General features: G+C 73.3%; 56 protein-coding genes, 1 tRNA gene, 1 pseudogene and 1 riboswitch (2 of these 59 only partly in view). Of the genes and pseudogenes, 28 read left to right on the top strand and 30 right to left on the bottom strand.

The features are described 5' to 3' along the window. A protein-coding gene (locus NLX85_RS21780) for a ribonuclease (protein ID WP_254337973.1) crosses the window boundary here: on the bottom strand, positions 1 to 65 show its beginning. 124 nt of this gene lie to the left of the window's left edge; the window shows 65 of its 189 coding nt (coding positions 1-65); its start codon is at positions 63 to 65; the stop codon falls past the left edge of the window. A gap of 163 nt (positions 66 to 228) precedes the next feature. Here NLX85_RS21780 and msrB point away from each other — a divergent pair, with 163 nt between their 5' ends. The 3 genes from msrB to NLX85_RS21765 are packed head-to-tail and all read left to right on the top strand — an operon-like array spanning position 229 to position 2,481. After that, positions 229 to 696, top strand: coding sequence for a peptide-methionine (R)-S-oxide reductase MsrB (gene msrB / locus NLX85_RS21775; RefSeq protein WP_091319750.1), 468 nt, complete (start codon positions 229 to 231; stop codon positions 694 to 696). Then, positions 693 to 1,208: a peptide-methionine (S)-S-oxide reductase MsrA gene (gene msrA / locus NLX85_RS21770; protein ID WP_254337971.1), complete on the top strand. Its 516-nt coding sequence runs from the start codon at positions 693 to 695 to the stop codon at positions 1,206 to 1,208. The genes msrB and msrA overlap by 4 nt, the downstream gene beginning before the upstream one ends. A gap of 46 nt (positions 1,209 to 1,254) precedes the next feature. Beyond that, positions 1,255 to 2,481 (top strand): epoxide hydrolase family protein, encoded by a 1,227-nt coding sequence (locus NLX85_RS21765; RefSeq protein WP_254337969.1) that lies wholly within the window; start codon positions 1,255 to 1,257, stop codon positions 2,479 to 2,481. Positions 2,482 to 2,623: 142 nt separating this feature from the next. Here NLX85_RS21765 and NLX85_RS21760 read toward each other — a convergent pair whose 3' ends face one another. Continuing rightward, positions 2,624 to 3,562 (bottom strand): LysR family transcriptional regulator, encoded by a 939-nt coding sequence (locus tag NLX85_RS21760; protein WP_254337967.1) that lies wholly within the window; start codon positions 3,560 to 3,562, stop codon positions 2,624 to 2,626. A 72-nt stretch (positions 3,563 to 3,634) separates the two neighbouring features. Here NLX85_RS21760 and NLX85_RS21755 point away from each other — a divergent pair, with 72 nt between their 5' ends. Beyond that, positions 3,635 to 4,585 carry a DMT family transporter gene (locus NLX85_RS21755; protein ID WP_254337965.1) on the top strand — a complete coding sequence of 317 codons (951 nt, stop codon included), beginning with the start codon at positions 3,635 to 3,637 and terminating at the stop codon, positions 4,583 to 4,585. Positions 4,586 to 4,745: 160 nt separating this feature from the next. On the opposite strand, the gene NLX85_RS21750 is transcribed toward NLX85_RS21755, so the two are convergent. From NLX85_RS21750 to NLX85_RS21740, 3 genes are all read right to left on the bottom strand, one after another. After that, positions 4,746 to 5,516 (bottom strand): hypothetical protein, encoded by a 771-nt coding sequence (locus NLX85_RS21750; RefSeq protein WP_254337963.1) that lies wholly within the window; start codon positions 5,514 to 5,516, stop codon positions 4,746 to 4,748. Positions 5,517 to 5,550: 34 nt separating this feature from the next. Then, the gene (locus tag NLX85_RS21745) at positions 5,551 to 6,036 is read right to left on the bottom strand and encodes a hypothetical protein (protein WP_254337961.1); all 486 of its coding nucleotides are present in this window, start codon (positions 6,034 to 6,036) and stop codon (positions 5,551 to 5,553) included. Positions 6,037 to 6,150: 114 nt separating this feature from the next. Then, on the bottom strand, positions 6,151 to 6,681 hold the full coding sequence (locus NLX85_RS21740; RefSeq protein ID WP_254337959.1) for a hypothetical protein: 531 nt from the start codon (positions 6,679 to 6,681) through the stop codon (positions 6,151 to 6,153). A gap of 102 nt (positions 6,682 to 6,783) precedes the next feature. Here NLX85_RS21740 and NLX85_RS21735 point away from each other — a divergent pair, with 102 nt between their 5' ends. Beyond that, complete coding sequence (locus NLX85_RS21735) at positions 6,784 to 7,299, top strand: hypothetical protein (protein ID WP_254337957.1); 516 nt, start codon at positions 6,784 to 6,786, stop codon at positions 7,297 to 7,299. A gap of 68 nt (positions 7,300 to 7,367) precedes the next feature. Here NLX85_RS21735 and NLX85_RS21730 read toward each other — a convergent pair whose 3' ends face one another. From NLX85_RS21730 to NLX85_RS21705, 6 genes are all read right to left on the bottom strand, one after another. Next, the gene (locus tag NLX85_RS21730) at positions 7,368 to 7,808 is read right to left on the bottom strand and encodes a DUF6228 family protein (protein ID WP_254337955.1); all 441 of its coding nucleotides are present in this window, start codon (positions 7,806 to 7,808) and stop codon (positions 7,368 to 7,370) included. A gap of 9 nt (positions 7,809 to 7,817) precedes the next feature. After that, on the bottom strand, positions 7,818 to 8,630 hold the full coding sequence (locus NLX85_RS33130; protein WP_254337953.1) for a HEAT repeat domain-containing protein: 813 nt from the start codon (positions 8,628 to 8,630) through the stop codon (positions 7,818 to 7,820). Between the two features lie 696 nt (positions 8,631 to 9,326). Further along, positions 9,327 to 9,671 (bottom strand): hypothetical protein, encoded by a 345-nt coding sequence (locus NLX85_RS21720; RefSeq protein WP_254337951.1) that lies wholly within the window; start codon positions 9,669 to 9,671, stop codon positions 9,327 to 9,329. 192 nt (positions 9,672 to 9,863) lie between these two features. After that, positions 9,864 to 10,787, bottom strand: a complete 924-nt coding sequence (locus tag NLX85_RS21715) for a phosphotransferase (protein ID WP_254337949.1) — start codon at positions 10,785 to 10,787, stop codon at positions 9,864 to 9,866. A gap of 195 nt (positions 10,788 to 10,982) precedes the next feature. Further along, complete coding sequence (locus tag NLX85_RS21710; protein WP_254337947.1) at positions 10,983 to 11,594, bottom strand: alpha/beta hydrolase; 612 nt, start codon at positions 11,592 to 11,594, stop codon at positions 10,983 to 10,985. A gap of 259 nt (positions 11,595 to 11,853) precedes the next feature. After that, entirely contained in the window at positions 11,854 to 12,507 is a 654-nt protein-coding gene (locus NLX85_RS21705; RefSeq protein WP_254337945.1) for a Type 1 glutamine amidotransferase-like domain-containing protein, read from the bottom strand. Positions 12,508 to 12,685: 178 nt separating this feature from the next. Between NLX85_RS21705 and NLX85_RS21700 the strand changes: the two genes are divergently transcribed. Then, complete coding sequence (locus NLX85_RS21700) at positions 12,686 to 13,042, top strand: hypothetical protein (protein ID WP_254337943.1); 357 nt, start codon at positions 12,686 to 12,688, stop codon at positions 13,040 to 13,042. A gap of 245 nt (positions 13,043 to 13,287) precedes the next feature. Beyond that, the gene (locus NLX85_RS21695) at positions 13,288 to 13,638 is read left to right on the top strand and encodes a DUF6331 family protein (protein WP_254337941.1); all 351 of its coding nucleotides are present in this window, start codon (positions 13,288 to 13,290) and stop codon (positions 13,636 to 13,638) included. Between the two features lie 398 nt (positions 13,639 to 14,036). Here the strand turns inward: NLX85_RS21695 and NLX85_RS21690 are convergent. From NLX85_RS21690 to NLX85_RS21665, 6 genes are all read right to left on the bottom strand, one after another. Next, a tRNA-Val gene (locus NLX85_RS21690) sits at positions 14,037 to 14,108 on the bottom strand. Between the two features lie 78 nt (positions 14,109 to 14,186). Further along, positions 14,187 to 14,654 carry a peroxiredoxin gene (locus NLX85_RS21685; protein WP_091269137.1) on the bottom strand — a complete coding sequence of 156 codons (468 nt, stop codon included), beginning with the start codon at positions 14,652 to 14,654 and terminating at the stop codon, positions 14,187 to 14,189. A 79-nt stretch (positions 14,655 to 14,733) separates the two neighbouring features. Beyond that, positions 14,734 to 15,171: a DUF3052 domain-containing protein gene (locus NLX85_RS21680; RefSeq protein ID WP_091319704.1), complete on the bottom strand. Its 438-nt coding sequence runs from the start codon at positions 15,169 to 15,171 to the stop codon at positions 14,734 to 14,736. Between the two features lie 111 nt (positions 15,172 to 15,282). Next, positions 15,283 to 18,090, bottom strand: coding sequence for a thiamine pyrophosphate-dependent enzyme (locus NLX85_RS21675; protein WP_374628185.1), 2,808 nt, complete (start codon positions 18,088 to 18,090; stop codon positions 15,283 to 15,285). A gap of 63 nt (positions 18,091 to 18,153) precedes the next feature. After that, positions 18,154 to 18,636, bottom strand: coding sequence for a MarR family winged helix-turn-helix transcriptional regulator (locus NLX85_RS21670; RefSeq protein ID WP_254337937.1), 483 nt, complete (start codon positions 18,634 to 18,636; stop codon positions 18,154 to 18,156). Positions 18,637 to 18,662: 26 nt separating this feature from the next. Next, positions 18,663 to 20,105, bottom strand: a complete 1,443-nt coding sequence (locus tag NLX85_RS21665) for an MFS transporter (RefSeq protein WP_254337935.1) — start codon at positions 20,103 to 20,105, stop codon at positions 18,663 to 18,665. 87 nt (positions 20,106 to 20,192) lie between these two features. Between NLX85_RS21665 and NLX85_RS21660 the strand changes: the two genes are divergently transcribed. Further along, entirely contained in the window at positions 20,193 to 20,963 is a 771-nt protein-coding gene (locus tag NLX85_RS21660) for an AraC family transcriptional regulator (RefSeq protein WP_254337933.1), read from the top strand. 135 nt (positions 20,964 to 21,098) lie between these two features. After that, positions 21,099 to 22,751, top strand: coding sequence for an alkaline phosphatase (locus tag NLX85_RS21655; protein ID WP_254337931.1), 1,653 nt, complete (start codon positions 21,099 to 21,101; stop codon positions 22,749 to 22,751). A 50-nt stretch (positions 22,752 to 22,801) separates the two neighbouring features. On the opposite strand, the gene NLX85_RS21650 is transcribed toward NLX85_RS21655, so the two are convergent. Then, positions 22,802 to 23,206: a secondary thiamine-phosphate synthase enzyme YjbQ gene (locus NLX85_RS21650; protein WP_254337929.1), complete on the bottom strand. Its 405-nt coding sequence runs from the start codon at positions 23,204 to 23,206 to the stop codon at positions 22,802 to 22,804. Positions 23,207 to 23,405: 199 nt separating this feature from the next. Between NLX85_RS21650 and aceE the strand changes: the two genes are divergently transcribed. Then, a complete protein-coding gene (gene aceE, locus NLX85_RS21645) occupies positions 23,406 to 26,150 on the top strand; it encodes a pyruvate dehydrogenase (acetyl-transferring), homodimeric type (RefSeq protein WP_308210787.1) in 2,745 nt (914 codons plus the stop codon). A 66-nt stretch (positions 26,151 to 26,216) separates the two neighbouring features. Here the strand turns inward: aceE and NLX85_RS21640 are convergent, their stop codons facing one another. Continuing rightward, a complete protein-coding gene (locus NLX85_RS21640; protein WP_254337927.1) occupies positions 26,217 to 27,026 on the bottom strand; it encodes an alpha/beta fold hydrolase in 810 nt (269 codons plus the stop codon). A 74-nt stretch (positions 27,027 to 27,100) separates the two neighbouring features. On the opposite strand from NLX85_RS21640, the gene NLX85_RS21635 reads away from it, so the two are divergent. Next, positions 27,101 to 27,628, top strand: a complete 528-nt coding sequence (locus NLX85_RS21635; protein ID WP_254337925.1) for a PadR family transcriptional regulator — start codon at positions 27,101 to 27,103, stop codon at positions 27,626 to 27,628. A gap of 84 nt (positions 27,629 to 27,712) precedes the next feature. On the opposite strand, the gene NLX85_RS21630 is transcribed toward NLX85_RS21635, so the two are convergent. Beyond that, on the bottom strand, positions 27,713 to 28,159 hold the full coding sequence (locus NLX85_RS21630; protein WP_091319671.1) for an SRPBCC family protein: 447 nt from the start codon (positions 28,157 to 28,159) through the stop codon (positions 27,713 to 27,715). Positions 28,160 to 28,345: 186 nt separating this feature from the next. Here NLX85_RS21630 and NLX85_RS21625 point away from each other — a divergent pair, with 186 nt between their 5' ends. The 3 genes from NLX85_RS21625 to gltX are packed head-to-tail and all read left to right on the top strand — an operon-like array spanning position 28,346 to position 32,410. After that, on the top strand, positions 28,346 to 29,677 hold the full coding sequence (locus tag NLX85_RS21625; RefSeq protein WP_254337923.1) for a GH1 family beta-glucosidase: 1,332 nt from the start codon (positions 28,346 to 28,348) through the stop codon (positions 29,675 to 29,677). Further along, complete coding sequence (locus NLX85_RS21620; RefSeq protein WP_254337921.1) at positions 29,674 to 30,951, top strand: MFS transporter; 1,278 nt, start codon at positions 29,674 to 29,676, stop codon at positions 30,949 to 30,951. Before NLX85_RS21625 ends, NLX85_RS21620 begins: the two co-directional genes overlap by 4 nt. 49 nt (positions 30,952 to 31,000) lie before the next feature. Next, positions 31,001 to 32,410, top strand: a complete 1,410-nt coding sequence (gene gltX, locus NLX85_RS21615; RefSeq protein ID WP_308210785.1) for a glutamate--tRNA ligase — start codon at positions 31,001 to 31,003, stop codon at positions 32,408 to 32,410. A 57-nt stretch (positions 32,411 to 32,467) separates the two neighbouring features. Here the strand turns inward: gltX and NLX85_RS21610 are convergent, their stop codons facing one another. Next, positions 32,468 to 33,049, bottom strand: a complete 582-nt coding sequence (locus NLX85_RS21610) for a copper resistance protein CopC (RefSeq protein WP_254338780.1) — start codon at positions 33,047 to 33,049, stop codon at positions 32,468 to 32,470. Positions 33,050 to 33,292: 243 nt separating this feature from the next. Between NLX85_RS21610 and NLX85_RS21605 the strand changes: the two genes are divergently transcribed. Then, positions 33,293 to 33,955 (top strand): hypothetical protein, encoded by a 663-nt coding sequence (locus NLX85_RS21605; RefSeq protein WP_254338778.1) that lies wholly within the window; start codon positions 33,293 to 33,295, stop codon positions 33,953 to 33,955. A gap of 10 nt (positions 33,956 to 33,965) precedes the next feature. Here the strand turns inward: NLX85_RS21605 and NLX85_RS21600 are convergent, their stop codons facing one another. Next, the gene (locus tag NLX85_RS21600) at positions 33,966 to 34,892 is read right to left on the bottom strand and encodes an NADP-dependent oxidoreductase (protein ID WP_308210784.1); all 927 of its coding nucleotides are present in this window, start codon (positions 34,890 to 34,892) and stop codon (positions 33,966 to 33,968) included. 36 nt (positions 34,893 to 34,928) lie between these two features. Beyond that, positions 34,929 to 35,264 carry a hypothetical protein gene (locus NLX85_RS21595; RefSeq protein ID WP_254337919.1) on the bottom strand — a complete coding sequence of 112 codons (336 nt, stop codon included), beginning with the start codon at positions 35,262 to 35,264 and terminating at the stop codon, positions 34,929 to 34,931. A 183-nt stretch (positions 35,265 to 35,447) separates the two neighbouring features. Here NLX85_RS21595 and NLX85_RS21590 point away from each other — a divergent pair, with 183 nt between their 5' ends. Further along, complete coding sequence (locus NLX85_RS21590; RefSeq protein WP_254337917.1) at positions 35,448 to 36,308, top strand: septum formation family protein; 861 nt, start codon at positions 35,448 to 35,450, stop codon at positions 36,306 to 36,308. Between the two features lie 2 nt (positions 36,309 to 36,310). Here the strand turns inward: NLX85_RS21590 and NLX85_RS21585 are convergent, their stop codons facing one another. Beyond that, a complete protein-coding gene (locus NLX85_RS21585; RefSeq protein ID WP_254337915.1) occupies positions 36,311 to 36,856 on the bottom strand; it encodes an orotate phosphoribosyltransferase in 546 nt (181 codons plus the stop codon). Positions 36,857 to 36,947: 91 nt separating this feature from the next. Between NLX85_RS21585 and NLX85_RS21580 the strand changes: the two genes are divergently transcribed. The 5 genes and pseudogenes from NLX85_RS21580 to fabF all read left to right on the top strand — a co-directional run bounded on the left by NLX85_RS21580 (position 36,948) and on the right by fabF (position 41,777). Then, entirely contained in the window at positions 36,948 to 38,213 is a 1,266-nt protein-coding gene (locus tag NLX85_RS21580) for a CdaR family transcriptional regulator (protein ID WP_091319649.1), read from the top strand. A gap of 78 nt (positions 38,214 to 38,291) precedes the next feature. Beyond that, positions 38,292 to 39,215: pseudogene (locus NLX85_RS21575) on the top strand (ACP S-malonyltransferase); the annotation flags it as partial. Positions 39,216 to 39,276: 61 nt separating this feature from the next. After that, positions 39,277 to 40,221: a beta-ketoacyl-ACP synthase III gene (locus tag NLX85_RS21570; RefSeq protein WP_212833493.1), complete on the top strand. Its 945-nt coding sequence runs from the start codon at positions 39,277 to 39,279 to the stop codon at positions 40,219 to 40,221. A gap of 87 nt (positions 40,222 to 40,308) precedes the next feature. Further along, a complete protein-coding gene (locus NLX85_RS21565) occupies positions 40,309 to 40,548 on the top strand; it encodes an acyl carrier protein (RefSeq protein WP_007072348.1) in 240 nt (79 codons plus the stop codon). Between the two features lie 2 nt (positions 40,549 to 40,550). Next, positions 40,551 to 41,777, top strand: coding sequence for a beta-ketoacyl-ACP synthase II (gene fabF / locus NLX85_RS21560; protein ID WP_254337911.1), 1,227 nt, complete (start codon positions 40,551 to 40,553; stop codon positions 41,775 to 41,777). A gap of 58 nt (positions 41,778 to 41,835) precedes the next feature. On the opposite strand, the gene NLX85_RS21555 is transcribed toward fabF, so the two are convergent. After that, positions 41,836 to 42,057: a hypothetical protein gene (locus NLX85_RS21555; RefSeq protein WP_254337909.1), complete on the bottom strand. Its 222-nt coding sequence runs from the start codon at positions 42,055 to 42,057 to the stop codon at positions 41,836 to 41,838. A gap of 135 nt (positions 42,058 to 42,192) precedes the next feature. On the opposite strand from NLX85_RS21555, the gene NLX85_RS21550 reads away from it, so the two are divergent. After that, a complete protein-coding gene (locus tag NLX85_RS21550) occupies positions 42,193 to 42,903 on the top strand; it encodes a bifunctional 2-polyprenyl-6-hydroxyphenol methylase/3-demethylubiquinol 3-O-methyltransferase UbiG (protein ID WP_254337907.1) in 711 nt (236 codons plus the stop codon). Between the two features lie 40 nt (positions 42,904 to 42,943). Here the strand turns inward: NLX85_RS21550 and NLX85_RS21545 are convergent, their stop codons facing one another. From NLX85_RS21545 to NLX85_RS21530, 4 genes are all read right to left on the bottom strand, one after another. Continuing rightward, entirely contained in the window at positions 42,944 to 45,220 is a 2,277-nt protein-coding gene (locus NLX85_RS21545) for a DUF2298 domain-containing protein (protein WP_254337905.1), read from the bottom strand. Further along, the gene (locus NLX85_RS21540; RefSeq protein ID WP_308210783.1) at positions 45,217 to 46,203 is read right to left on the bottom strand and encodes a glycosyltransferase family 2 protein; all 987 of its coding nucleotides are present in this window, start codon (positions 46,201 to 46,203) and stop codon (positions 45,217 to 45,219) included. The genes NLX85_RS21545 and NLX85_RS21540 overlap by 4 nt, the downstream gene beginning before the upstream one ends. Positions 46,204 to 46,298: 95 nt before the next feature. Beyond that, positions 46,299 to 48,029, bottom strand: coding sequence for a glycoside hydrolase family 3 protein (locus NLX85_RS21535; protein WP_254337903.1), 1,731 nt, complete (start codon positions 48,027 to 48,029; stop codon positions 46,299 to 46,301). 25 nt (positions 48,030 to 48,054) lie between these two features. Then, a complete protein-coding gene (locus NLX85_RS21530; RefSeq protein ID WP_091319620.1) occupies positions 48,055 to 48,546 on the bottom strand; it encodes a DUF3145 domain-containing protein in 492 nt (163 codons plus the stop codon). A 330-nt stretch (positions 48,547 to 48,876) separates the two neighbouring features. On the opposite strand from NLX85_RS21530, the gene NLX85_RS21525 reads away from it, so the two are divergent. Further along, on the top strand, positions 48,877 to 49,206 hold the full coding sequence (locus NLX85_RS21525; protein WP_254337901.1) for a hypothetical protein: 330 nt from the start codon (positions 48,877 to 48,879) through the stop codon (positions 49,204 to 49,206). Between the two features lie 65 nt (positions 49,207 to 49,271). Here NLX85_RS21525 and NLX85_RS21520 read toward each other — a convergent pair whose 3' ends face one another. Further along, positions 49,272 to 49,883, bottom strand: a complete 612-nt coding sequence (locus tag NLX85_RS21520; RefSeq protein WP_254337899.1) for a carbonic anhydrase — start codon at positions 49,881 to 49,883, stop codon at positions 49,272 to 49,274. Between the two features lie 153 nt (positions 49,884 to 50,036). Here NLX85_RS21520 and NLX85_RS21515 point away from each other — a divergent pair, with 153 nt between their 5' ends. The 5 genes from NLX85_RS21515 to NLX85_RS21495 all read left to right on the top strand — a co-directional run. Continuing rightward, a complete protein-coding gene (locus NLX85_RS21515; protein WP_254337897.1) occupies positions 50,037 to 50,978 on the top strand; it encodes an alpha/beta fold hydrolase in 942 nt (313 codons plus the stop codon). Positions 50,979 to 51,087: 109 nt separating this feature from the next. Continuing rightward, positions 51,088 to 53,202: an AAA family ATPase gene (locus NLX85_RS21510; protein ID WP_254337895.1), complete on the top strand. Its 2,115-nt coding sequence runs from the start codon at positions 51,088 to 51,090 to the stop codon at positions 53,200 to 53,202. Between the two features lie 91 nt (positions 53,203 to 53,293). Continuing rightward, the gene (locus NLX85_RS21505; protein ID WP_254337893.1) at positions 53,294 to 54,208 is read left to right on the top strand and encodes a cation diffusion facilitator family transporter; all 915 of its coding nucleotides are present in this window, start codon (positions 53,294 to 53,296) and stop codon (positions 54,206 to 54,208) included. A gap of 143 nt (positions 54,209 to 54,351) precedes the next feature. Continuing rightward, positions 54,352 to 54,483, top strand: a riboswitch (cyclic di-AMP (ydaO/yuaA leader). A 4-nt stretch (positions 54,484 to 54,487) separates the two neighbouring features. Beyond that, positions 54,488 to 55,555: a hypothetical protein gene (locus NLX85_RS21500; protein ID WP_254337892.1), complete on the top strand. Its 1,068-nt coding sequence runs from the start codon at positions 54,488 to 54,490 to the stop codon at positions 55,553 to 55,555. Between the two features lie 97 nt (positions 55,556 to 55,652). Further along, positions 55,653 to 55,939, top strand: partial view of a hypothetical protein gene (locus NLX85_RS21495; protein ID WP_254337890.1) — the 5' portion only. It continues 223 nt past the right edge of the window; only the first 287 of its 510 coding nucleotides appear in the window; its start codon is at positions 55,653 to 55,655; its stop codon lies beyond the right edge, outside the window.

Here is a 55,939-nt window from a genome sequence, read left to right as displayed (position 1 = left end):
TGGTACACCTCGCCGCGCTCGAGCGCTTGCTCCTGCTGCCGCCGACTCTGCTCCGGATCCGTCATGAACAGCCGTTTACCCCGGCCCCTCACACCCGCAAACCGGTCCCGGCGCCGACGGCCGGGCCGGAGCACGGTTAGCCATCGGCGGGCCGGGTAGGCATCCGCGCCGCGTGCAGACCCGATTGGACCCGGCAGGTCTGCCGGGACCCGTCCGAGAGGAACAACGGTGTCACCCGAGTATCGGAAGAACCCGGAGGCCGTGTCCCGGTTGTCGCCCGAGCAGTACCGGGTCACCCAGGAAGGCGGCACGGAGCCGGCCTTCGACAACCCGTACTGGGACAACAAGGAGCCGGGGATCTACGTCGACGTCGTGTCCGGCGAGCCCCTCTTCGCCTCCGTCAACAAATTCGACAGCGGCACCGGCTGGCCGTCCTTCACCAAGCCGATCGAGCCGAGGAACGTGGTCGAGGTGCGGGATTCCACCCTCGGCATGGTGCGAACGGAGGTCCGGTCGGCGCACGGGGACAGCCATCTGGGCCACGTGTTCGACGACGGCCCCGTGGAGGCCGGCGGTTTGCGCTACTGCATGAACTCCGCCTCCCTCCGGTTCATCCGGCTCGACGACCTCGAACGCGAGGGTTACGGCGAGTACCGCAGGTTGTTCGAACATTCGGACGGGGGGCGACAGCGATGAGCGACACGGAGAAGGCGGTCCTTGCCGGCGGCTGCTTCTGGGGCATGCAGGACCTGATCCGGAAACGTCCGGGCGTCGTGCACACCAGGGTCGGCTACACCGGCGGGGACGTGCCGAACGCGACCTACCGCAACCACGAGGGCCACGCCGAGGCGATCGAGATCGAATTCGATCCCGCCAAGCTCTCCTACCGCGACCTGCTCGAGTTCTTCTTCCAGGTGCACGACCCGACCACGAAGAACCGTCAGGGCGGCGACATCGGCACCAGCTACCGGTCCGCCATCTTCTACGGCGACGACCAGCAGCGAAAGGTCGCCGAGGACACCATCGCCGACGTCGACGCCTCCGGCCTGTGGCCGGGCAAGGTGGTCACCGAGGTCACCCCGGCCGGTCCCTTCTGGGAGGCCGAGCCGGAACACCAGGACTACCTGGAGAAGCATCCCGGCGGCTACACCTGCCACTTCCCCCGGCCCGACTGGAAGCTCCCCCGGCGGGGAGAAAGCCAGAGCTGATCGCACCTCCTGCCCACGACACAGACCCGAGGAGAAGGAGGCCCACGTGGCCGTCAAGACGCAGACCCTGGCCCGCGCCACCGACATCCGGCCGTTCACCGTGGAGATCCCCGAGTCGGAGCTCCAGGCGTTGCGACAGCGCATCGCGGCCACCCGCTGGCCCGAGAAGCAACTCGTCAACGACCAGTCGCAGGGCGTGCCGCTCGAGACGAGCCAGGCGCTCGCCCGCTACTGGGAGAAGGAGTACGACTGGCGCAAGGTCGAGGCGAGACTGAACTCGGTGCCGAACTTCATCACCGAGATCGACGGCCTGGACATCCACTTCCTGCACATCCGGTCCAAACACGAGGACGCGCTGCCGCTCATCGTCACCCACGGCTGGCCCGGCTCGATCATCGAACAGTTGAAGATCATCGGCCCGCTCACCGATCCCACCGCCCACGGCGGGTCCGCGTCGGACGCCTTCCATCTGGTGATCCCGTCGATGCCCGGCTACGGCTTCTCCGGCAAGCCGACCGAACCAGGCTGGGGGCCCGAGCACATCGCGCGCGCCTGGACCGAGCTGATGAAACGCCTCGGCTACGACCGGTTCGTCGCCCAGGGCGGCGACTGGGGCGCACTGATCACCAACCTCATGGGCGTGCAGGCGCCGCCGGAACTGGCCGGCATCCACACCAACATGCCGAGCACCGTCCCGCTCGAGATCGACGCCCTGGTCCAGTCCGACATCACCGGAATCAACAAGGCGCTGTCCAAGCTTCCGGCCAACCTCTCCGACGAGGAGCGGCGGGCCTGCGAGCAGCAGGACTTCTTCTGGAAGCACTCCGCCTACGCGCTGATCATGGCGACACGCCCCGAGACGCTGATCGGTCTCGCCGACTCGCCCATGGCCCTGGCCAGTTTCATGTGCGACCACGACGCGGCCAGCCTCGAGCTGATCTGCCGGGCCTTCGCCGGGCAGCCCGGCGGGCTCACGCGCGACGACATCCTCGACAACATCACGCTCACCTGGTTGACGAACACGGGCGTCTCCGCCGCCCGCCTCTACTGGGAGAACAAGCTCTCCTTCCTCGGCGCCAAGGACGTCTCCGTCCCCGCCGCCGTGAGCGTCTTCCCGGACGAGCTCTACGAGGCGCCCCGGTCCTGGGCCGAGCGGGCCTATCCGAATCTCATCCACTACAACAAGCTCGACCGGGGCGGGCACTTCGCGGCCTGGGAGCAGCCGCAACTGCTGTGCGACGAGATCCGCACCGCGTTCCGGTCGCTCCGCTAGCCGGATCCGTTCGGCCACCAGGTGGTGCCGCTGGGCGCACCTCCGCGTCTGATCCAGGTGTGGAGGTGCGCCCACGCCGGTCGCCGGCAGCGGGCCGGGCTGCGTACACCCGGATGGGGTCGCCGCCGTCCGCGGTGTCGGTCTAGACGGGCGTCGCGGACCCACCCTGGTTGATCCTGTCGGCCTGGTCCGTCACGGCCGCCAGGAAGGCGGTCAGTGCGGGAGCCCGCGGGGCGTCCCGGGTGACGACGACCAGGCGGCGCCGGACGGCGGCTTCGGCGACGTCCCGGACGGCGAGTGCGGGATCGTCGGCCGGCAGGGTCAACGCCGGCAGCAACCCGACGGCCGCCCCGACACGGATCAGTTCGAGTTGCACGTCCGCGTCGCTGGAGCGATGTCGCAGGTCGGGCTCGTATCCGCCGAGGGACCGACACGTCCCGACCACCATGGCGTGATGCCCGGTCCCCTCGGCGGAGGCGGTCCAGACGTCGGATCGCAGCACGGCGATCGGGACGGGCGCTCCCGTCCCGGCGAGCGGATGGGCTGCGGGCAGCACGACCTTCAACGGTTCCTCGTGCAGGAACGCGAAGCGGAGCCCTTCCGGTCGCGGCCGGGGATGGCCGTCGTACTCGTCGCCGATCACCAGGTCCACCGCACCCAGCCGCACGTTGGGCAGGGCCTGTTCGAGTTCGAGTTCGAAGATCTCCGCGCGTACCCGTGGATGGTCGGCCGCCATGCGGGCCACTGCGGGCACCAGCAGGCGGCGGGCCGCCGACTGGAGGCCGCCCGCCCGCACGGTGCCGCGGACGTCGCCGCTCAACGCCGCCAGGTCCGCCTCCGCCGCCTCGGCCGCCGACAGCAGCACCCGCGCATGGCCGGCCAGCAGCCGCCCGGCGTCGGTGAGCCGCACGCCGCGCCCGGCCTTCTCGAACAGCCGGGCGCCGGTCTCCTTCTCCAGGAGGGCCAACTGCTGGGACACCGTCGACGGGCTGTAGCCGAGAGCGGCGGCGACCGCTCCCAGCGTGCCTCGCTCCTCGAACTCCCGGAGGAAGCGGAGGCGGCGAAGATCCAGGGCGACCATGCGGAAATTCTAACGATTCAACTCCACCAATCATCGCTGGACCTGATCGGTCCGGTGGCCGATGCTCGTCGCATGGGTCCGGCGCTGTGTCTCGTGTCCGCGGCGTGCTTCGGCGCGATGGCGATCTTCGGCAAGTTCGCGTACGACGCGGGCGTCTCACCGGCGGCGCTGCTGCTGGTGCGCTTCAGCCTGGCAGCCGCGCTGCTGGGCGTGGTGCTCCTCCTGCGGCCGGGCCTACGACGGGCGGAGCCGGGCGAACACCGGGCCGTACCGACCGGCCGGGTGCTGGCGACCGCCATCGCGCTGGGCGCGGTCGGGTACGCGGCCCAGGCCGGCCTGTTCTTCTCCGCCCTGCAACGGATGGACGCCTCGCTGCTGTCCCTGATCCTCTACACCTACCCGGTCCTGGTCACCGTGGCGGCGGTGCTGCTGGGCCGCGACCGGCTGACGCCGGGGCGAACCGCCGCGCTGCTGGCCGCGTCCGCTGGAACCCTGCTGGTGCTGCTCGGCGCCGGCGGGGTGAGCTTCCACCCGGTCGGGGCGCTGCTGGCCTTCGGTGCGGCGGTCACCTACACCGTCTACATCCTCGTCGCCGACACCGTCGTGCACCGCCTGCCACCCGTGGTCCTGGCCGCGCTGGTGATGACCGGGGCCGCCGGCACCCTCGGGGCGGGCGCCGTGCTCACCGGCGGGGTCGACCTCGACTTCCGCCTGCCCGGATGGTTCTGGCTGGCCTGCATCGCCGTCGTCTCCACCGTCCTGGCGATGCTCACCTTCTTCGCCGGCCTGCGGCGGACCGGCCCGTCGACCGCGGCCATCCTGTCGACCTTCGAACCGGTGGTCACCACCGCACTGGCCGCGCTCGCCCTCGGTGAATCGCTGAGCCCGGTCCAGCTCGCCGGCGGCGTCCTGGTGCTGTCCTCCGTGGCGGTCCTCCAGGTCCGCCCGACCCGCGGGCAGGACAGGGAGGCGCCGGCTGCCGCACGCGACGACGCCGGCGAGCCGACGGCAGTGGCGTCGTAACGGCAGCAGGTCCGCACGGCGGAACGCACTTGTGCGACGGACTGCGGGAACTCCTCCGCCGCCACCAGCGGTCGGGTGGCAGCTGACGGTCATCAGACGGCTTACCGCCACTACCTGGAGGAGCGCTGACCGACGTGGGCGGTTTTCGCTTGTGGCCGCGTCACTTGCGGTAGTAGAAATCAGCGGCCTCGTCAGGGTGCGCCGGCGCGTTGATCTTCGAGGGCTTCCCGTGGTCGCTCATGGTGGTGGTCATCGTCAGTTTCGGGCCCTTGCCGGGCGTCAGCTCCACCCGGATCGAGGTGACCCACCCCCGGTCGTCGGTGGTGATCGTGAAGGGTGACAGGGGTGTGCCGATCGAGACGATGCTCGGCGCGCCCACGGGGAGGAACGGCTTGGCGTCTTCGCCGTCGGGGTCGAAACGGCCCGTGTAGGTGTGCGGGCCGACGTGGTCCACCGAGGTGATCGACGAGATGAACGCCTTCAGACCGGTCGGGTCGGCCCAGTCGAAGCGCAGGAAGGGATCGTCGCGCTTCACCCGCTTCAGATCGACGTGCACCCAGTCCTTCTCGTCGGACGGCCGTACGTAGCTGTCGGTGCCGATCACGATCCGGCTCCCCGCCGACGGGTACTTACCGCCGGTGACCGCGATCGTCGCCTGGAAGCGGCGCTTCTTCGGGTCGAAGGCGCCGGTGCCCTTCACGCTCTGCCCCTCGGGCAGGTTGCCCCGCACCGCGTACCGGTGGGCGACGCCCTGCGACCGCTGCAACGCCGCGACCAGCTCGCCGCGTAAGTCCGGTGTCGGCGACGGCGCCACGGAGGTGGCCTCGACAGGCTTCTCGGCGCGGCCGGGCTGCTCCATCTCGCTGCATCCGGCAGCGAGGAGCAGACCTCCGGTCAGAGCAATCGTGAGCAGGGCGCTGCGCTGGTTCATGATGTGTTCCCCCGTGGACCGGCCCGGTTGCTCGTCAGTTGGCTTGACTGACCCGAACTCCCGACACCAGGTGTGACCTCAACACCGGCGGGATGGCGCCCTGGGTCAGGACCCACTCATCGCCGACCGAGGCGACCACGAAGTCAAGGCGTTCACATCTCATCAGGACACCGCCCACCGACGGCATCGGCGTACGACGCTGGATCAGCGCGGCGTCGAGCAGTCGCTGTCCCGGCAGACTGGCCAGCGCGTCCGGCGCTGTTGCGGGCCCGACCCGCGTCTCCCCCTGATCCTCCATGTCGTACGACTCGTACGGCTCGCTGAAGCTCAAGGACAGGTGCTCACCCACCCCGTGCACCATGAGCGGCGGGTTGCCTTCGAAGTGCAGCCAGAAGTGAAGCAGGCTCTCGGCATCGCCGTCCCTGACGCCCTCGCGCCAGTAGCGGGCCTCGGTAACCGCCTCCAGGTTCCGACCGACAACACGCCGCAGCAGCTCTGCCGTTGCCGCTGGGTCAGCCACGCCCCAGCACACTACTGGCCCCTTCCGCGCGCCACACCGCCGCCCAACCGTCCGTCGATCTCTTGCCGACCAGGTGCGCGCCGGTCACCTCGGAAGGACCGGCGGACCGGTCAGTCAGGGGTGGTCGTCAACAGTCACGACCATGTCCAACCGGTACTGGTCCAGGTCGTGCACGCCCCACCGCTCCCCGCTTCGGATCCGGTGGAACCGGAAGACGCCGTTGGTGTCGTTGGCGCTGATGATGCAGCGGATCGGCGTACCGGGGATGGGAGCGCGAACCAGTCCGCACACAGCGTCGGCGACAGCCAACCCGAGCCGGAGCAGGGTGACCTGATCAGCATGGCTGATCTGGGGCCGACCGTCTTCGAGCAGGGTCACCTCGACTGGCGCGTGGTCCTCCAGATGGAAGCTGTTGACCTGGCATTCGTAGTGGGTCAGGTCCGGCCAGCCCATGCGGGCGATCGCCGCGGTCGGTGAGCCGGATGAGCGGTGTGCGGCGAAGACCAACGCACCCTCGGACTCCACGACGCCTTGTGAGAGCTTGTCGCGCAGCTCGTCGTGCAGCTCCGCGGCGGGTAGGGCGGCAGCCGGGCGCAGCGGTTGGAGCGCTGCCGCCGCGGACTCGTTCATGCTGATCGTCAACACGGGCGGCAGTGTAGGCCGACCCGGCGTCGCCGCTCGGCCAGGCGAGGATCACCAGCAGGAATGCCAGTAGGATCGGCCGTGATGGAGTCGGTGAGTTCAGCGATGGCCGTTCTGCTGCGCGGGATGACCGAGGCGTCATGGGCCGTCGAGCGCACCTTCACCGAGCTCCGCCTGAATCACCACCTTTTCGTGCCGGACGCCGACGGCGGGCGTTGCCGGTTCGAGGGCACGGATGATGAGGTGCTGATCTGGGGTAGTCGGCTGCTGTTCGACCCGTACGACGGGGTGGGCCAGCCGTCGCCCGGCGGACACCTGGAGTTCGACGCCCTGACGATCAGGCTGCCGCACCTCCCGGTGGAGGTCACCGACCACCCGTCCGAGATCCGCCTCTACCTGCGGCTGACGCTACGCGAGGACGGCTTCACGCTGACCGCGGGGATCGACGTCGACCTCCTCCAGCCGGTGTTCAGGTATCCAGCCGGCGAGCACACGGTCATGCGCGTCACCGAGGAACTCACCACCGTGGACGAAACCGTAGCCGCGGCCCGGCGTGCCGTCGACGCCTTCGCCGATCACCACTCGCTCTTCGACGACATCGGCTTCCCCCGCCGGCCTTAGAGCTGGCACGTCCTCACCACCGGCCCCTGCCCGCGGTGACGGAAAGATGAAGCACCCTGCTCTACACGTCACGTCGGCAGGACCCGAAGGTGGGATCGAAGCTCGGCAACGAGGGAGCTCAGCTGTTCTCCTGCCTCCACCGTGATGAAGACTCGGGCGAGCCAGGCGTCGGGCGACAGGGAGTGTCCTCGGAGAGCGCCGCCCAGACTGACATGCCCCTTGCCGTCGTGCCGCGCTGTGATCCGCAGCTTCCCGTCCAGTGATCGCCAACCACGCTCGCCGTCCCAGCCACGCCAGTCATCGGCCAGCCCCTGCAGGAAGGCGACGAGGTCAGGCTCCTCGGCCTGGGTCGGCCTTGACAGCTTGACCTCGCCGCGCGCGCTGAGCCCTTCGTCATGCAGCTCCACCGGCATCACGGCGACGTAGCCGTCACCCCACGGATCCACCGGCGGATGGAGGACCCAGGCGGCCTCGGCGGGTGGACAGCGGACAACCAGCGGGTCGCTCATCATGCCGCATTATGGCTGCCGGATCTCGTCGTCGCTGCTGGTGCGGCGCTCGGCCCGGTGGAGGGTTCTCAACGCGGTCCTGGCTGCGGTCCGCACGTGGGCCCCGGTTCGGGTAACCCCATCGTCTTCGGCAGCAAGGCGGGTCAGGATCGAGTCAGCACGTGGATCACCTGTCGATCCGAGCGCTCGGGCCGCCCAGAAGCGCAACTCTGGATCGTCGTGGCGGGTTGCTCGTACCAGCCGGTCGAAGACGAGTGGGCCGAACTGCGCCAGCGCAGCCGCCACGTAACCCATCCGCGGGTAGCTCTTCGACTCGAACGCGCGCCACAAGGATGCCAGGGCGCGCTGTCCACCGATCTCGGCCAACGCGGCGGCGGCCGCGGCGCGCACGAACTCCGCCGGGTCGTCCAGTCGAGCCGCCAGCGCGACGATCGCGGCCTCCTCACCCAACTGCCCCAGCGCCCGACAGGCGGCTTCACGGGCAAACCCGTCCGGATGGGCCGACAGGTCGATCAGCAGTGGTACGGCAGCGTCGATGCCAAGCCGCCCACACGCCCCGGCTGCCCACGCCTGGCAGCCGTAGTCCGCGTCAGCGAGACAGTCCAGCAACGGGCCGGCCAACGAGGCGTCGCCGAACAGGCCGACCTGATTGAGGGCACGCGTGTAGATCTCAGGGTCGAATCGGCGGTAATCGGCAACGACGGCGCGGAGTACCTGTGCGGCATCGTCGTCGCCGTCCCCCGCAAGCAGCAGCAGCCGGCCAAGCACGGACAGGCGAACTGACCGGTCCGGATCAGCCAGCCCTCGCACATCGTGTGACACCGGCACACGCTACCCGTGCTCGCACCATCGCTCTGGATGCCCGGCTCGTCACGGGCGCCGCAGCCGTGTGAGAAGGGGCGTGGGTAGGGTCCCGGCTGTGGAGGTGGCGGTGCAACTCGTAACGGAGGTGACCTCCGAGATCGTTGCGGCGTTCTGCCGCGTAGAGCCCGAGCTGTCCAGCCGACCCCTACCGGTTGCTCCGGCTGAGCCGGACTGGATGGCGTCCTGCGAGGTGTACCGATTGCTGGTGGGTCGGGTCGACCATCCTCCGTGGGCGTCGCGTCGGCCGCCTGGGTCGCCAGCCCCCCTAGTCACCCACCTGCTCGGCACCTGAATCTTCCCGATCTCCGGCCGGGCCCCCGAGGAGGTGCCGCGCTCCACCGTCTCCGGAGCGCGCTCGTTGTCGCAGTTCCTTCCACCGGCCTTCCTCGTGGAGCAGCCGGTTCAGTCGTCTGCGCGCATGCACATCATGTTGGCCGAGGGTCGCCAGCTCGACACGACGGCCGGCGCGAGCAAGCAGGTCCATGTGCCACAGGTGTGCGTTATGGCGTTCGTGGTCGCTGCTGTAGCACACGGCAACAGCACCGACCGCTGCGATCGCCTGGTCCCAGTCGCCACGTTCCTCGGCGAGCCGCGCAGTCTCAGACCAGTGAGCCATGGACATCATCGTAGGCAGCGTCGACCCTCAGCTCGGATTCATCTTGCGCTGGCTTCATGAGGATCACCAGCTGTGGAGTCACCACCAGCGATGAGGACGGACATGATCGTTCTGACGTTACTCTCCCGCCAGTTGGCTCTGCCTGGCGCGAGACGTGGTCGCTGCCCGCCAGCCGTGATCCGATCACGGTCTCGGAGATGGACCTGCGCTACAAGTACTTCGCGGCGAACGTGGAGATGACCGTCAGCGGCATGCCCTTCATCCGGCCGTCGGGACATCACCCGATCATCGATCTTGGCTTGTCCCTCAAGTGGGTCGAGAAGCGGCTTGCCGTCGGCGACGATGCGGCCTTCGGCTTCACCGAGCACCGCGAGGTGATCCATGTACGCGGAGCTGGGCCAACAGTCGCGATCGAGTCTTCGGAGTTCTCGTACCGCGCCGAGGCCGACAGGGGCACGCTGCTTGCCGAGCTTGCCCGGTTCACGGAGTCGGTCTATCACCGGCTCCTTCAGGAGGTCGCCGGTATCGGGGGCAACCCGGTGGTGCAGAGGCTCCGGCGCGGAAGCGGGCCGCTGTCACCTGAGCAGCGCCTCGAGCTCGGGAAGTCGGCCGAACAGTTGGGGGAGGCCGCGCACTCCGTTGCGCGCGGACTCGTGCGACAGCGCGAGGTCAGGGCCGGTGCTGGCTTCGACACCGGCGAGGCAGCGGAGGATGTTCCACCTCGTGTGCCCCAACCAGCCGCTGATCATGAACACGAACCAGCTTGGACCCGACGGCGGCAGCGCTCCGCCTCCTGCGACGTAGCCGTCGAGGACCGAGCGGAAGATGGCGGGCCTGATGTCGTCGAAGCCAGGTCCCTTCGCGAGGCTCAGCGCGGTCGAGCCGAGCTCACCGGACAAGTCGAGCATCCCCGAGAGCTCCCAGTCGAGCAGCACCGGCCGACCCTCCCGAGCGAGCAGGTTCCACGGTTGGATGTCCCTGTGGGTCAACACGACGGGGCCCGGTCGCTCGCAGGTGTCGACGAAGTGGGCAATCGCGAGGAACGTCTCGACCTGGGAGGTGAGTTCGCCGGCCCACGGCTGTCCGGTCGCCGTGGCCCGCTCGGCGAGCTCGGGCCAGTCCCGTGACGCCGGGTCCTCGGTCGAGACGTGGGGCCACGCGACGTCGAGCGCGTGGATGCGCGCGAGAATCTCACCGATCTCGAACGCGTACGCTGGCGACACGGGCGCTTCGGGCAGCTTCTCGCCCTCGACCCACCGGTGGACGAGCGTGTGGTGGCTGGCCGAGATCGGCTCTGGCATCGGGATTCCGGCGGCGAAGGCCGCCCGCTCGAACCTGAACACGTCCTCGGCGCGGTAGGTCCAGCGGCGATCGAGGAGGTTCAACTCCTTCACCGCGAATGACCCCTGGTCGGTGTCGAGTCGGTACATCCGGTTGGCGAACCCGCCGTGGACCCGGATCATCGGACCGATCGGCGCCCCGAGATGTGAAAGGTCCACCCCACGGAACCTAGGGCTGGCGGTTCGTCGATGCACCCGCTTTACCCGGGATGCGTGCCGACCCGTGCGGCGGACCAACACGCTGCCCGTCCGGCACCCGAAGCCCACCGGCTCCGCAACGCCGGCCGAATGCGGCAGGCGTCCGCCAACTGATCAGCGACTTCCGAGCGCGGATCGGGGCATGAGCGTGCGTGGTCAGCCGGCTGGCGAGCACCATCCATCGGCCATGGCGATGATGCGAGCGGTCACCGTGTCCGGATCCACGAGTTGATGCAGGTGAAGCCCTGGAACATGGCCGAAGTCCCAGCCGCGTTCCCGCGCGTCCTGCGCGGCTTGTTCGTACGGCGGACCGAACAGCAGATACCCACATGCCGCGCTGTCCCAGCCGTCCGGAACGGGAACCTTCTCCTCGTAGTAGCTCAACGGCAGGCGCGGCTGCTCGGCCGAGACAACACGCCGGGTCTGCGGATCCGGAAACATCGGCGCGACATCGGACTCGTCCCACCACGCCGTCCATTGCGGCAGCCTGCCACCGGTCGCTTTGGGCCGCAGAAAATCCAGCAGCTCAGGCGGTGCCACCGCCGTCGGCCCGCTGCGAGCGGGCAACGCCGCGTCGACGAACAAACAGCCCGCCACCGGACGCCGGGCAGCCTCGACGATGACCGGGACAAAGAGACCGGCGTTGCTGTGCGCGACCAGGACGACGGGGATGTCCAGCGGCAACTGGCCGATGGATCTGCCGACGGCCGCTGCGACCGACGGCCAGAACGGCGGTCCTGCATCCGCCACGCCGAGCAGCGAAGGCACCACCGTAACCGCACCCGAGGCCCTCAGCCTCGTCGCCACAGGCGCCCAGGTCAGAGGACCCACCGATGGGCTGTGCACAAGAACAATTGCGGCATCCACCGGTTCACCGTGCCTGACGTCGCCTGCTGGCCGCCACCCCGTCCGTCACGCCAACGGCGAACACGGCACCCGTGGATCCGCACGCTCACGCATCACCGGCCACCGCACGCTCATCGGCATGAGCTGGCGCTTCGCCACGCCGATCACTGTTGGCCCGCGGCTACGCGGGGAACCGCTTCCAGTGCCCCTCGGAGACGACCTCGACGGCGCCGTCGGTCACCTTGATGGCCGTCTCGTCGTCGATTGCGTACGCCGGACCCGCGATCTCGGCCGCCCATTTCTCGGCACCAGCCATGGTGTTGTCCGGCTCGAGACCCAGGTGCGGGAAGATCGAGAAGTCGACGACCCCCAGTGTGCGGTCGTCGGGCGCGGACTGCCACTCGACGAAGTCTGCACCGATCCGGGGGGTCAGCACCATGCTCCCCGCACTCAACCCCACCCAGACGGTGTCCCGCAGTGACGGCAGGAGGTCCGCCAGCCCGGACTGCCGCATCCAGTGGCACAGGTACGTGGCATCGCCGCCGGCCACGAGCATGACGTCAGCCTCCCGGACCCAGGGGACCCACCGCTCCTCGCCGATGCTGGGCAGCGCTGTCAGCTCGAGGACGCCCAGCGACTTCCAGCCCAGGCCGCACATGGGTAGCGGCGTCTGACCGGTGATGAAGCGCCAGGCCGAGGCTGGCCCGCCCATGGGGTGGACCGCCGTAGGGATGCAGAGGGCACTGGATTCGGCGATCGGCTTGCCCAGCAGGTCGACCAGCGCATCGCGGATGCTCGGGTTCTGGACGCCTGCGGACGTGAGAAGAAGCTTCACGCTTGCCTCCTGTACGTAGAGGTGATGAAACGCTCTCCCCGAGAGTCGGGAAAGGGGCGCACGGGAGTACAGACTGGACACCGTAGCGAAACTCATCGCCGCTGCGACCCCTCAAACCCTCGCAGGTGTTGACCATTGGGTCGGGCACGGAACGGGCACGACGGAGGTTCGGGAAAACATGGAGATCACTTCTGGCGGTACCCCCGGGCCGCGTCTTGCCGACCATCTAGCCGTTCTCGGCAACAACGTCCACGGCCGCCTCCCGCAGGCCCCGAGGGCGAAGGTCCTGGCAGAGATGTTCGTGCGTGCAGGCTGGCGCGCCCGCGCAAGCTCGTGGACCGACTATGAGGTCGAGCAAGAGTGGGCGTGCATCGAACTGGTCGAGCGGTCACCCGATGAACGCCTCTTCAGCGGCGTCGTTGATCCGTCCCGCGTAGACGAACTCGGTGCCGTCCTCGCGGGTTTGGGCCTGCGCTACTCGATTGAACTGTGGAGCGACGACGGAACAAGCCTTGTACGCGAACTCGCCGGATGACTCGTTCGGTGTGAAGGAACCACCAGCCGGCAACGAACTGCGCCCAGCAGCAGGGCTGCGCGGTCCGAGCGGTCCACCGACGTCCACGGACGTCCGGCGTTGCCCGCGCCCGTCGTCACTCAGTTGGCCACCCAGCCCGGGTATCAGACGTTGATGGCCGCCAAATTCGTAGGAGTGCGGTTCGGTGACGGCGCTAGCATCGGCCACCCGTCACCGTTGCAGCGGTCTCAGCGGAAGGAGCGGCAATGGCGGACGTGTCGGTCGAAATACCGTCGCCCCTGAGCAAGTGCATCATCTTTTGCGAGGTCGAGTGTGTCCGCGGGTGCTGCGGGATCGACGCCGTCTCCACCGATCCCGCCCTCATTGAGGCGTGGTGCCGTCGGGTGGGGGCGGTCGCGGTGGTCGAGGCTCGGCTTCAACTCGCCGAGCTGATCGAGGTGGTCGAGGACCGCTCACATCGCGTCACGTCGACATTCCTGAACCATCGCACGCACGACGATGCCGGGCGGCGTCAGTTGCTGGACTTCCTGGCCGCGTTCGACGCGGGACTCGCGGCCGGGGACGCGTCTGAGCCCCGCTCGTCAAGCGGGCCTTGACGCACGTACGGACGCTGCCGGAACAGGCGGAGTCGGCCTTCGTGTCACGGGCCGCGCCGCCGGCGGACACCGCCACAGTGGCGCAGTTGACCCAACCTCGCCCGGCACGGACCCGGCCCTCCCGGGCCGGAGCTGACCACCGGCGGACACCCCCGGCTGCACGACCTGCGGCACACGGTCGTGTCACTGCTGATGGAGCTGGGCGTCCCGCCGCACGTCGTCCAGGCCATCGCCCCGGCACGCCGACGTGAAGATCACCCTCAAGCTCTACTCGCACGCCAACCTCGACGTCATGCGGCAGGCGCTCGGCAAGCTCGACGGGCGACTCTCGCAGCCTCGTGGCTGTCACCGCCCCGGGATCTGATCTTCTCGGGGCGGTTTTCGCTGGTAGAGATGGGTGGGCGCGGCAGGTTTCGAACCTGCGACCCCTCGCTTGTAAGGCGAGTGCTCTCCCACTGAGCTACGCGCCCGGAACGCCCGTACGGCGGGCCGGAGCGGCAAGCTTACCTGCCGGCCTCCGACCCGGTCGAACGACGTGCCCGGGGGGATCAGGCGGCGACGGCCTCGGCCAGGGCCTTGCGCCAGCCCTGCTGGTCCCGGGCCTCACCGGGCATGTTCATCTCGGCGAACCGGACGACGCCGGCCTTGTCGATGACGAAGGTGCCCCGGTTGGCGATGCCCGCGACGTCGTTGAAGACGCCGTACGCCTGGGCCACCGCGCCGTGCGGCCAGAAGTCGGCCAGCAGCGGGAACTGGTAGCCCTCCCGGTCGGCCCAGATCTTGTGGGCGTACACCGAGTCGACGCTGACGGTCAGCACCTGGACGTCGTCGTTGACGTACTCGTTCAGGTTGTCCCGCACCTCGCACAGCTCGCCCTGGCAGATGCCGGTGAAGGCGAGCGGGTAGAAGACCAGCAGCACGGTGCGCCGGCCGCGGAAGTCGGCGAGCCGGACCTCCTGGTTGTTCTGGTCCTTGAGCACGAAGTCCGGCGCCTCGGCGCCAACCTCGATGGGCATGCGAGCTCCTTGGATCGGGTCTGGAGATGATCAGCCTGCCACACCCGGCGACGCCGGCCGCCGGGACGCGGGCCGGGCCCTACTTCTTGCCCTTGGACCCGCGGCGGAGCACGAGGCGGGCGCCGCTCCAGTCGCGGCCCGCGTTGATGGTGGAGGTCTGCTGGAGGCCGGCGGTCTGCGCGCTCTCCGCGACCTCGCTCGGCTCGACGTGGCCGTCGCGACCGGCCTTGGGGGTCAGGAGCCAGACCACGCCGTTGTCGGCCAGCGGTCCGAGGGCGTCGACGAGGAGCTCGAAGAGGTCGCCGTCGCCGTCGCGGTACCAGACGAGAACCGAGTCGACCACCTCGTCGGTGTCCTCGTCGACCAGCTCTCCACAGCGGTCGGTCAGGGCGTCCCGGAGATCCTGGTCGACGTCGTCGTCGTAGCCCATCTCCATGACGACCATCCCCGGCTCGATCCCGAACCGGTCCGCCAGGCTGCGTACCCCGTCGGCGGCCTGACCAGCGGTCGCGCTCACTGTCGCGTGCCTCCTCATCTCATCCTTGCTCGTGACGTCGTCCGACGCCGTCGGGCCCAGTCCACACAGTTGTGGCTCGCCGCGCAAGTGGCGCACCGGGTGGAACGGAATTTACCGTGCCAGCAGCGTACGGGCACCCTGGGTGATGGCTTCCTCGGAGACCAGAACCTGACGCGCTGCCGGACCTAATGGTACAAACGAGTCAAGTCCGGCCACTCGGCGCGCCGTGCCCACGTACCCGCCGTCGACCAGCGCGGCGATCACGCCCTCACCCACCCCGCCCGAGCGGCGGGTCTCGTCGACGACAAGCACCCGGCCGGTGGCCGAGGCCTCCCGGATGATGTCCGCCACGGGCAGCGGGGCCAGCCAGCGTAGGTCCACCACCCGGCTGCCGATCCCCTCGTCCGCCAGGGTGGCCGCCGCGCGCAGCGACATCCGGACGCCGTTGCCGAAGGTGATGATGGTGAGGTCCTCGGCCGAGCCGACCCCGTAGACGCGGGCGCGGCCGATCGGCACGTGGCGGCCGGCCCAGGCGCCGGGCTCGGCGTACTCGGCCAGCCACTCGCCGTCGCCGTCGGTGTAGAGGTCGCGGGTGTGGTAGAGCGCGATCGGCTCCAGGAAGACGCTGACCGCGCCGTCCACCGCGGCGGCGGCCAGGCAGGTACGCAGCATCGGCGCGGCGTCGTCCGGGCGGGCCGGCACCGCGATGACCAGCCCCGGCACGTCGCGGAGCACGGCCACCGAGTTGTCGTTGTGGAAGTGGCCGCCGAACCCCTCCTGGTACGCCAGCCCGGCGACCCGGACCACCATGGGGTTGCGGAAGGCTCCCCGGGAGAAGAACCGCATGGTCGCGGCCTCGCCCCGGATCTGGTCCTCGGCGTTGTGCAGGTACGCGAGGTACTGGATCTCCGGCACCGGCAGCATCCCGGCCACGCCCGCGCCCAGCGCGAGCCCGAGGATCGAGGTCTCGTCCAGCAGCGTGTCGAAGACGCGCGCCGCCCCGAACCTGTCCCGCAGGCCCTTGGTCACCCCGTACACCCCGCCCTTGGCGGCCACGTCCTCGCCGAAGACGGCCATCCCGGGGTGGTCGAGCATCCCGTCGGCCAGCGCCGCGTTGATGCTCTGCGCCAGGGTGAGCGAGCCGGCCAGTTCGGGCAGCCTGCCGCCGAACGCCTCCGTCCGGGCGCCGGCGGCCGGGCCCGCCGCCCGCGTCCCCGCGTCGGCGACCGCCCGGGAGATGCGGACCGGTCGGCGCGGGGCCAGTTCGGCCACCACGTCGACCGGGGAGGCCAGCTTCGGCTCGTCCAGCACCTCCTCGGCGAGCCGGCGGATCTGCCAGCCGCGCTCGTCGTACCGGGCCAGCAGTTCCTCGCCGGTGGCGTAACCGGCCTCGACCAGCCGCCGGGCGGTGGCCAGCAGCGGGTCCCGCGCCACGTCCGCGGCGATCTCGGCCGGGCTCCGGTACGCAGTCTCCGCGTCCGCGCCGGCGTGGCCCATCAGCCGCACGGTGCTCAGGTGCAGCACGGCCGGCCGCCGGTGCCGGCGTACCCAGGCCGCCGCCTCCCCCGCCACCCGGTACGCCTCGGCCACGTCCGTGCCGTCGGCGGCGAAGTAGCGGATTCCCGGCCTGGCCCGCAGGGTCGCGGCCACCCAACCCCGCGGTGAGCGCACGCTGATGCCGAGCCCGTTGTCCTCGCAGACGAAGAGGACCGGGATGCGCAGCCCGGTGTGGTCGTACCAGCCGGCGGTGTTGAACGCCGCCGTGGCGCTGGCGTGGTTGACCGAGGCGTCGCCGAACGAGCAGACCACGATGGCGTCCGGCGGCCAGGGCGCGTCCCCGTCGGGCCGCCGGCCGTTACGGCGCAGCCGTTCCAGGGCGAGGCCCATGCCGACCGCCCGGGGCAGGTGCGAGGCGATCGTGGAGGTGGTCGGGACGACCGCGAGGTCGGCCCGGCCGAACACCTTGTGCCGGCCCCCGGCGATCGGCTCCTCCGCGGAGGCCACCATCCCGCGCAGCACGTCGCGCGCCGCGGCCGCGTAGGCGTCGTCGGGGTCCGGCAACGGCAGTTCGGGTACGCCGGCCGTCGCCGACCCGGCGGCGTCCACGGCCACACCGGCGCCGGCCGGCAGGCTCTCCGCCTCGACCTCGACCTCGACCTCGGCACCGGCACCGGCACCGGCCCGAAGGGAGCCGCCCGGCGCCCCGCCGCCGTCGACCAGTGGCGCCTCCGTCGACGTCGACGTCGCCTCGCCGGACCCGATCTCCACGTCCGCATCCGCCCCGGCGCCGGACGGACCCGCCCCGGGGTCGGACGGGCCCTCACCGGGGACGGACGGATCAGCGCCCGTTCCGGACCGGGCAACGCCGGAGTCGGACAAGGCAACGCCGGAGTCGGACGAGGCAACGCCGGAGTCGGACGGATCAGCGTCGGGGTCGGCCGCCCGGGTTGCCGTGACCCCCTCGGGGTCCGGCGTGCCGGCGTCGAGCGCCGCGTCCGCGCCGTCGTCGCCGGGGCTACGCGGGTCGGGGATCAGGGCGGCCGGACCGGCGGCGTCGGGGACCGCCGGGCCGGCCGGGAAGGCGCCCGCCGCCTGGGCGGCGCGCAGGCAGTAGAAGGCCCCGGAGCGGTAGTGCAGCAGGGCGGGATCGGTCGGCCGCAGCGCGGCGGCCACCGCGGCGTTGCCCTCGTGGCCGGCGGAGCCGATCGTGTAGTAGCCCTCGCCGAAGCTGCGCAGCCAGCGCCCGGCGAGGTCGAGCAGCCGGCTGGTCAGCTGGGCGTCGAACAGGGCCAGCGCCTGCGCCCCGGTCAGCGGCGCGCCGCCGGGCAGCGGTTCACCGAGGGCACGCCGCTGGGCGGGGGCGCCGAGCGCGGTGAGGGCCGCCCGGAACCGGTCGTCGAGATCTTGCGGGGTGCTCACGTCGGACAGCATTACCGACCGGAGCCCACCTCGCCCAGTCGGACACGTTCCGCCCGGCCGGGGTCAGGACTCCCCGCACTGCTCCGGGCAACCGCCGTCGGAGACCTTCCAGACCAGCTCACGCAGGGTGGCCAGCTCTCCGGTGGTGAGCCCGCCGAGCAGTCGGGAGTCGGACATCACCAGCCGGACCCGTTCCCGGACCCGCCGGCCCTCCGCCGTCACCACAAGCGTCTTCTGCCGCCGGTCGGCCGGGTCGACCCGCCGCTCCACCAGCCCGGCCTGCTCCAGCTTGTCGACAAGCGCGGTGACGTTGGAGCGGTCGCAGCGCAACTGCTCGGCGAGGTCACGGGCGGGCAGCGGGCGGTCGGGGTCCAGCTCGTGCAGGGCGCGGGCGGCCGCCGGGGTGAGCCCCAGGGCGGCGATCTCCTCGTCCTGGTAGTGCCGCATGGCCGAGGCGATGTGCATGATCCGGCGCACCGCGTCGCCGGCCAGGCCGGAGCGGTCGCCCGCGTCGGAGCCGGCGGTGGGGACGGTGGACTGCGCCATGTCTCCCATGCTACGTGCGGCCCTGGTCACGGCCGCGAGCCGACGACCCCGGTACCGCTCGGGACCGGCCGGGTGTCCGGCGCCGGGCGGGTGGCCCGCCGGGCGGCGACGGCGCCGGCCAGCAGCAGGCCGGCGGTCAGGAGCGCCGGGGGCAGGGTGAGCGCCGGGCCGTGCCGGCCGGCCGCGCCCAGGGTGAGGTGCAGGCCGCCGACCAGGGTCACCCCCAGCACGGCGGCGAGCAGCGTGCCGGTGGAGACGGCCGCGGAGAGCGCCGCGGCGGCACCGGCCGGCACGACGGCGGTGAGGCGGGTGACCAGCGGGCTGAACGCCGCCGCGTGCGCCGCCCCGCCGGCCACCAGCAGCACGCTGCCCGCCGGCCACGGCCAGCCCGCCGTGGCGAGCCCCGCCAGCGCCACCACGACCGCCGCCAGCACCGGAGGGCCGGCGACCGGCAGCACCGCCCGGGCCCGCTCCGGCAGCCGTGCCACCGCCAGGCCGCACAGGGCGAAACCCGAGGCGTACGGGAGGAAGGCCAGTCCCGCCGCCAGCGCGGTGAAGCCCAGCCCGTCCTGGAGCCGCAGGGTGAGCACGAACAGGAAGCCCGCGTAGCAGCCCATCACCACGCAGCAGGCGAGCAGCCCGGCCGGCACTCCGGGGTGGCGCAGCACCGCCACGTCCAGCAGCGGGGCGGCGTCGCGGCGGGCGCGCCCGGCCTCGTACCCGAGGAAGAGCCGCAGTCCGGCGGCGCCGGCGGCGGCCACGGCGGCCCGGACCCACCCCGGCCAGCCGAGGTCCCCGCCGAGGACCAGCGGCAGCACCACGGTGAGCATCGCGGCGGCGAGCAGGAACGCGCCCGGAAGGTCCAGCGGCCCGCGCCGGGGCGGGTCGGCCGGCAGGCCGGCGAGGACCCGGCGCCCGGCGAGCTGGAGCACCACGCCGACCGGCACGTTGACCAGGAAGGCGAGCCGCCAGGTCAGCCCGCCGAGGTCGAGGGTCACCAGCAGCCCGCCGAGGACCTGCCCGGCGGCCACGCCGAGGGCCAGCACCATCGAGTACGCCCCGATCGCCCGCGCGCGGGCCGCGGCCGGGACCGCCGACTGGATCAGCGACAGCACCTGCGGCACCATCAGCGCGCCGGCCGCGCCCTGGGCCACCCGGGCCAGCACCAGCGCGACCGGCCCCGGGGCCAGGCCGCAGGCCAGCGAGGCGAGGGTGAACCCGGCCAGGCCGAGCAGGAAGACGCGCGGACTGCCGTGCCGGGCGCCGAGCCGGGCCCCGACCACCACGAGCACGGCGAAGGTGAGGGTGTAGCCGGCCAGCACGAGCTGCTGCACGGCCGGCGGCCCGGCCAGGTCGGCGCGGATCGCGGGCGCGGCCACGGCCGCGATGGAGGTGTCCATGGAGGCCATCGCCTGCCCGGTGAGCAGGACGGTGAGCAGGGCGGCGGTCCGGCGGTTCGACTCGGTCACGACGGCCACCCTGCCGGCCGGGCGGCCGGCGGTCTTGTCGATCCTTGCGGGACGGTCCTGTCACCCGGTCGGCCTACGCTGACCGGCATGCGTACCGCCGTGCCGGTGCTGGCGCACCCGGACTTCTCGATCACCGTGGTGCGGTGCCGGGACGACCACATCGGGTGGTCCGCGCCCGAGCCGGCCACCGCGTACGGCCTGGTGCTGACCCGTCGCGGCGGCTTCCGCCGGGCCGGGCGCGGCGGGGCCGAGTTCGTCGAGCCGACCCTGGCCTACCTGACCGTGCCCGGTGAGGAGGAGCGCTTCGCCCACCCGGCGGGCGGGGACGACTGCACCTCGGTGCACCTGTCGGAGCGGCTGTGGCGGGAGCTGTTCGCGGACCGGCCGGTGCCGCCCGTGGTGCACGTCGACGCCCGCGTGGACCTGGCCCACCGGCTGCTGCTGCGGGCCACCGCCGACCCCGACCACGCGGCGGCCGAGCGGCTCGTCCGGCTGGTCGGCGGGGCCACCGGACCGGCGGCGGGCGGGGGCGGGCGGGACCGGCGGCTGGTCGAGCGCGCCCGGGCCGCCCTGCACGACGGCGCTCCCGAGGCCGCCGGGCTGCTGCCGCTGGCCCGCGCGCTCGGGGTCTCGCCCTACCGGCTCAGCCGGGAGTTCCAGGCCCGGGTCGGGGTGCCGCTGACCCGCTACCGCAACCGGCTGCGGGTCGGGCGCCTCCTCGACCGGCTCGAGGAGGGCGCCGAGAGCCTGGCCGGCCTGGCCGCCGAGCTGGGCTTCGCCGACCAGGCCCACCTGACCCGCACGGTCCGGGCCCAGCTGGGCCACACCCCGGGCCGGCTGCGCCGGCTGCTGGGCTGAGCCGGCGCGACGTTCCCGCCGCCGGCCGCTGTTCGGCAAGAAGTGCCGTCCCCGGTCGCCTGCCGGCCACCTGGCGGACATCGACGGTCGCGAGGCTGCCCGGAGTCGAGGAACCGGACTCCGGGGAGGAAACCGATGGCACTGTCCCGACGTACCATCCTGCTCAGCGGCGCGGCGCTCGGCGCCGCCGGAGCGGTGACCGGGCTGCCGGCCGTGGCCGGCGCGGCGGCCGCCGGCCCGCTGCGCAGCGACCCGTTCACCCTCGGGGTGGCCTCCGGCGACCCGGACCACGAGGGCTTCGTGCTGTGGACCCGGCTGGCCCCCGAACCGCTCGCCGAGGACGGCCTGGGCGGGATGCCGTCCCGGGTGGTGCCGGTGCACTGGGAACTGGCCGCCGACGAGAACTTCCGGCACGTGGTCCGCCGCGGCGCCGAGCCGGCCCGCCCGGAGTCGGCGCACAGCGTGCACGTCGAGCTGGACGGTCTGCTCCCCGGCCGGGAGTACTTCTACCGGTTCCGGGCCGAGCGGTGGATCTCCCCGGTCGGGCGCACCCGCACGGCGCCGCCGCCGTGGGCCCTGCCGTCGGCGCTGGCCATGGGCTTCGTCTCCTGCTCCCAGTACGAGCACGGCTACTTCACGGCCTACCGGCGGCTGGCCGAGACCGAACCGGAGCTGATCCTGCACCTCGGCGACTACCAGTACGAGTACGCGCCGGACACCTACACGGTGCCGGGCGGCAACCCGCGCGACCACGAGGGACCGGAGACCCGGACGCTTGCCAACTACCGGCAGCGGCACGCCCAGTACAAGACCGACGCCGACCTCCAGGCGGCGCACGCGGTCGCGCCCTGGGTGGTGGTCTTCGACGACCACGAGGTGGAGAACAACTGGGCCGACGAGGTGCCCGAGGCGCCGGACCCGGACTTCCCGGCCCGGCGGGCGGCGGCGTTCCAGGCGTACTACGAGAACATGCCGCTGCGGCGCACCTCGATCCCGCGCGGCATCGACATGCAGCTCTACCGGCGGGTGCGCTGGGGCCGGCTGGCCACCTTCCACATGCTCGACACCCGGCAGTACCGGGACGACCAGGGCTGCGGCGACGGCTACAAGGACTGCGCGGCCGCGTACGACCCGGCCCGGTCCATCACCGGCGCCGAGCAGGAGGCCTGGCTGCTGGACGGGTTCCGCCGTTCCGAGGCCCGCTGGGACATCCTCGGCCAGCAGGTCTTCTTCGCCCAGCGGGACAACAACTCCGGCCCGCTCACGGTGACCAGCATGGACGCCTGGGACGGGTACGTCGCCTCCCGGGACCGGATCACCCGGGGCTGGGTGGCCGCCGGGGTGCGCAACCCCGTGGTGCTCACCGGCGACGTGCACGCGCACTGGGCCAGCGACCTCAAGCTGGACTACGCCGAACCGACCTCCCGCACGGTCGGCAGCGAGCTGGTCTGCTCCTCGATCACCTCCGGCGGCGACGGCGCGGACTCGGCCACCGGTTCGCACCCGTGGCTGAGGTTCAACCCGCACCTGCGCTTCCAGAACAACCTGCGCGGCTACGTCCGCACCACGATCACCCCGGCCCAGCTCGCCGCGAACTTCGACGTGCTGCCGTACGTGAGCCGGCCGGACGCGCCCGCGCACACCCGGGCCACCTTCGTCATCGAGGACCGGGTGCCGGGCCTGAACCTCACGTACGACCGGCCGCCGGCCGCCGCCCGGAGCCTGGCCCCGGAGGCTGCGGCCGACCTGGGCCGGCAGACGGTGGAGTCGGAGACCGTCCGCCCCTGACCCCGGGGCGGTACGCGGTGGCCGTCCGGACCCGGGCGGCCGCCGCCGGCTCAGCCGGGCAGGAAGGAGAAGCGGACCTGCCGGCTCGGGTTGTCGCCGTTGGTGTCGACAAGGCAGATCGACTGCCAGGTGCCGAGCTGGAGCCGCCCGCCGAGCACCGGCAGGGTGGCGTACGGGGGGACGAGGGCCGGCAGCACGTGATCCCGGCCGTGCCCGGGCGAGCCGTGCCGGTGCCGCCAGCGGTCGTCGGCGGGGAGCAGGGCGTCGAGCGCCCGCAGCAGGTCGTCGTCCGAGCCGGAGCCGGTCTCGATGATCGCCAGCCCGGCGGTGGCGTGCGGCACGAAGACGTGCAGCAGGCCGTCCCCCTGCCCGGCGACGAACCCCTCGGCCTCGCTGGTGATGTCCCGGACGGTCGGCCGCGACCCGGTCTGGACGGTGATCACCTCACTACGCATACGGCGCATTCTGCCGCAACCGGGCGACAACCGCCGCCGGGGCCGCCGCCCGGTCCCGCGTACCCCGACGGTCGCGCAAAGTTACTGGCGAGTACCTGTGTTCAGCGTCGCGTCTGGGGGAGGGAGACGTGACGACGAGCGCCACCAGGGGGCAGGATGGCGCTAGAGACCTATCCCACACAGAACCGAGGGAACGCCTGTGGCTACGGAACGCAAGCGCCCGGTGATCACCGCTGGTCTGCCGAGCCAGCTTCCGGACATCGACCCTGACGAAACCAGCGAATGGGTCGAGTCGCTTGACGGTGTCATCGACGAGCGCGGAACCAAGCGCGCCCGCTACGTCATGCTGCGCCTGCTGGAGCGGGCCCGCGAGCGGCAGGTCGGGGTGCCGTCCCTGACCACCACCGACTACATCAACAGCATCCCGCCGGAGCGCGAGCCCTGGTTCCCGGGCGATGAGCACATCGAGCGGCGGATCCGGGCGTACATCCGGTGGAACGCCGCCATGCTGGTGCACCGGGCGCAGCGGCCCGAGATCGGCGTGGGCGGCCACATCTCCACCTTCGCCAGCTCGGCGTCCCTCTACGAGGTGGGCTTCAACCACTTCTTCCGGGGCAAGGACCACCCCGGTGGCGGCGACCACATCTTCTACCAGGGCCACGCCTCCCCCGGCATGTACGCGCGGGCCTTCCTGGAGGGGCGGCTCAGCGCCGACCAGCTCGACGGCTTCCGGCAGGAGCTGTCGCACCCGGGTGGCGCGCTGCCGTCCTACCCGCACCCGCGGCTGATGTCGGACTTCTGGGAGTTCCCCACCGTCTCGATGGGCCTCGGGCCCATGAACGCGATCTACCAGGCACGGTTCAACCGCTACCTGCAGCACCGCGGCATCAAGGACACCTCCCAGCAGCACGTCTGGGCGTTCCTCGGCGACGGCGAGATGGACGAGGTCGAGTCGCTCGGCGCGATCGGCGTGGCCGCCCGCGAGGAGCTGGACAACCTCACCTTCGTGATCAACTGCAACCTGCAGCGGCTGGACGGCCCGGTCCGCGGCAACGGCAAGGTCATGCAGGAGCTGGAGGCGTTCTTCCGGGGCGCCGGCTGGAACGTCATCAAGGTGGTCTGGGGCCGGGAGTGGGACCCGCTGCTCGCGGCGGACACCGACGGCGCCCTGGTCAACCTCATGAACACCACGCCCGACGGTGACTACCAGACCTACAAGGCGGAGTCCGGGGCGTACGTCCGGGAGCACTTCTTCGGCCGCGACCCGCGGACCCGCAAGATGGTCGAGCACCTCAGCGACGACGAGATCTGGAACCTCAAGCGGGGTGGCCACGACTACCGGAAGCTCTACGCGGCCTACAAGGCGGCCATGGAGCACACCGGCCAGCCGACGGTGATCCTGGCCAAGACCATCAAGGGCTGGACGCTGGGCTCGCACTTCGAGGCCCGCAACGCCACCCACCAGATGAAGAAGCTGACGCTGGAGGACCTCAAGCTCTTCCGCGACCGGCTCTACCTCGACATCCCGGACAAGCAGCTGGAGGACAACCCGTACCTCCCGCCGTACTTCCACCCGGGCGAGAAGTCCGACGAGATCGAGTACCTGCACGAGCGGCGCAAGCAGCTCGGCGGCTACCTGCCGACCCGCCGGACCACCGGCAAGACGCTGCAGATCCCGGGCGCCGAGCGCTTCGCCGACGTCAAGCGCGGCTCGGGCAAGCAGAAGGTGGCCACCACCATGGCCTTCGTCCGCCTGCTCAAGGACCTGATGAAGGACAAGGAGTTCGGCAAGCGCTGGGTGCCGATCATCCCGGACGAGGCCCGCACCTTCGGCATGGACTCGCTCTTCCCGACGGCGAAGATCTACTCGCCGCACGGCCAGCGGTACACCTCGGTGGACCGGGAGCTGTTCCTGTCCTACAAGGAGGCCACCACCGGCCAGATCCTGCACGAGGGGATCAACGAGGCCGGCTCGGTCGCCTCGTTCACCGCGGCCGGCACGTCCTACGCCACGCACGACGAGCCGATGATCCCGCTCTACATCTTCTACTCGATGTTCGGGTTCCAGCGGACCGGCGACGGGCTCTGGGCCGCGGCCGACCAGATGGCGCGGGGCTTCCTGCTCGGCGCGACCGCCGGCCGGACCACGCTCAACGGTGAGGGCCTCCAGCACGAGGACGGCCACTCGCTGCTGCTCGCCGCCACCAACCCGGCGGTGGCCGCCTACGACCCGGCGTTCGCCTTCGAGATCTCGCACATCATGGAGAACGGCCTGCACCGGATGTACGGCGAGGCGCAGGAGAACATCTTCTACTACCTCACCGTCTACAACGAGCCGATCTTCCAGCCGGCCGAGCCGGAGGGCGTGGACGTCGAGGGCATCGTCAAGGGCATCTACCGCTACTCGCCGGCCCCGCAGGTCGACGGGGACGCGCCGAAGGCCAACATCCTGGCCTCCGGCACGGGCATGCAGTGGGCGCTCAAGGCGCAGAAGCTCCTCGCCGAGGACTGGGGGGTGGCCGCCGACGTCTGGTCGGTGACGTCCTGGACCGAGCTGCGGCGGGACGCGGTGGAGTGCGAGGAACACAACCTGCTCAACCCGGGCGGCGAGCAGCGGGTGCCGTACATCCAGCGGAAGCTGGCCGACGCCGACGGGCCGAAGGTCGCGGTGAGCGACTGGATGCGCGCGGTGCCGGACCTGATCGCCCGCTGGGTGCCCGGCGACTACACCTCGCTCGGCACCGACGGCTTCGGCATGTCGGACACCCGGCACGCGCTGCGCCGCCACTTCCACGTGGACGCCGAGTCGGTGGCCGTCGCGACGCTGCGCCAGCTCGCCCTGCGCGGCGCCGTGCCGACCCACGTGCCGGCCGAGGCCGCCAAGAAGTACGCCCTGGACGACGTCAACGCCGCTCCGGTCGGGGAGACCGGCGGCGACAGCTGACCCGTACGGCACGACAGGGGCCCGGCGCGCGAAGCGCCGGGCCCCTTCGCCGCCTTCCGCCGGCACTCACGCCGACGCGCCGGCCGGGGTCAGGGCGGCGATGAAGGGCTCGACGGCGGCGCGCCAGCCGGCCGGGTTGTCGTAGTGCAGGACGTGCCCGGCGTCGGGCACCAGCGCGAACCGGCCGTCGGGCAGCAGCGCGGCCATCTCCCGCTGGCGGTCGACCGGCTGGTCGCTCTCCGCCCCGGCCACCACGAGCGCCGGGCAACGGACCGAGCCGAGTTCCGGCCGGTGGTCGCGGTCCGCCCAGTGCGCCAGGGAGGCGAGCAGGTGCGCGGGGCGGGCCAGCGGGCGCCAGCCGTCCGGGCCGCCGGCCATCACCTCCACGAAGGACTCCCCCTCGGTGCGCCGTGCGGCGCCGAAGTAGTCCCGCACGTCGGCGAGGGTGGGGAAGGGCACCGGCCAGTCGGCCAGCCACCGACGCCAGCGGTCGACCAGGTCGGGCGGGGTCACCGGGTTCATGTCGGCGATCACCACGCCGCGGACCAGGTCCGGCCGGGCGCCGGCGAGCTGCCAGGCGGTGAGGCCGCCCATCGAGTGGCCGACCACCAGCGCCGGGCCGAGGTCGAGCGCCTCGATCACCGCCGTCGCGTCGCCGACGTACGCCGCCCGGTCGTACGGGCCGTCGGGCTTGTCGCTGTGGCCGTGCCCGCGGGCGTCGTAGCCCACCACCCGGCCGTGGCGGGTGAGCCAGCGGGCGGTGGCCGTCCAGTTGGCGGCTCGACCGGTGAGCCCGTGCAGCAGCAGGATGCCGGGGCCGTCGCCCCCGAAGTCGACCACGTTGAGCCCGGTCCCGCCGTGTCCCGTGACGCGCATGCGATTCTCCTGTACCTCGAAACGAGGTACACCGTATCGAGGTACTGGGACGGACGGCAAGGCAGAATGCGGGGGTGCTGGAGTTGGCGATCCTGGGGTTCCTCGGCGAGGAACCGCTGCACGGGTACGAGCTGAAGAGCCGCATCACGCGCCTCGCCGGGTACGCCCGGCCGGTGAGCGACGGCAGCCTCTACCCGGCGATCAACCGGTTGGAGCGGGCCGGGCTGGCCAGCCGGCAGCGGGAGCCCGGCGCGGCGGCGGCGCCGCGACACACCCTCTCGCTGACCGCGGCGGGACGGGAGGAGCTGCGGCGGCGGTTGCGGGATCCGGCGGAGCTGGACGTCACCGACCAGAACCGGTTCTTCACCCTGCTCGCCTTCCTGGGCCAGCTCGCCGACCCGGCCGCGCAGGCGGCGGTGCTCGAACGCCGGCTGGCCTTCCTCGACCAGCCGGCGAGCTTCTTCGCCACCGGCGACCGGCCGCAGCGGGCCGCCGAGCAGGCCGATCCCTTCCGGCGCGGGATGCTGGTGATGGCCCGGGACATCAGCCGGGCCGAGCGGTCCTGGCTCCGGGCCACCATCTCCGACCTGCGGGCGGGCTGAGCGCGCCGGAGGCGACGATGGTCCGGCGTCCCTGGCGGGGACGCCGGACCATCGTCGTCGCGGGTGGCGCCGGGACAGGCTCGGTCAGCCGACGGCGGCCAGGTCGGTGAGCCGGGCCAGCGAGTCCTCCAGATCGGCGCCGACCCGGCGCAGGCCGAGCCGGAGCAGAGCGGCCTTGACGGGTCCGGCGGGCCACCGCACGACGATGAGCCGCACGACCGTCCCGCCCTCCTCCTCGTCCGGGGTCAGCTGTACGTAGATCTCGGTGCGCGCCTCGGCCCGGGCCCCGGCGCCCCTGGCCCGTTCGCGCCACCCGATCAGGGTCGGCTCCTGGTAGGCGATGACCTCGGCCTCGTGTGCCGCGCCGCGCCCGGCCTGGACCAGTTGTCGCCGCCCGAAGCCCTCCCCCGACAGGACCTCGGCCGCGCGGACCCCCGCCAGCCAGGCCGGCAACTGCTCGGCCCGCTGAACGACGTCCCAGACCGCTTCCACCGGCGCCACCACGTGCGCACTGCGTTCCACGAGGATCATGTCTATCTTTCCCCCACTTAAAACACATCCGCGATATTCGGCACTCTATGTGTAAATCGGACTTAAGTGGACGCGTTCGGAAAAGACACGCCGAAAACCCTTGCCTACCTGCGGTTTCAGGCCTATGGCGCGACGGCCGCCCGGGCCCTAGAGTCGCGAGCACGCTTCGCGTTTCTGGGAGGGCGAATGACGAGCGCGCCGATGCCCGAGTTCCCCGCCGGCTTCCGGTGGGGGGTGTCCACCTCCGCGTACCAGATCGAGGGGGCGGCCACCGCCGACGGCCGCGGGCCGTCCATCTGGGACACCTTCGCCCACTCCCCGGGCCGGATCGCCGACGGCAGCACCGGCGACGAGGCGTGCGACCACTACCACCGCTACGCCGAGGACGTCGGGCTGCTGGCCGGGCTCGGGGTGTCCGCGTACCGGTTCTCCATCGCCTGGCCCCGCGTGCAGCCCACCGGCGCGGGCCCGGCCAACCCCGCCGGGCTGGACTTCTACGACCGGCTGGTCGACGCCCTGCTCGCCGCCGGCGTGGACCCGGTCGCCACCCTCTTCCACTGGGACCTGCCGCAGGCCCTGGAGGACGCCGGAGGCTGGCTGAACCGGGACACCGCCGACCGCTTCGCCGAGTACGCCGACCTGGTCGCCGCCCGCCTCGGCGACCGGGTGAAGCTCTGGATCACCCTCAACGAGCCGTTCATCCACATGAGCCTCGGGCACGGCATGGGCGTGCACGCCCCCGGCCGGATGCTGCTCTTCGACGCCTTCCCGGTGGCCCACCACCAGCTCCTCGGGCACGGCCTCGCGGTCTCCGCGCTGCGCGCCCGCGGCACCGCGCCGGTGGCCATCGCCAACAACTACTCCCCCGTGCGGCTGGCCGGGGAGACCGACGCCGACCGGGCCGCCGGGGCGGCGTACGACGCGCTGCACAACCGGCTCTTCACCGACCCGCTGCTCGGCCGCGGCTACCCGGACGAGCCGGGCTTCGACCCGGCCGTGGTCCGCGCCGGCGACCTCGACGTGATCGCCGCGCCCATCGACGTGCTCGGGCTGAACTACTACAACCCCACCGGCATCCGGGCGCCCGCCGAGGAGGACTCGCCGCTGCCGTTCGAGATCGTGCCGCTGGACGGCTACCCGCGTACCGCCTTCGACTGGCCGGTGGCCCCGGACGGGCTGCGCGAGCTGCTGCTCCAGCTCCACCAGCGGTACGGCGACGCGCTGCCGCCCATCCAGATCACCGAGAGCGGCTGCGCGTACGACGACGAGCCGGACGCCGACGGCCGGGTGGCCGACCCGGACCGGATCGCGTACCTCGACGGGCACCTGCGGGCGGTGCGCGAGGCGATGGCCGCCGGGGTGCCGGTCACCGGGTACTTCGTCTGGTCGCTGCTGGACAACTGGGAGTGGGCCGAGGGCTTCACGAAGCGGTTCGGCCTCGTGCACGTCGACTACGCCACCCAGCGGCGCACCCCGAAGTCCTCGTACGCCTGGTTCCGGGAGCTGGTCCGGCGATGACCACCGTCAACCCCACGCCGGCCTCGCTGCCGGCGGCGCTCGCCGAGCCGACCGTGCCGGTGCGGCGGAGCTGGATCGCGCTGATCTTCGCGGCCAACCTGGGCGTCTGGATGGCCTTCTTCACCCCGATCCAGGTGCTCCTGCCGCAGCAGGTGGAACGCATCGCGCCGGGCGACAAGGAGGCAATGCTGGCGGTGGTCACCGGCCTCGGCGCGCTCGCCGCGGTGCTGGCCAACCCCCTCGCGGGCGCGCTGTCGGACCGTACCTCGCTGCGGCTGGCCAACCGGCACTTCGGCCGCCGGCACGTCTGGACCGCGTGCGGGGCCGTGGTCGGCGCGTTCGCCCTCGTGGTGCTGGCCCGGCAGGACAGCATCGCCGGGGTGGCGGTCGCCTGGGTCGCCGCCCAGGTCTGCTTCAACGCCATGCTGGCCAGCCTCACCGCGGCCATCCCGGACCGGGTGCCGGTGGCGCAGCGCGGCGGCGTCTCCGGCTGGGTGGGCATCCCGCAGGCGCTCGGCCTGGTGGTCGGCGCGGTGCTGGTCACCGCCGTGGTCACCGGCAACGCCGCCGGGTACGCCGCCATCGCGCTCGCAGTGCTGCTGCTGTCCCTGCCGTTCGCGCTGCTCACCCAGGACGACCCGCTGCCCCGGGAGCACCGGTCGGCGCTGCGGCCGCGCGCGCTGCTCGCCTCGATGTGGATCAGCCCGCGGCGGCACCCCGACTTCGCCTGGGCCTGGTTCACCCGCTTCCTGGTGCAGACCGGCAACGCGCTGGGCACGCTCTACCTGCTCTACTTCCTCACCGACGGGGTGCGGGTGGCCGACCCCGAGGGCGCCCTGCTGGTGCTGATCCTGCTCTACACGGTCGGCATGATGCTCACCGCCGTGGTGGCCGGACGCCTTTCCGACCGCTCGGGCCGGCGCAAGGTCTTCGTGATCGTCTCCGGCCTGATCATGGCGGTGGCGGCCACGCTCCTCGCGATGGCCCCGACCTGGCCGATGGCGATCGTCGCCGCGCTGCTGCTCGGCGCCGGCTACGGGGTCTACCTGGCCGTGGACGCCGCGCTCATCACCCAGGTGCTGCCGGCCGCCACCGACCGGGCCAAGGACCTCGGCGTGATCAACATCGCCAACTCGGCGCCGCAGGTGCTCGGCCCGGCGCTCTCCGCCCCGATCGTGGTCCACCTGGGCGGCTACCCCACCCTCTACGCGGTCACCGCGGCGGTCACCCTGGTCGGCAGCGTCCTCGTCCTGAAGATCAGGACGGTGCCCTGAACCAGCCCCCTGCCGGATTGCGGTGGCGGGCCGCCGTAGGCTGGGGGACGTGACGGTACGTGTACGCTTCGCCCCCTCCCCGACCGGAATGTTCCACGTCGGCGGCGCCCGCTCGGCCCTGCAGAACTGGATCTACGCCAAGCAGCAGGGCGGGGTGTTCGTGCTCCGCATCGAGGACACCGACGCGGCCCGCAACAAGCCCGAGTGGACCGAGGGCATCCTCTCCGCGCTCGACTGGATCGGCATCGCGCGGGGCAGCTACGAGGGCCCGTACTTCCAGTCGTCGTACGCGGGTGAGCACCGGGCCGCCGCCCAGCGGCTCTACGAGGGCGGCCGGGCGTACTACTGCGACTGCACCCGGGAGGACGTGCAGGCGCGCACCGGCTCGCAGTACCAGGGCTACGACGGCTACCACCGCGACAAGGGCCTCGGCCCCGGCGAGGGCCGGGCGCTGCGGTTCCGCACCCCGGACGAGGGCGCGACCGTGGTGGTCGACCTGATCCGCGGCGAGCCGACCTTCGAGAACAAGCTGATCGAGGACTTCGTCATCGCCCGCGGCGACGGCTCGCCCGTCTTCCTGCTGGCCAACGTCGTCGACGACATGACCATGGGGATCACCCACGTGATCCGGGCCGAGGAGCACCTGCCCAACACGCCCAAGCAGCAGCTGCTCTGGGACGCGCTCGGGGTCAAGCCGCCGATCTGGGCGCACGTGCCCGTGGTGGTCAACGAGAAGCGGCAGAAGCTGTCCAAGCGGCGGGACAAGGTCGCCCTGGAGGCTTACCGCGACGAGGGCTACCTCGCCGAGGCGATGCGCAACTACCTCATGCTGCTCGGCTGGGCGCCCTCCGGCGACCGGGAGATCGTGCCCTGGTCGGTCATCGAGGAGGAGTTCCGGTTGGAGGAGGTGAACCCCTCCCCCGCGTTCTTCGACGAGAAGAAGCTGCGCGCGTTCAACGGCGACTACATCCGGGCGCTGCCGGTCGAGGAGTTCATCGCCGCCTGCCAGCCCTGGCTGACCGGCACCGGCACGATCGCCCCGCCACCCTGGCAGCCGGCCGAGTTCGACCCCGCCGCGTTCGCCGCGGTGGCGCCGCTCGCGCAGACGCGGATCGCGGTGCTCAGCGAGATCGTGCCGAACGTCGACTTCCTCTTCCTGGCCGACCCGCTCATCGACGAGGGTGCCTGGGCCAAGGCCATGAAGGAGGGCGCGGCCGACCTGCTGGACGCGGCGATCGCCGCGTTCGAGGCGCTGGAGTCCTGGGACGCCGAGTCGCTGAAGTCCACGCTGGAGGCCGTCGGCGCGGAGCGCGGCCTGAAGCTGGGCAAGGCGCAGGCCCCCGTCCGGGTCGCGGTCACCGGCCGGACCGTCGGGCTGCCACTGTTCGAGTCGCTGGAGGTGCTCGGCCGCGACCGCACCCTGACCCGGCTGCGGGCCGCCCGGGTGCGCCTGTTCTGACCCCGGATCGTGAGGGGCCCGCCGGTCGTCCGGCGGGCCCCTTTCCCGTACGCGGGGTCAGCCGCGGGCGGACCGGCGGCGCAGCAGCAGGCCCGCGCCCAGCGCGACCAGCGCCACGGCGGCGCCGACGGCCCACAGCCACCCCGTACCCTCGTCGTCGTCCGCCTCGTCCGCCGCGGGCGTCGGGCTGGCCGCGGAGGTCGCCGGCGAGGCCGTGGGCGTGCTCGGCGCGGCGCTGGTCGGCGCGGCGGCGGTCGACGGCGGCGCGGCCGCCGTGCCGGTGGTCAGGGTGAAGCGGACCTCCCCGCTGACCGGGTGGCCGTCGGCCGAGCCGATCCGGTACGCCACGATGTAGAGGCCGGCCGCGCCCGGGGTGAACGGCACACTCACCCGGTTGGCGGCGAACGTCGGCGCGCCGCCGGCGGCGGGCACGTTGTCCGGCCCGGTGACTGTGATCTTCGTCGTGGCCGGCGCCGGCGAGGCGAGGAACCGCAGCTCGATCCGCTTCGGCGCGGTGGCCACCCGCGCCCCGTTCCTCGGATCGCTGCCGGTCAGCGAGTTGTGCGCGGCCGCCGGCGCGGCCGGCAGCAGCACCGGCACCCCGGCCGCCAACCCGAGCACCAACAAGCCACGCGCCACGCGGGCGACCCTGCCCCCCATGAACCCCTCCATCCGGGTACGATCCGGCCGCCGATCATCGGCCGCTCTGTTGGTCGGTCGCAGATCGCAAATAGTTCCAAATACTCTCCCAGCAGCTGCAACCCAGCGACATCCTGCGGAGTCTTTGAAGGTGGACGCCGGCCCGCGCCCGGCGGTCACCGTCGGCCGATCCAGCGCGATCTGCAGCGGAAGCCACCCATCGAACGGGGCGAGGAGGCGGCGATGGTCCGTAAGGTGAAGCGGCTGCTGGCCGCCGTGGCCGGGGTGGTGGTGGCGACCGCGTGCTCGCTGGCCCTCGCCGGCACGACCGCGGCGCAGGCGGCGCCCAAGCCCAAACTCGCACCGGCCGGTGTGGACATCACCGGCCACCGGCTCGACCAGCCGTTGCAACTGCGCGCCGACACCCGGCCCGCCGAGGTGAACATGGTCGTCGACCAGGTCAAGTGGCTGGGCGCCAGCGGCCAGCAGCGCGGCCCGGCGGCCAAGGACCTCGGTCCCAAGTACACGGTCGTGGTGCTCTACGCGGGCTCGCCCACGAAGACCTACGACCTCTACCCCCTCGCCAAGGGCGGCCCCCGCGTCTACCGGCCGGCCAAGCAGCCCGACCTGAGCAGGACCCGGGCCGGCTGGTTCTTCGGCCGGCTCAACATGTCCGAGACGCTGCGCAACGTGGGAGTGCCGCTGGAGCGGCAGTTCGACACGATCAGCGGCGGCATCGGCGGCGGCGAGCGGGTCATCCCGGAGGAAGCCCTCGACCCGGTGCAGGACATCGACGAGGCACTCGGCGAACTCCAGCGGCTGCTGCTGCTCAACGTCGGGGTGATGGTCGTCATCACCGCCGGGCTCGCCGGCATCGCGCTGCTGGTGCGCCGCCGCACCCGCTGAGCCCTCCGGCTCAGACCTCCAGCACCACCTTGCCCCGGACGTGTCCCGCCGCCACCAGGCGCTGCGCCTCGGCCGCCTCGGCCAGCGGGAACGTCCGGGCCACGTGCACGGTGAGCCGGCCGGCGTCGACCAGCCCGGCCAGCACGCTCAGGTCGGCCGTGGACGGCTTCACGAAGACGTAGCTGCCGCCGAGCCGGGTGACGTGCTCCGGGTCGGCCGTGGAAACCAGCCGCGCCGGCCGGGCGAGCAGCTCGGCGGACACGTCCAGCGCGTCGCCACCGAACAGGTCCAGCGCCACGTCCACCCCGTCGGGCGCGACGGCGCGGACCCGGTCCAGCAGGCCGTCGCCGTAGCTGACCGGCTCCGCACCCAGCGACCGGACGAAGTCGTGGTTGGCCTCGCTCGCCGTGCCGACCACCCGGCCGGCGCCGAGCGCCCGGGCCAGTTGCACCGCCAGGTGCCCCACCCCGCCCGACGCCCCGTGCACCAGCACCGTGTCGCCCGCGCCGGTGCGGGCCAGCTGCAACGCCTGGTAGGCGGTGAGCCCGGCCAGCGGCAGCCCGCCCGCCTCGGCCCAGGACGCCTGCACCGGCTTGTCCGCCAGGCACCGCTCCGGGGCCGGAACCAGCTCCGCGTACGTGCCGTGCTGCACGTCGTCGCGCCGAACGTAGCCGATCACCTCGTCACCGACGGCGAACCCGGCCACCGCCGGCCCGACCGCCTCGACCACCCCGGCGGCGTCCCAGCCGGGCACCAGCGGGAAGTGGCTCGGCATCAGGGCGGCCAGGTGCCCCTCGCGGATCTTCCCGTCGACCGGGTTCACCCCGGCGGTCCGCACCCGGACCAGGACCGTGTCCGGTCCCACCGGCGGGGTGGGCAACTCGCGCAGGGTGAGCCGGTCGACATCGCCGTACGCGTCGATCGCGATCGCCTTCACCCGGCCCACGCTAGTCGCCGGACGGCGACCGCGGGGTCAGCACCAGCGGCGCGGCGGTCGCTCCCGGCGCACCGCACGGCTGCGCGGACGGACCGGGCCGTGCCGGTGGGCGCCCGCCCAACCCGGCAGGTCGCTGCGGCAGCCCTGCGCCGGCTCCGGCTCGGGCCCGGCCGGGGTCGCCGGCTCGGCGGCCCGCTGGCGGGGCACGGTCGGCTCGTCGTCCGCGCGCTCGGGCGTCCAGCCGGCGGCCGGCTCGGCCGGATGGGTCAGGCCCGTCCGGCGGGGGTGCTTGGCGGACGCCTGCTGGTCGTGGTGGCCCGGCCGGCAGGGCTCGCCCTGGGCGCAGCCGTGCTCGGCCTCCCCGTGCGCCATCCCGGTCTCCTCACGCTCGCCATCGCCCGTCGGGCGGTCGTCACCCCGACGTGCTCTGACACCGTACTGGCCGGGCCCGACGGGCTCGTCAGCGCGTACCCGTGGAGATCGTCCGGGCGGGGCCGCGCACGGGCGAGCGCCTGTCGTACGCTTCCGCCCGGTTCCGGCGCGGAAGGGGTGGGGATGGGTCTCCGGAAGGTCGTCGCGCTGCTCCTGGCGCTCGCCGCGGGTCCGATCGCCGGGTGCGGTCTGCTGACCAGCGAAGCCGCCTCCGGCTTCGTGCCGCAGGCCGGGGTCTGCCATCAGGCTCCGGGCGACAACGCCAGCGGGGAGGCGTACCGGCCGGTCGACTGCTCGGAGCGGCACGAGGCCGAGACGTTCCTGGTGAGCCTCTTCGCCGGGCCCGACGCCGAGTCCGACGACCCGCCCGCGACGGGTTCGGACGCGGCGCTGCGGGCCTACTACTCGTGCGCCACCGCGGCGCGGGAGTTCCTCGGTGACGACTTTCCGGTCGGGCGGCTGGCGCTGCGGCTGGTGCTGCCCACCGCCGAGGGCTGGGCGGCGGCCGAGCGGTGGTACCGCTGCGACCTGGTGGAGATCGTGGCCCTCGACCTCTACGAGCCGTCCCCCCGGGCCAACAGCCTCAAGGACGCGCTGGGCTCGCCGTCCTCCCCTCTCCGGCACGGCTGCTACAACGCCACCCTCGACGAGTACCGCGACCTGAAGTCGCTGCCCCCGGCCTCCTGCACGGGCCCGCACCGGACCGAGTTCGCCGGGATCTGGCGGGCCGACGACGTGCCGTACGGCGAGGAGATCCGGTCCGACGAGATGATGAACGGCTGCTTCGGCGTCATCGCCCGGTACGTCGGCCTCGCCGACGACGGGGAGGTGCGCCGCAGGCTGCTCCCGCTCGCCCTCCCGCCGACCGACGAGGACCTGGCCGCCGGGGAGACGTCGGTGCTGTGCCTGTTGCACACCGACGGCAAGCCGCTGACCCGGTCGCTCGCCGGCGTCGGGGTGCGCGGGCTGCCGCCACGCCGCTGACCCTAGGGCCGGCGGGCGGCGTCCAGGTCGGCGCGGGTGAGCAGGGCGCGCAGCGCGATGCCGTGCCCGGCCAGCGCCTCCGTCCCGCCCTCGCCCCGGTCGATCACGCACAGCGCGTGCTCGACGGTCGCGCCCAGCTCGCGGAGCTGGCCCGTGGAGATCACCACCTGGCCGCCCGAGGTCACCACGTCCTCGACCACCAGGACCCGCCGCCCGGCGACGTCCGCGCCCTCGGCCAGCCGGGCGGTCCCGTACGCCTTGGCGGTCTTGCGGACGAACGCGCAGGGCAGCCCGACGTGCCGGGCCAGCGCGGTGACCACCGGGATGCCGCCCATCTCCAGGCCGGCCAGCACCTCGGTGCCGGGCGGGACCAGTCCGGCCAGGCCGGCGGCGACCCGGTCCAGCAGCACCGGGTCGGCCTCGAACCGGTACTTGTCGAAGTACTCGTCGGCGGTACGGCCGGAGCGGAGCACGAAGTGTCCGGTGAGGCGGCAGGTGGCGTCGATGTCGCGGGCGAGGTCGGCGAGGGCGCGCGGGGTGTCGGTCACGGGAGATCATTGTCGCCGCTGGCCGCCGTCGCTCGTCCGGCGGGCGGGCCTCGAAGTGGAGTCGCTGGTCAGGGCGTGTCAGGCTGGTGCGGTGAGTGAACCGGGCGGGACCGAACTGTCGGCGACGCTGCGCCGTATCGAGCGGGCGGCGGGCGCGCTGTCCACGGCCAGCGTGGCGCGGATGGACGAGACGCTGCCCTGGTTCCGGGAGCTGCCGGCCGACCAGCGCTCCTGGGTCATGGTGGTCGCCCAGGCCGGTGTCCGGTCGCTGGTGCAGTGGCTGCACCAGGGCGGCGGCGCGACCGACAGCACCCAGGAGGTGTCGGACGAGGTGTTCGCCGCCGCGCCGCAGGCCCTCGCGCGTTCGATCACCCTCCAGCAGACCGTGGCGCTGATCAAGGTGACCATCGAGGTGGTCGAGGAGCAGGTGTCGCACCTCGCCGTGAAGGGCGAGGAGCAGTTGCTGCGGGAGGCGGTGCTGCGCTTCTCCCGGGAGATCGCCTTCGCCGCCGCCCGGGTCTACGCCCGCGCCGCCGAGACCCGCGGCTCCTGGGACGCCCGGTTGCAGGCGTTGCTTGTCGACGCGCTGCTGCGTGGCGACTCGCCGGACGTGCTGGCCAGCCGGGCGGCGGCGCTGGGCTGGTCGGACGCGCCGCCGGTGGCGGTGGCGGTGGGCCGCTCCCCCGGCGGCGAGGTGGCGGCCGTGCTGCACACCGTCTACCGGCAGGCCCGCCGGATCGGGGTCGAGGTGATCGGCGGCGTGCACGGCGACCGGCTGGTCATCGTGCTGGGCGGGGCGGCCGACCCGGTGGCGGCCACGGAGAAGCTGCTCACCGCGTTCGGGGAGGGCCCCGTGGTGGTCGGCCCGGCCGTGCCCAGCCTCGACGAGGCGACCGACTCGGCGCGCGCCGCGCTGGCCGGCTTCCGGGCCGCGCCGGCCTGGCCGACCGCGCCCCGCCCGGTCTCCGCTGCCGACCTGCTGCCCGAGCGGGCCCTGGCCGGGGACGCCGAGGCCCGCCGGCGGCTGCGCCACGACGTGTACGCGCCCCTCGCCCGGGCCGGCGGCGAGCTGCTGGAGACACTGGACGCGTTCTTCGCGGCCGGCGGCACGCTGGAGAGCGCCGCCCGGGCGCTCTTCGTGCACCCGAACACGGTGCGTTACCGGCTGAAGCGGGTCGCCGAAGTGGCCGGCTTCTCCCCGCTCACGCCCCGCGACGCGTTCACCCTGCAGGTGGCCCTCACGGTGGGCCGGCTCGACCCGGTGGTCCCGGGTGTCGCACCGGTCCCGAGCCAGACATCCGCCCCAGGTGCCAACAAAACGCCGCAGACAGGTGATGATCGGCGCCGATCTTTGTAGGGATCCTCCAAAGCTTCTAGTGTGGTTTGGTGCCGTGCGTTACAGCGCGACCCGCGAGTATCCGTCAGAGTCGTAGACGTGCTCGCCGTACTCTCACCCGGACAGGGTTCCCAGAAGCCCGGTTTCCTGACCCCCTGGCTCGACCTGCCCGGTGCGGCGGAGCGCCTCCGCGCGTGGTCGGCGCTGGCCGGGGTCGACCTGGTCCACCTCGGCACCGAGGCCGACGCGGACGAGATCAAGGACACCGCCCGCACCCAGCCGCTGCTGGTCGCGGCCGCGCTGCTCGCCGGCGAGCACCTGCCCATGGACGACGTCGCGGTGGTCGCCGGCCACAGCGTCGGCGAGCTGGGCGCCGCGGCCCTGGCCGGGGTGCTGACCGCCGAGGCGGCCGTGACCCTCGCCGGCGTACGCGGCCGGGAGATGGCCGCCGCCTGCGCGCTGGAGCCGACCGGGATGGCCGCCGTGCTGGGCGGCGACCCCGACGAGGTGCTCGCCGCCCTCGACGCGCACGGGCTGCACCCGGCCAACCGCAACGGCGCCGGCCAGATCGTCGCCGCCGGCGCGGTGACCGGCCTGGAGAAGCTGGCCGCCGAGCCGCCGGCCCGGGCCCGGGTGATCATGCTGAAGGTGGCCGGCGCCTTCCACACGCCGTACATGGCGCCGGCCGAGGCCGCGCTGGCCGAGGTGGCCGCCGGCATCACCCCGGCGGACCCGGCCCGGACCCTGCTCTCCAACCTGGACGGCGGCGCGGTCGCCGACGGCCGGGAGCTGGTGCAGCGGCTGGTCCGCCAGGTCACCGCCCCGGTCCGCTGGGACCTGTGCATGCGCACGCTGGCCGACCTCGGCGTCACCGGCGTGATCGAGCTGCCGCCGGCCGGCACCCTGGCCGGCCTTGTCAAGCGCGAACTCAAGGGCGAGGGCGCGCCGGAGATCGTCACCCTGAACACCCCCGACGACCTGCCCGCCGCGCGGGACCTGATCGCCCGCCACGGCGGGCGGGCATGAGCGCGAGGAACGAGCCGATCCTGCGGGTCCCGCAGTCGCGAACGGAAGGTAACCACTGATGCCCGGCAGCCGGATCGTCGCGATGGGGCACTACCAGCCCTCCCGCGTGGTCACCAACGACGACCTCGCCCAGATGGTCGACACCAACGACGAGTGGATCCGGGACCGGGTCGGCATCGTCACCCGGCGGATCGCCGGGGACGAGACGGTCGCCGACATGGCCGCCGCCGCCGCCGGCAAGGCGCTGGCCAACTCGGGCCTCACGGCCGCCGACATCGACCTCGTCGTGGTGGCCACCTGCACCTCGGTGGACCGCAGCCCGAACGTGGCCTGCCGGGTCGCGGCCAAGCTGGGCATCAGCGCGCCCGGCGCGTACGACATCAACACCGCCTGCTCGGGCTTCGCGTACGCCCTCGGCACCGTGGACCACGCCATCCGGGCCGGGGCGGCGCGCAACGCGATCGTCATCGGCGCGGAGAAGCTCTCCGACTTCACCGACTGGACCGACCGCTCGACCTGCATCATCTTCGGCGACGGCGCCGGCGCGGCCGTGGTCACCGCGGCCGCCGAGGGTGAGCCGGCCGGTGTGGGCCCGGTGGTGTGGGGTTCGGTGCCGGAGAAGAGCGACGCGGTCCGGATCGAGGGCTGGCGGCCGTACATCGCGCAGGAGGGGCAGGCGGTCTTCCGCTGGGCCACCACGGCCCTGGCCCCGCTGGCGCTCGAAGCCTGCGAGAAGGCCGGGGTGGACCCGTCGGAGCTGGCCGCGTTCGTGCCGCACCAGGCCAACGCCCGGATCATCGACGGCATCGCCAAGCGGCTCAACATCCCGAACGCGATCATCGCGAAGGACATCGTCGAGTCCGGCAACACCTCGGCGGCGAGCGTGCCGCTGGCCCTGTCGAAGCTGGTCGAGCGGCGCGAGGTGCCCGCGGGCGCCCCGGTGCTGCTGTTCGGCTTCGGCGGCGGCCTGACCTACGCCGGTCAGGTCGTCCGCTGCCCCTGAAGACCCCCTCGGGCGCGAGCGCGCCGAGGTGTGACGGCCGGCGTCGCCGACCGTCGAGTGAACCCCCGATGAGAGGAACCAACCGCAATGACCCGTGACGAGATCACCGCCGGCCTCGCCGAGATCCTCGAAGAGGTTGCCGGGGTGAACCCGGACGACGTGGCCGAGGGGAAGTCCTTCACCGACGACCTCGACGTCGACTCGCTCTCCATGGTGGAGGTCGTGGTGGCCGCCGAGGAGAAGTTCGGCGTCAAGATCCCGGACAACGAGGTGCAGAACCTCAAGACCGTCGGCGACGCCGTCAGCTACATCGAGGCGCAGTCCTGATCATGAGTCGTCCCGACGTCGTCGTCACCGGGCTCGGCGCGACGACCCCGCTCGGCGGGGACGTCGCGTCGACCTGGGACGCCATGCTCGCGGGCCGCTCCGGGGTGAGTGCGCTCACCCAGGAGTGGGCCGCGCAACTGCCCGTCCGGATCGCCGCACAGCTCGCCGTCGACCCGTCGACGGTGCTGGACCGGGTCAAGCTGCGCCGGCTCGACCGGTCCGAGGCGATCGCCCTCGTGGCGGCGCAGCAGGCCTGGGCGGACGCCGGCCTGGCCGACTCCGGGCTCGACCCGGAGCGGCTGGCGGTCAGCGTCGGCTCCGGCATCGGCGGCGCCACCACCCTGCTCGCCCAGGACGACATCCTGGAGGCGTCCGGCCCGCGGCGGGTCTCCCCGCACACCGTGCCGATGCTGATGCCGAACGGCCCGGCCGCCTGGGTCGGGCTGGAACTCGGCGCCAAGGCCGGCGTGCACTCGGTGGCCAGCGCCTGCGCGACCGGCGCGGAGGCGATCGCGCTGGGGCTGGACATCATCCGCTCCGGCCGGGCCGACGTGGTGGTGGCCGGCGGCACCGAGGCGGTCATCCACCCGCTGCCGATCGCCGGCTTCGCCTCGATGCGGGCCATGTCGACCCGCAACGACGAGCCGGAGAAGGCGTCCCGCCCGTGGGACAAGGGCCGCGACGGCTTCGTGCTCGGTGAGGGCGCGGGCGTGGTGGTCCTGGAGCGCGCCGAGCACGCCGCCGCCCGCGGCGCCCGGGTCTACGCGCGCCTCGCCGGCGCCGGGATCACCTCGGACGCGTACGACATCGTCCAGCCGCATGCCGAGGGCGAGGGCGCGATCCGGGCCATCGCCAAGGCGGTCGCCGACGCGGACGTCGCGAAGACGGACATCAGGCACGTCAACGCGCACGCCACCTCCACGCCGGTCGGCGACATGCTGGAGATCGGCGCGCTGCACAAGGCGGTGGGCGATCACCCCCTGCTGACGGCCACCAAGTCGATGACCGGGCACCTGCTCGGCGCGGCCGGCGCGCTGGAGTCGATCGCCACCATCCTGGCCATCCGGGACGGGGTCGTACCCCCGACGATCAACCTGGACGACCCGGACGAGGGCCTCTCCCTGGAGGTGGCCGCGCACAAGGCCCGCCACCTGGAGATCCCCGCGGCGCTGAACAACGCGTTCGGCTTCGGCGGGCACAACGTGGCCCTGGTCTTCACCCGGCCCTGAGCACCGCGTAACCGGTCCGGGCCCGCGTCCGCAGCAGGATGCGGGCCCGGACCGTGTCTCAGCCCCGGTTGCGGGGATGCTGCCGGGCGGTCCGCTCGTTGCCCCGCCGGTAGTTGCCGGTCCACCGGGCCATCACCAGTTGCGGGTCGTCACCCACCTCGGCGAGGAACTGCGCGGCCCGCCCGCCGCGCAGCGTGCCGGCGACCCGGCCGTGGTGCGTGATCACCACGGAGCCGTCGGCCCGTTCGTCGTAGCGGAAGCCCTGCGCGCGCTCTCCCATGAGCGCCCACCCTGCCAGCGCCCGCGCCGGACCGCACCCGGATTTGCCGGCGGGCCCGGATTTGCCGGCGGGCCCGGTCCGGGCCCGCCGGGGCCGTTAGGGTGAGGGCCGCCGAGCCGTCGAGGAGCACCGCGCGTGGAAGCGACCGAGATCCGCAAGCTCGCCGCGCTGGAGGACACCCACTGGTGGTACCGGGAGCGGCGGGTCCTGCTGGGCCGGGCGCTGCGGCGGCTGGCCGCGGGAGGCACCCGCCCGGGCCGGGCGCTGGACATCGGCGCGGCCGGCGGCGGGAACACCCGGGTGCTGCGGGCGCACGGCTGGCGGCCGCTCGCCCTGGAGTACAGCGCGGAGGGCGCCGGGGTGGCCCGGGAGCGGGGCCTGGACGTGATCCGGGCCGACGCCCGGCACCTGCCGGTCCCCTCGGCGGGCCTCGACCTGGTGGTCGCCTTCGACATCCTGGAGCACTTCGACGAGGACCACCTCGCGGCCGCCGAGATCCGGCGGGTGCTGCGCCCCGGCGGGACGGCGCTGATCGCGGTGCCGGCCGACATGCGGCTCTGGTCGGCGCACGACGTGGCGGTCGGGCACGTGCGCCGCTACGACCGCGCCGGGCTGCGGGCCGTGGTGGCGAAGGCCGGGCTGGTGCTCGACGAGCTGTGGAGCTGGAACGTGCTGCTGCGGCCGGTGGCCGCCTGGCGTCGCCGCCGGTCCACCGGCTCGGACCTGGACGAGTTGCACCCCCTGGTGAACCTGGGCCTGCGTACGGTGGTCGCGGCCGAGCGCCACCTGCCCGTACAGGCGCTGCCCGGGGTCTCGCTGATGCTGCGGGCGCACCGTCCGTCCTGATCGCCAGGCAGACCGCGAGGAAACAACCGGGAGTGAGCGGTCAGCGCAGCCGGTAGACGGCCGTCCGGGAGTTCTCGAAGCGCAGGTCGGCCAGCGTCCGCAGGGCCGGCGCCTCGGCGCCGACCTGCCGGTCCACCACCAGCCAGCGCACCCCGTACCGGTCGCGCAGGGCGGCCAGGCCGGCGGCCGTGGGTGCGGTGAAGGCCGTGTCGTTGGCGCGCTGCCGGTCGGCGTCCCAGAACGGCGCGTACGGGCCCTCCGGTCGGCCGACCATCCGGGGCGCGAACGCCCACCCCTCGACCAGCACCGACCGCTCCGCGTAGCCGCTGAGCCAGAACGAGCGGGCGTCGCACCAGCCGTCCACCATCTCCCGGCAGTGCGCGTTGGTGGCGAGCACGTCGTCCGGGCCACTGTGCGCCCGCACCCAGCGGGCCGCCTCGACCCGGGAGGCGGGCATCGCCACCACCGGGTACGCCCCGCCGTTCGGGTAGACGCGGGTGGCCGCGGCGTCCATGACCAGCCCCGGCGCCCCGGCGGCCAGCACGGCGGTGAGCAGCACCAGCCCGCCCCGGCCGGCCAGCCCGGGCCAGCGCCCCACGAGGGCCGGCCAGCACAGGGCCGCCAGCACCACCGGCACGGCCAGCACGGCCGCCCACCGCAGCAGCGGCAGCACCGGGGCGTACGCGGGAACGGCGGGCGTGCTGACCGCGGAGTCGAGCTGCACCGCGGTGAGGAGCACGGCGAGCCCTGCGGTGCCCGCGCCGAGCAGCCACCGGCCCCGGGTGGAGAGGGCGGCGCGGTCGGCCACCTCGGCCCAGCCCCAGGCGGAGAGCAGCACGCCGAAGGCGAACCCGGTCCGGGTGAAGTACTGGTTGCTGCTGCCGGGATGCCCGACGAGCAGGTAGATCGCCGGGCCGGCGAGCGCGCCGCCGAGCAGGAACACCTGCACCGGTTCGAGCCGCCACCGGCGCGGCCGGAGCAGGGCCAGGGCGCCGGCCACCCGGAGCTGGAGGTTGAGCAGGAACGCCACCGCGACCAGCACCCAGCACAGCGCGGTGACCCCGGCCGGGCGGCCGGTCGGGACGTACGGGCGCAGCCCGGAGAACGGGTCCAGGACCACACCGTGGCTCTCGAAGGCGAACAGCACCGCGGTGGCGAAGAACTGCGCGGCCAGCGCCAGCCCGGCGGCGACAAGCACGCCCCGGGGCAGCCGGCGGCGGACCAGCAGGGTGGCCACGGCGGTGAGCCCGAGCGCGGCCAGCACCACCGGCAGGGTGCTGGCCTTCGCGCCGGTCGACGCGGCCAGGAACAGGACCGCCAGCGGCCAGGCGCCGCGGCCCAGCGCGGGCACGGTCACCCCGCGGGCCCGGCCGACGATCTCGCCGAGCACGGCGATCAGCGGCAGCAGCAGCACCCAGCTGTACGTCATCGACGGGCTGCCCCAGACGATGAAGGTGGCCTGGCTGCCGAACAACTGACGCCAGCCGTTCTCGAAGCCGAACTCGCCCACGGTGAACAGCAGCGCGGCGGCCACCACCCCGGCGTACGGCCGGCCGGTGAGCCGCCACCCGACCACGGCGACCAGCACGGCGGCGAGCGCGCAGAGCGCCGGCACGGCGAGCCGGAACAGCACCGTGGGCAGGTCGACGCCGCTGACCAGGCTGGTGGCGGCCAGGTGGGCGAAGCCGAACCAGTGGTAGTGCAGCGGCTCCCCGGCGACCTGCGGCACCTCGGGCGGCACCTGGTGGGTGGCCGCCCCCGCGATGGAGAGCTGGAAGGCCAGGTCGATGTACTGTGCCTGCCCCTCGTCGGTGGGCAGCACCGGGTTGACGGCGAGGAACGAGCCGTACAGGTAGAGGGTGAAGCCGACGACCACCCCCGCCAGCGACCAGGCCCACCCCGCCGGGACGGCGGTGGGGTGGCGGACCCGCCAGTGGCGGCGCAGCCGGGGCACGGCGACGAACGGCGCCACCACGGCCAGCGGCCAGAGCCGCAGCCACCCGGACAGCCCGAGGGCGGTGAACCCGGCCCACGCGACCAGCTCCAGCACCAGGCCGACGGCCGCGCCCATGGCCAGGTCCTCGACCAGGGTGTGCGGCCGTCGGCGCAGCGCGCGGAACACCAGCGTGCCGGGGAGCAGCACGGCCAGCGCCGCGTACGCCGTCCAGCGGGCGATCGCGGCGGCCGGGGTGTCCGCGGCGAGCAGCACGGCGACCACGGCGGCGTAGGCGGCGACGGCCGGCGCCCAGCGCAGGGCGGCGGGACGGCGGCGCGGGTCGACGGCCGCCGGGGCGGCGCCGGCGGCGAGGGCGGTCACCGCAGGCTGTCGGCCAGCTCGGCGGGGTCCGGACGGTCCGGCCCGACGGCGGCGCTGTCGCCGGCCACCAGGTACGCGGGCCGGCCCTGCACGGCGGTGTAGATCCGGGCCACGTACTCGCCGAGCAGGCCGAGGCAGAGCAGCTGCACCGCGCCGAGGAAGAGGATCGCCACGTAGAGCGAGGGCCAGCCGCTGACCGTGGCGCCGGCGAACCAGGCCAGCACGGCCACCACCACGAGCACCCCGCAGACCGCCACCCCGACCAGGCCCAGCCAGGTGGCCACCCGCAGCGGGGCGGCCGAGAAGCTGGTGACGCTCTCGGCGGCCAGCCCGGCCATCCGGGACAGCGGGTACTTCGTCCGGCCGGCGGCACGTTCCTGCCGCTCGTAGGTCACCTCGGCGCTGGGGAAGCCGAGCCAGGGCACCACCAGCCGGAGCACCGGGTTGCGCTCGGGCAGCTCCCGCAGCGCTTCCACGACGGCCCGGCTGAGCAGCCGGAAGTCGCCGGCCTGGGCGGGGACCTGCTCGCCCACCAGCCGCCGGACCAGGCGGTAGTAGCCGCCCGCGGTCCACCGCTTGAACCGGGTGTCCCGGCTGCGGTCGGCCCGCACGGCGTAGACCACGTCGAGGTCGTCGGCGCGGGCCCGGCGGAGCAGCTCGACGATCACCTCGGGCGGGTCCTGGAGGTCGGCGTCGATGCTGGCCACGTACGCGCCCCCGGCGCGGAGCAGGCCGGCGTGCAGGGCGGCCTGGTGCCCGCTGTTGCGGCGCAGCCGGAGCACCCGCAGCTCCGGCCAGCCGACCCGGAGCGCGGCCAGCGCCGCCGCGGTGCCGTCGGTGCTGCCGTCGTCGACGGCCACCACCTCGTACGCCTCGCCGAGCCCGTCCAGCACGCCGCGCAGCCGGACGGCGAGCAGCGGGAGGACGGCCTCCTCGTTGAACATCGGCACCACCACGGACAGGGCCGGCTGCGGCGCGGTCACGGCACTCGACCCCCGGGTTCCCTGGCGGCGGCGGACGGGCCGACGCTACCAGCCGGGCAGGTCAGGGCCGGGTGGGTCGCCGGGCGCCGACCCGGTCAGGTGTCGCAGGTGGTGGCCGGCAGGCCGGACACCGGCACCGGGGAGCGGCCGGTCGGGCGGGCCTTGCCGGCGAGCACCGCGGCCAGCGCGGTCATCGACGCCCGGGTGGACGAGTAGGTGGCGAGCAGGGTCGGCGACTTCGCCCCGGCCAGCACGTACGGGGTGTCCATGGCCACCGTCACGGTCGCGTCGGCACGCAGGTCCTTGCTGCCGTCGCCGTACCCGACGAGGTGCACCACGGTGCCGCCGCTCGGCACCACCTTCACGCCGGCGGCGGTGAGCGCCTCGGTGAGCGCGGCCCGGGTGCGGTCCCGCCCGCCGGAGGAGGTGACGGTGACCGGGCCGGCCACCGGGCTGCCGCAGCGGCCGCGCAGCATGGTCACCGCGGCGGCGGCCAGGTCGGCGGCGGCCTGGCGGTGCGCGGCGCTGTCCAGCGTCGACAGCGCCGGCGCCGGCCGGTCGGCCAGCTTGAACTTCATGGTCAGCACCCGGGTGACCGCCTCGACGAGCCGGGTCCGGGGCAGCGAGCCGTCCTTGAGGGCGGCCCGCAGCCCGTCGTACGCCTGGCCCACGTTCGGGGTCATGAGGATGAGGTCGTTGCCGGCGTTCAGGGCCCGGACCGCGGCCTCCCCCGGCGACCACCGCTTGGCCGGCGCCATGTTCATCCCGTCGGTGATCACCACTCCCTGGAAGCCGAGCTGGCCGCGGAGCACGTCGGTGAGGAGCTTGTGGGAGAAGGTGGCCGGGGTGCCCGGGTCGATCGCCCTGACGTCCAGGTGGGCGGACATCACCGCCATGGCGCCGGCGTCGATCCCGGCGTGGAAGGGCGGGAACGCGGTGCGGTCGAGCACGGCGCGGGACTGCCCGACCACGGGCAGGTCGGTGTGCGAGTCGGCGGCGGTCAGGCCGTGCCCGGGGAAGTGCTTGACGGCGGCACCGACCCCCTCGGCCTGGAGGCCACGGACCGCGCCGGCCACCTGCGCCGAGGCGGTCTTCGGGTCGGCGCCGAAGGAGCGGGAGCCGATCACCGTGCTGCGGGTGGCCAGCACGTCGGCTACCGGGGCGAAGTCGAGGTTGACGCCCATGGCGGCCAGCTCGGCGCCGGCGGCCCGCCAGGCGGCCTCGGTCAGCGCCGGGTTGCCGGCGGCCCCGGCGGCCAGCGGGCTGGGCAGCAGGGTGACGCCGTCGGTGATCCGGGTGACCACCCCGTACTCCTGGTCGGTGCCGATCAGGAACGGGGCGGGGCCGGCGGGCAGCCGGCCGGCGGCCTCGCGCAGCCCGTCGGTCAGCGCGCGGACCTGCTTCGGGTTGTCGACGTTGGTGGTCTCCTGGTTGCCCGAGGTGGGGTCGTCGGCGCTGAAGCCGACCAGGATGAGCCCGCCGAGGCGGTACTTCGCGACCATCTCGGCGGGGGTGTCGACGCCGGCCAGGGCCCGGTTGCCGGCCGCCGACCCGGGCGAGACCTTGGTGGCCGAGCTGCCGTACGCGTACGGCATCAGCACCTGGCCGACCAGGTCCTCGTCGGAGAGCGTCGCCACCAGGGCGGCCGCCCGGGCGGCCGGGTCGGCGCCGGTCGGCGTGGGGGCAGCCGACGACGGGGCCGGCGCCGGGCTCGACGGGGTCGGTCGGGGTCGTTCCGGCTCACCCGAGCACCCGGAAACGAGCAGCGCGGTCAGTGCGGCGAGCGCGACGCCTGCGCGACGCGGGGAAATCGACACGCGCCCCACCGTATCGGGGCAACTTGACCTTCCGTCAGCCCACCCGGGTGAGCAGCGTCACGGGGGCGCCGTCCCCGGCGTAGCGGTAGGGCTCCAGCTCGGCGTCCCAGGCGGTGCCGAGCGCCTTGTCGAGGGCGTGCGCGAGGGCCTCCGGGGCCCGGGCGGACGCCATGATGCTGCGCAGCCGGTCCTCGCCGAGCTGGATGTCCCCGGCCGCGCCGACGGTGGCCCGGAACAGGCCGCGCCCCGGGACGTACATGAAGCGCTCGCCGTCGGCTCCCGGGCTGGGCTCCTCGGTCACCTCGAAACGGATCATGGGCCACTGCCGGAGGGCAGCAGCCAGCTCGGCGCCCGTCCCCGGGCTGCCGGTCCACCCGCACTCGGCGCGACGCGCCCCGGGATCGACGGGCTGGGCCGTCCAGTGCAGGTTGACCGGCGCGGCGAGGACGCGCGCGATCGCCCACTCGACGTGCGAGGACACGGCGAGCGGGGTCGAGTGGACGTATACGACGCCACGCGTTGGCACGGTGACCTCCCGGTGAGCCGAGGTGCGTCTTCCCCTACGACCTCGTCCACCCGAGTGGCCTCTGCAACACATGATTACCCGAGTGACGGATGGTGCGCCAGCGAATCGGAAAATTCGCCGGCCCCGGTGACCGGGAAATACCCGGGCGGCTGACCCGGTTGTGCTCCCTGACGGCGCGACGACCAGCCAGGCGTCGAGGTCGTGTACAGTTCTCTGGGCGGTTCTGTGCCGCCGCACGTCTTCGCGGGCTGACGCTCACCCCGGGCGTCAAACCGCACATCAGCCCCCGGACGTTTTCCGTCCTCCCGTACGTCTGCAAGGAGTACCTCCGTGGCGAGCAACACCTCTAAGACCGCGCGCGCGTCAGTCCGGGCCGGCCAGGCTGGCCAGGGTGGCGCCCTCAGCGTGCTGGGCGAGTTCAAGTACCTGATCCCGCTCAACGGCGGCAAGCACGCCTACGTGCGCAACCTGACCAACGGCAAGACCGCGCACCTGCGCACCGACTCCGAGGCCTTCGTCGAGGAGCTGCGGGTGCTGGCCGCCGCCGGCCACGCCGCCAAGCTGCGCGCCGAGATCAACGCGCTGGCCACCACCCACCCGGACCACGGCTGGGACAAGACCGAGAAGCGTCTCGTCGAGGCCGGCGTCTTCGAGGGCTGAGCGCCCTCACCCGCGACACCACGAACCGCCCGCCGGGGTCACCCCGGCGGGCGGTTGTCGTCTGTTCACTCCTCCGGCAGCAACGCCACCTCACCGGTGGCCAGGTCGTAGAGGGCGCCGACCACGGCGACCTCCCCGGCCCCGACCGGGCCGGCCAGCAGGTCGTCGGCGCGCAGGGTGGCCACCGTGCGCCGGACGTGCCGGCGGATGGCGAGGGGGTGGGCGTCCGGGTCGTCCGCGCCCACCTCGTGCACCGCGGGCGCGATCCGGTCCACCACGTAGCCCAGCGAGCCCTCCGGCAGCCGCCCGCTGCGCAGCGCCTCGACCGCCGAGCCCACCGCCCCGCAGCGCTCGTGCCCGAGCACCATCACCAGCCGCACGCCGAGCTGCCCCACCACGTACTCGATCGAGCCGCAGACCGCCCGGTCGAGCACGTGCGCGCCGGTGCGGATCACGCAGATCGAGCCGAACGTCTGGTCGAAGATCGCCTCCAGCGGCACCCGCGAGTCGATGCAGCCCAGCAGCACCGCGTACGGCTGCTGGTCGCCGGAGGCCACGGCGGCCGCGGCGGTGACGTCGTGGCCGTGCACCGGCTGCCCGCTGACGAAGCGCCGGTTGCCGGCGAGCAGCTCGGCCAGGGCGGCCCGGGGCGTCCGGGCGGCGGCTGTGGGCGGCATGCCCTCCAGCCTGGTCACCGATCCGACGCCGCGAAGCCGGGTTGGGAATCTTCTCACCACCCCGGTTGCCGTGTTGTCATGACGGGTACGCCGGTGTTACCGCCGGGTCACTCCGGTGCGACAGACACCGGTCGGCCCGGGGGAGGTGGACTCATGCCGGAGCACCTGGAGGTGCGGCTACCCGACGGCGTACGCCTGCACGTGGCGGCGACCGGCCCGGTGGACGCCGAGGTCACCGCGATCCTGCTGCACGGCTGGACGCTGGACGGGCGCAGCTGGCACCGCCAGCTCGCCGACCTGCGCGACCGCTTCGGCGAGCGGGTCCGGGTGGTGACCTACGACGCCCGCGGGCACGGCCGGTCGAGCTGCATGGCGCTGCGCACCGCCACCCTGGCCCAGCTCGGCGACGACCTGGCGGCCGTGGTCGAGCAGGTCGTCCCGTCCGGGCGGATCGTGCTGGTGGGGCACTCGATGGGCGGGATGACCGTGATGGAGTACGCCCACCGCCACCCCGAGCACTTCGCCGGCCGCACCGCCGGCCTGGTCTTCGTCTCCACCACGGCCGAGGGGCACACCCACACCGCCTACGGGCTCTCGCCCCGGATCGCCCGGCTGATCCGGCTCGCCGAGACCACCGGAGCGGGGGTGCTGGCCCGCTGCGGCGCCTGGCGCCCGCCGCGCGCGCTGCTGCGCGCGCTGCGCCCGAGCATCCGCTGGATGCTCTTCGGCGACCGCTGCGACCCGGCCGACATCCGGCTGGTCACCTCGGCGGTGGCGCACGCCTCGCTGCGCTCGATCGGCGGTTTCCGCGCCTCGATCGGGGCCCAGCACCGGCTGGACACCCTCGCGGCGCTGGGCCGGCTGCCGGCCGCCGCGCTGGTCGGCGACCGGGACCGCCTGACCCCGCCGCCGTGCGCCGAGTCGATCGCCGCGGCGCTGCCCACCACCGAGCTGACCGTCTGCCCCGGCGCCGGCCACATGCTCATGATGGAACGCCCCGACGACGTGAACGCGGCCGTCGCCGCGGTGGTGCACCAGGTGCTCTCGGGCACGGACGCGGGAACGTCCGGGCAACGGGTGGGAACGTCCGGATAACGGGCAACCCGCACCGGCGGGCAACGGGCAACGGCATGGCCCCGACAGCGGCCGGGTCGGCGGCCCGTACCCTCATTCAGCCCGCCGTCTGACCACAGGAGCCCCCGCGTTGAGCGACCAGACCACCCTGGAACGGGAGATGGCCGTCGAACAACGGCATCTCGACCGGGTGTACGCCCGGCTGGCCGAACTGCGTCGGTCGGCCGCCGACGCCGAGCGGGAGGGCTACCGGCTGGCCCGGGTCGGCAACTTCGGGGCGTTGGTCGAGCGGGACGCCATGGTGTTCCACGCGGCGCAGCGCCGCCACGTGCTGGACGCCGAGCACGAGGGGCTGGTCTTCGGCCGGCTGGACCTGCGCACCGGGCAGGTGCTGCACGTGGGCCGGCTCGGGGTGCGCGGGGAGAACGCGGAGACCCTGGTGGTGGACTGGCGGGCGCCGGCCGCCGCCGCGTTCTACCAGGCCACCCCGGCCGAGCCGCGCGGCGTGGTGCGGCGGCGCACGATCCAGTCGTCGGCGGAGCGGGTCACCCGGATCGAGGACGACCTGCTGGACCCGGAGTCGGCGCCGCCGGACATGGCGGTGGTGGGCGACGGCGCGCTGCTGGCCACCCTCTCCCGGGCCACCGGGCACGGCATGCGGGACATCGTGAGCACCATCCAGCGGGAGCAGGACGAGGCGATCCGCTCCCCCGGCAACGGCGTCACGATCGTCTCCGGCGGCCCGGGCACCGGCAAGACGGCGGTGGCCCTGCACCGGGCCGCGTACCTGCTCTACTCCGACCGCGCCCGGTACGCCGGGGGCGGCATCCTGGTGGTCGGCCCGTCGAGCGTGTTCGTCCAGTACATCGCCTCGGTGCTCCCGTCGCTCGGCGAGGAGACCGCCACCCTGCACTCGCTCGGCTCGCTCTTCCCCGGCCTGTCGGCGACCCGGACCGACCCGCCCGAGGTGGCCGCCGTGAAGGGGTCGCTGCGGATGCGCCGGGTGCTGGAGCGCGCGGTGCGGGACGCGGTGCCCGACTCCCCCACCGAGCTGCGCCTGCTCTACCGGGGCGAGCTGCTCCGGCTGGAGCGGGCCGAGCTGGACGCGGTCCGGGACCGGACGCTGTCCCGGGGCGGGCGCCGCAACGAGGTGCGCCGAGCGGCCTTCGACGCGGTCCTCGGCGTGCTCTGGGCGCAGGCCCGCGCGCTGCGGATCGGCCGGCTGCCCGAGCAGCCCGCGTTCGAGGACGAGATCATCGAGCGGCCGGAGTTCCGCGAGTTCCTCAAGGCCTGGTGGCCCCGGCTGCACCCGCGGCACGTGCTGGACTGGCTGGCCCGCCCCGAGCGGCTGCGCCGGTACGCCGGCGGCATCCTGTCCGGGGCCGAGATCCGGCTGCTGACGCAGGCGTACCGGAGCCTGGACGCCGAGGGGCTCACCATCGCCGACGTGGCGCTGCTGGACGAGCTGGACGCGCTGCTCGGCAAGCCGGTGCAACGGGCGAGGCCGAAGCGGGACCCGTACCAGCTGGCCGGCGGCGTCCGCGAGCTGAGCACGGCCGCCGACCGGCAGCGGGCCGCCCGGGCCGCCGCCCGGGAGCGCCCGGAGGACTACCGCGACTACGCCCACGTGGTGGTCGACGAGTCGCAGGACGTCTCGCCGATGCAGTGGCGGATGATCGGCCGGCGCGGCCGGCTGGCCTCCTGGACGGTGGTGGGCGACCCGGCGCAGACCGCCTGGACCGGCGACCCGCAGGAGCTGGCGCGGGCCCGGGACCAGGCGCTGGGCCGGCGCCGCCGGTACCGCTACGAGCTGACCACCAACTACCGCAACTCGGCGGAGATCTTCGCGGTGGCGGCCGCGGAGATCCGCCGCGTCCACCCGGACCTCGCGCTGCCCACCGCCGTTCGTTCCACCGGCGTGGCGCCGGTGGAACGGACCGTGCCCGCCGCCGAGATGGCCGCCGCCACCGCGGCGGCGGCCCGCGCGCTGCTGGCCGAGGTCGAGGGCACGGTGGGCGTGATCACGCCGGTGCCGCGTCGGGACGAGGTGGCCGGTTGGCTGGGCGACCTCGGCGGCCGGCTCCAGGTGGTGACCAGCCTCCAGGCCAAGGGCATGGAGTACGACGGGGTGGTGCTTGTCGCACCGAGCGAGATCCGGGCCGATCCGGGGTCGGGCGTGCGCACCCTCTACGTGGCGCTCTCCCGGGCCACCCAGCGCCTCACCACGCTCGACCCGGTCGGCTGACGGCGGCTTCCCGCCCCCCACGTTCACTTGCACATATAGCGATGTGAGCATAGATTGAGCTCGGCCGGGGCGACGGACGGAGGGTGTGGGCGTGGGCGCAGGTCATGACCACAGCGGCGCGGTGGCCAACGCCGCGCACCGCCACCGTGGTCGACTCTGGGCCGCGTTCGGGCTGCTCACCGCCCTGATGGCGGTCGAGGCGGTGGCCGCGTTCGCCACCGGCTCGCTGGCCCTGCTCTCCGACGCCGGGCACATGTTCACCGACGTCCTCGGCATCGGCATGGCCCTCGCCGCGATCAGCGCCACCCGGCGGGCCGACACCGACCCGCAGCGCACCTTCGGGCTCTACCGGCTCGAGGTGCTGGCCGCGCTGGCCAACGCGGTGCTGCTCGGCGCCGTGGCGGTCTACGTCCTGATCGAGGCGGTACGCCGGTTCGGCGAGCCGCCGGAGGTGCTCGCCGGGCCGATGCTCGCCGTGGCGGTGCTCGGCCTGCTCGCCAACGTCGCCGCGTTCGCGCTGCTGCGTGCCGGCGCCGAGGAGAGCATCAACCTGCGCGGGGCGTACCTGGAGGTGCTGGGCGACCTGCTCGGCTCACTCGGGGTGATCGGCGCCGCCGTGGTCATCGCGCTCACCGACTGGTGGTGGGCCGACCCGCTGGTCGCCGTGGCGATCGGGCTGTTCATCCTGCCGCGCACCTGGCGGCTCGGCCGGGCCGCCGTCCGCATCCTGGTGCAGGCCGCCCCGGAGCACCTCCAGGTGACCGCCGTGCACGACCGGCTGGCCGCCGTGCCGGGCGTCGCCGAGGTGCACGACCTGCACGTCTGGACGCTCACCTCGGGCATGGAGGTGGCCTCGGCGCACCTCACCATGGTCCCCGGCGCCGAGGTGGGCGACGTGCTGGCCGCGGCCCGCACCGCCCTGCACGAGGACTTCTCGATCGATCACGCCACGTTGCAGATCGAACCCGGAGCGTCTCCCGGGGCCTGCGGTGCGGTCGAGTGGTAATTAGGGCAATCTTAAATTCAAGTGGCTATTGTGCACTTGTGCCGGTTTTGACCGGGCCACCGGCTCCCACCTGCGGAGCCGGCCCGGAGCAGCGCCGGTAGGCTCGACCGCGGCCCCCGCCGGGCGGCGCCCACCGGCGCCTGCGGCGGCCGTCGCCTAATCGCCCGCAGGGGCGAGCCGGGGAACCACGTTCGTGGGGTGCATCCGCGTCAGCGGTAGGGATCTTCCGTCCCGAACCCGTCAGCTAACCCGGTCGGCGGTTGACGGAAGGACACGTGAATGCCCCCAGTGGCACCTGTACGACGGACGGCCGCCCGGTTGGCGGCCCTGCTCATCGCGACGCTCACCCTCGGCGTCGTGGCCGCGCCGGCCTCCCCCGCCCCGGCGGCTCCGGCGACCGGCCTGCTCGCCGCCGCACCCGGCGACGACGAGGGCGGCACGCCCGCGCTGCGCGCCCAGCTCGACGCGGCCAGCAAGGGCTGGCTCGAGGCGCGGGCCGCGTTGAACCGCTCGGTGACCCGGCAGCAACAGCTCACCGCCCAGCTCAAGACGGTCAACGCCGAGTTGACCGTGCGCGACGCCAAGGTCGGCGAAATCGCCGGGGTGGCGTACCGGGCCGGGCGCATGGGCACGGCCGCGGCGCTGCTCGGCAGCAGCAGCCCGGAGGGCTTCATGGACCGCGCGGCGGCGCTGGAGCAGGTGGCCGCGCACGAGGACCGGGCGCTGCGCGACCTCATCGAGACCCGGGACGAGGCCACCCGCACGCAGGCCGCGCTCACCGGCGAGATCCAGGAGCAGCGCAAGCAGGTCGCCGTGATGGCCAAGCGCAAGCAGCAGGCCGAACGTGCCCTGGAGGTGGCCAACGACCGCGCGTCCAGCAGCGGCGGCGGCAGCGTGCAGGGCACCTCCTCGGCGAACGCCAAGCCGGCCCCGCGCAACGCCGACGGCTCCTGGCCGCCCGAGTCGTGCAGCGTCAACGACCCGACGCCGGCCGACGGCTGCATCACCCCGCGTACGCTGCACGCCCTCCAGCAGGCCAAGGCGGCCGGCTTCACCCGGTACGTGTCCTGCTACCGGCCCAGCGGCTCGGGCGAGCACCCGAAGGGGCGGGCCTGCGACTTCGCCGCGCAGACGGACGGCTTCGGCGGCGTGGCCACCGGCGGCGACAAGACGTACGGCAACAACCTGGCCGCCTACTTCATCCGCAACGCCGACCCCCTCGCCGTGCTCTACGTGATCTGGTACAAGCAGATCTGGCTGCCCAGCAGCGGCTGGAAGGCGTACAGCGGCGGCAACGGCGACCCGTCCAGCGACCACACCAACCACGTGCACCTGTCGGTGTACTGACCCGCCCCGGCGGCACCCGGCCTACGCCCCACGACGTACGCCGGGTGTCGCCGCACGGCCCACGACGCGGCGCCCACGACGGCCGAGCATCGGGGGCATGAGTCGACTCTCCCCCGCCGGGCGCAAGGCCCTGCTCACCCTGCACGTCGTCACCTCGGTGGGCTGGCTCGGCGCCGACCTGGTGCTGCTCACCCTCGGCGTGGCCGGGCTGCGCGGGGCCGACCCCGAGGTGGTCTACCCGGCGGCCGCGCTGCTGGTCACCTGGCTGTTCGCCCCGCTGAGCGTGGTGGTCTGGCTGGTCGGGCTGGCCAGCGCGCTGCTCACCCCGTGGGGGTTGCTGCGCTGGCGCTGGGTGCTGGTGAAGTTCGCGGTCACGACCGTGGT

Origin of the sequence: Micromonospora sp. A3M-1-15 (assembly GCF_024213425.1) — a bacterium.
Taxonomy (GTDB): Bacteria; Actinomycetota; Actinomycetes; order Mycobacteriales; family Micromonosporaceae; genus Micromonospora; species Micromonospora chersina.
Note: the sequence above shows the minus strand (reverse complement) of the source record. Positions and strands in the feature narration are given on the sequence as shown.

Excerpts from the sequence above, each read along its gene's own strand:
- msrA (WP_254337971.1), top strand. The coding sequence starts at position 693 with ATGAGCGACACGGAGAAGGCGGTCCTTGCCGGCGGCTGCTTCTGGGGC.
- NLX85_RS21760 (WP_254337967.1), bottom strand. The coding sequence starts at position 3,562 with ATGGTCGCCCTGGATCTTCGCCGCCTCCGCTTCCTCCGGGAGTTCGAG.
- NLX85_RS21755 (WP_254337965.1), top strand. The coding sequence starts at position 3,635 with ATGGGTCCGGCGCTGTGTCTCGTGTCCGCGGCGTGCTTCGGCGCGATG.
- NLX85_RS21750 (WP_254337963.1), bottom strand. The coding sequence starts at position 5,516 with ATGAACCAGCGCAGCGCCCTGCTCACGATTGCTCTGACCGGAGGTCTG.
- NLX85_RS21735 (WP_254337957.1), top strand. The coding sequence starts at position 6,784 with ATGGCCGTTCTGCTGCGCGGGATGACCGAGGCGTCATGGGCCGTCGAG.
- NLX85_RS21730 (WP_254337955.1), bottom strand. The coding sequence starts at position 7,808 with ATGAGCGACCCGCTGGTTGTCCGCTGTCCACCCGCCGAGGCCGCCTGG.
- NLX85_RS21720 (WP_254337951.1), bottom strand. The coding sequence starts at position 9,671 with ATGGATCACCTCGCGGTGCTCGGTGAAGCCGAAGGCCGCATCGTCGCC.
- NLX85_RS21700 (WP_254337943.1), top strand. The coding sequence starts at position 12,686 with ATGGAGATCACTTCTGGCGGTACCCCCGGGCCGCGTCTTGCCGACCAT.
- NLX85_RS21695 (WP_254337941.1), top strand. The coding sequence starts at position 13,288 with ATGGCGGACGTGTCGGTCGAAATACCGTCGCCCCTGAGCAAGTGCATC.
- NLX85_RS21685 (WP_091269137.1), bottom strand. The coding sequence starts at position 14,654 with ATGCCCATCGAGGTTGGCGCCGAGGCGCCGGACTTCGTGCTCAAGGAC.
- NLX85_RS21670 (WP_254337937.1), bottom strand. The coding sequence starts at position 18,636 with ATGGCGCAGTCCACCGTCCCCACCGCCGGCTCCGACGCGGGCGACCGC.
- NLX85_RS21660 (WP_254337933.1), top strand. The coding sequence starts at position 20,193 with ATGCGTACCGCCGTGCCGGTGCTGGCGCACCCGGACTTCTCGATCACC.
- NLX85_RS21655 (WP_254337931.1), top strand. The coding sequence starts at position 21,099 with ATGGCACTGTCCCGACGTACCATCCTGCTCAGCGGCGCGGCGCTCGGC.
- NLX85_RS21650 (WP_254337929.1), bottom strand. The coding sequence starts at position 23,206 with ATGCGTAGTGAGGTGATCACCGTCCAGACCGGGTCGCGGCCGACCGTC.
- NLX85_RS21640 (WP_254337927.1), bottom strand. The coding sequence starts at position 27,026 with ATGCGCGTCACGGGACACGGCGGGACCGGGCTCAACGTGGTCGACTTC.
- NLX85_RS21630 (WP_091319671.1), bottom strand. The coding sequence starts at position 28,159 with ATGATCCTCGTGGAACGCAGTGCGCACGTGGTGGCGCCGGTGGAAGCG.
- NLX85_RS21625 (WP_254337923.1), top strand. The coding sequence starts at position 28,346 with ATGACGAGCGCGCCGATGCCCGAGTTCCCCGCCGGCTTCCGGTGGGGG.
- NLX85_RS21620 (WP_254337921.1), top strand. The coding sequence starts at position 29,674 with ATGACCACCGTCAACCCCACGCCGGCCTCGCTGCCGGCGGCGCTCGCC.
- NLX85_RS21605 (WP_254338778.1), top strand. The coding sequence starts at position 33,293 with ATGGTCCGTAAGGTGAAGCGGCTGCTGGCCGCCGTGGCCGGGGTGGTG.
- NLX85_RS21595 (WP_254337919.1), bottom strand. The coding sequence starts at position 35,264 with ATGGCGCACGGGGAGGCCGAGCACGGCTGCGCCCAGGGCGAGCCCTGC.
- NLX85_RS21590 (WP_254337917.1), top strand. The coding sequence starts at position 35,448 with ATGGGTCTCCGGAAGGTCGTCGCGCTGCTCCTGGCGCTCGCCGCGGGT.
- NLX85_RS21570 (WP_212833493.1), top strand. The coding sequence starts at position 39,277 with ATGCCCGGCAGCCGGATCGTCGCGATGGGGCACTACCAGCCCTCCCGC.
- NLX85_RS21565 (WP_007072348.1), top strand. The coding sequence starts at position 40,309 with ATGACCCGTGACGAGATCACCGCCGGCCTCGCCGAGATCCTCGAAGAG.
- fabF (WP_254337911.1), top strand. The coding sequence starts at position 40,551 with ATGAGTCGTCCCGACGTCGTCGTCACCGGGCTCGGCGCGACGACCCCG.
- NLX85_RS21555 (WP_254337909.1), bottom strand. The coding sequence starts at position 42,057 with ATGGGAGAGCGCGCGCAGGGCTTCCGCTACGACGAACGGGCCGACGGC.
- NLX85_RS21520 (WP_254337899.1), bottom strand. The coding sequence starts at position 49,883 with ATGCCGCCCACAGCCGCCGCCCGGACGCCCCGGGCCGCCCTGGCCGAG.
- NLX85_RS21515 (WP_254337897.1), top strand. The coding sequence starts at position 50,037 with ATGCCGGAGCACCTGGAGGTGCGGCTACCCGACGGCGTACGCCTGCAC.
- NLX85_RS21500 (WP_254337892.1), top strand. The coding sequence starts at position 54,488 with ATGCCCCCAGTGGCACCTGTACGACGGACGGCCGCCCGGTTGGCGGCC.